The organism is Acidipropionibacterium jensenii DSM 20535, from assembly GCF_000425285.1.
Lineage (GTDB): Bacteria > Actinomycetota > Actinomycetes > Propionibacteriales > Propionibacteriaceae > Acidipropionibacterium > Acidipropionibacterium jensenii.
In genome coordinates this window covers 1-57671 of the sequence record NZ_AUDD01000016.1, presented here as the reverse complement: position 1 = coordinate 57671, position 57671 = coordinate 1, and the positions used below count along the sequence as shown (strand labels likewise).

The following is a 57671-nucleotide window of genomic DNA, read 5'->3' as shown; positions in this document are numbered from 1 at the left end:
TGGCCGTTCAGCACGGAGCCGCCTGGTACGGGGCCAATCCGGACATGACCAGACCCACCGACCGGGGCATCGTCCCCGGCGTCGGGGTCCAACTCGCAGCGGTCGGTGCCACCGTCGATGTCGAGCCGGTGATCGCCGGCAAGCCGCACCGCCCCCTGCTGGATGCCACGGTCGCCCGTCTGGGCTGCACCCACCCGGTCTTTGTCGGCGACCGGCTGGACACCGACATGCTCGGGGCCAACCGCGCCTCGATGGGCTCGATGTTCGTGTTCTCCGGAGCCCACGGCAAGCACGATCTGCTCGACGCCGACCCCCAGTCGCGTCCCGAGCACATCGCCAAGGACGTCTCGGGGCTGCTGGATCCACCGCGCGAGGCGGTCATCGACGGTGATCGCGCAGCGTGCCGGAACGGCAGGGCCGCAGTGGTGGACGGCCTCGTGCAGGTCGACGGTCCGGCCGGGTCCGAGCTGGACGCCCAGATCGACTGCCTGGCGGCGGTTCTGGCCCTGGTCTGGTCGGGCCGTGGGACCGGATCCCACGACGGACTGGCGGTCCTCGACCTGGTCCACTGAACACTGTTCAGGGCGGTCGGCTATGATGTCTGCCGACCCGGTCCCCACGACTGGGTCCACCCGTGCCATCAGGAGGGCATCATGGCCGACCCATCGGCAACCGACTCGACGCGTGCGTCGGGCACCGACTATCTGCACAACGGATCGGCCGGTGGGCCCGCGGTGCCGGGCCAGGGGTCGCGCGGCATCCCAAGGGCTCCCGAACCGGCTCGCACCGCACCGGCGAAGCGAGGATTCGAGGCCACCGACATCGCCCTGATCGCGGTCTTCGCGGCCCTCATTGCCGTGCTGGCGATCATTCCCCCGTTGTTCGCGATCGGTGCGGTGCCCTTCGCCCTGCAGATGATCGCCGTGATGGCGGCCCCGATGATCCTCGGGTCGCTGCGGGGCGGCGCGGCCGTCGGCCTCTACCTGGTGGTCGGCCTGCTCGGTCTGCCGGTCTTCTCCGGCCAGACGAGTGGACCCGGGGTGCTTTTCGGAGCCTCCGGCGGATTCCTCCTCGGATACTTCTTCGGCGCCTTCGTGGCCGGTGCGCTGGCCACCGCGGTGCTGCGGTCCCGGCCGCGGCGCAGTGTGCTGCCGATCCTGCTGTACCTGGTCGCCCTGGTCGACATGGTCGTCATCTACGCCTTCGGGGTTGCCGGGATGATGATCAACGCCGGCATGTCCCTGCGGGTCGCGGTGGCGGCCAACGGCCTGTTCATGGCCGTCGATCTGGTCAAGGCGGTGCTGGTGGTGATCATCGCGGTCGCCGTCTTCACGGCTTTCCCGCGGCTGATGCCGGCTCCCCGACGGGGCTTGCGAGCAGCGGCCGGTGATTGAGTTCAGCGAGGTCGGCCTGGCCGTCGACGAGTACGACATCGCCGGGGAGCACCGCCAGGTGACCATCCTCGCCGACGTCAACCTCAGCCTGCCCGAGCGCCGAGTCGCCGTCATCGGCCCCAACGGCGCCGGCAAGTCGACCCTGCTGCGAATGGTCAACGGGCTGGTGGCACCCACCACCGGGATCGTGCTGGCCGACGGCGTCGACCCGGTGCGAGATCCTCGCAGGGCCCGACGACAGGCCGGCTACATCTTCACCGACCCTCGCTCCCAACTCGTGATGTCGACACCGCTGGCTGACGTCGAGCTCAGTCTGCGCCCCCGGGTGAGGCGGCGCGCCGACCGGCACCGTCTGGCCCTGGAGCTGCTCGCCGACCGCGGGCTGTCCGACATCGCCACCCGCAGCGTCCACGATCTGTCCGGGGGAGAGCGGCAGCTGGTCGCCCTGGCCAGCGTGCTGGCCGTCGAGCCGACCATCATCATCGCCGACGAGCCCACCACCCTGCTGGATCTGCGCAACCGCGAGCAGCTCAGGCGCGCCTTCGACGCACTGGACCAGCAGATCCTGTGCTCCACCCACGATCTGGACCTGGCCTCGACGATGGACCGGGTGCTGGCCGTCGAGAACGGACGCATCGTCGACGACGGTGCACCGGGCCCGGTCATCCAGCGCTACCGGGAACGGATGACGATGGCGCCGGCCGGCGACGGAGCACGGCCGTGAACGGCCAGGGGGACGTTGAGCGCTACCTCGGCGTCTACGTTCCGGGCCACACCCCGGCGCACCGGATGCCGGTCTGGGCCAAGTACCTGATGCTCGTGGTGGTCGGGGTGCTCCCCTTCATCCTGCGGATCTGGTGGTTCTCCCTGGTCTGTCTGGCGGCGGCGGTGGTCATCGTCCTGGTGGTGGCACGGCTTCCCCGGCGCCTGGCCCTGCGGATCGGCACCGCACTGTGGATCATGAACGGGCTGATCCTCGGCTATCACGTCGTCTTCAACACCTGGCAGCGCGGGGTGGTCTACGTCGCCTCCCTGATGGCCTGTCTCTACATGGCCAGGATGCTGACCTGCACCACCTCCACCGACACCCTGATGGACGCCATCGCCGGCTTCGCGAGGATCCTGCGGCCGCTGGGCGTCAGCCCCGAGAAGGTGGCCCTGGCGGTGACCCTGATGTGGGCCACCGTCCCCTACCTGCTGGGATCCTTCCTGTCGGTGCGCGACTCCGCGCGGGCCCGCGGGATGGAACGCTCCTCGTGGCGATTCGTGGTCCCGGTGATCGTCGGGATCGTGGGTCACGCCCTGGAGGTCGGCGACGCGCTGCGTGCCCGCGGTCTCGGCGACGAACCGCAGATCAGGGCGGGCGTGCGGTGACCCCGGTGGTTCGGCCACGCTGAGGTGAAGGGGCCCGGACCGGCCGGCATCGACCGGATGTCGCAGCGGGAAAGCTAGTCTGGGTCCGTGACGTCCCAGAAGAGCACTTCCCCTGTGGGCACGGTCCGCGTGTCCGACCGGTCGCGTGCGGTGGTGGTCCTCTCCCACGCCTACCGCCAGGAGGCCTTCGACGCCGCCGCCGAGTTCATCCGGGCGATGGATGAGCGCGGAATCGTCTGCCTGGTCATCGACGAGCAGCACGCCCAGCTCGGTGCACGGCTGCCCGGGGTCGATCTGGTCAACCTGTCCCAGCGCAGTCACGACATCGAGGCGGTCGTCGTCTTCGGCGGGGACGGCACCATCCTCCGGGCCGCCGAGTGGTCCCTGCCGCACCAGGTGCCGATGCTCGGGGTCAACCTGGGCCATGTGGGCTTCCTCGCCGAACTGGAGCGCTCCGACATGAGCACCCTGGTCCGCAAGGTCTGCGCCCGCGACTACACCGTCGAGGACCGCCTGGTGCTCGACGTGCGGGTGCTGGACCACCACGGCGACCAGCTGTGGCGCTCCTTCGCGGTCAACGAGCTCAGCCTGGAGAAGGCCGCCCGCCGCAGGATGCTCGACGTGCTGGCCTCGATCGACGAACTACCCGTCCAGCGCTGGAGCTGCGACGGGGTGCTGGTCGCCACCCCGACCGGCTCCACCGCCTACGCCTTCTCGGCCGGCGGACCGGTGATGTGGCCCGATCTGGACGCCATGCTGATGCTCCCGCTGTGCGCCCACGCACTGTTCGCCCGCCCCATGGTGCTCAGCCCCGAGGCCCGTGTCGACCTGGACCTGCAGCCGGCCGGGTCCGACTCCGGGGTGCTGTGGTGCGACGGCCGTCGGAGCTTCGACCTCATGCCGGGACGACGGATCACCGTCACCCGCCACCCGCAACGGTTGAGGATCGCCCGGCTGGCCGAGCAGCCCTTCACCTCGCGACTGGTCAAGAAGTTCGCGCTGCCCGTCGAGGGGTGGCGCCAGAGCGAGGGCGATACCGGCGCATGATCGGCCATTTCCTGATCCGCGACCTCGGGGTGATCGACGAGGCCGAGGTGGAGTTCTCCCCGGGCCTCACCGCCGTCACCGGTGAGACCGGCGCCGGCAAGACCATGGTGGTCAGCGGCCTGGGCCTCCTGCTGGGTCAGCGCGCCGATCCGGGACTGGTGAGACGGGGGGCCCGCAGGGCCGTCGTGGAGGCCACTCTCGGCGTCGACCCCCCGATCGCTCGGACGGTCGCCGAACTCGGCGGCGAGACCGAGGACGGCGAGGTGATCTGCAGTCGCCAGGTGCTGGCCTCCCACCGCTCCCGGTCCTCGGTCGGCGGCGCCCAGGTGACGGCCGGCCAGCTGGGCCGGCTGACAGCCTCGACCCTCACCATCCACGGCCAGTCCGACCAGATCAGACTCACCTCACCAGACCATCAGCTAGACGTCCTGGACCGGGCCGCGGGCTCCAGGATGGCCGACCTCCTCGAGGCCCACCGCGACCTGTGGCGCCGGCACCGCGAGGTCGCCGAGCACCTGACCAGGCTGAGCACCGGGGAACACGACCGCTCCCTGCAGATCGAGGTGCTGCGTCGCAGGATCGCCGAGGTGGACGCCGTCGACCCGCAGCCCGGCGAGGACCGGGAGCTCATCGAGGAGATGAGGAGGCTCCAGCGGGGCCAGGACACCCGCGCCGCCCTGGCGCGCGCCGACCGGAGCCTCAACGGCACCGAGACCGAGTCGGGGATGGACCCCGGAGCGGTCTCCCTGCTGGACCAGGCCCGGCGTGAGCTGGACTCCCTCGCCGATCTGGACGAGTTCTGCGCGACCCTGGCCCGGACCGCCCGCGGGCTCGGCTACGACTTGGCCGAACTGGCCTCCGAGGTGGCCTCCCAGGCAGACCGGGCCTCGGCCGATCCCGCCCGGATCGAGCAGGTCAACGGCCGTCTGGCGGCGATCCAGGCGCTGGTGAGAACCCGTGCGACCACCCTGGAGAGGCTGCTGTCCGAGACCACCGCCGATCGCCGGGAGCTCGCGCAGCTGGACGGCGGGGGAGCGGACCTGAGCGCCCTGGAGGAGCAGCTGGCCCAGCTGACCGGCCGGCTGGAGACCAGCGCCGCCACGATCTCCGCACTGCGGTCGACGACTGCCGCGCGACTGGCCCACGACGTCGCCCCCGAGTTCGCCGCCCTGGCGATGCCCAGGGCCAGCCTGGAGTTCCGGCTGTCGGACGCCCCGATGGGCCCCCGGGGCACCGACCAGGTGACCATCATGCTGGCCGCCAACCCCGGTGCCGCACCGGCGCCTCTGGCCAGAGCGGCCTCCGGAGGAGAACTGTCGCGGGTGCGGCTCGCCCTGGAGGTCGTGCTGGCCGCCACCGAGACGGCCCAGACCTTCGTCTTCGACGAGGTCGACGCCGGGGTGGGAGGTGCGGTCGGCATCGAGATCGGACGCCGGCTGGCTCAGCTGGCGGACCGCCACCAGGTGATCGTGGTGACCCACCTTCCCCAGGTCGCCGCCTTCGCCGACCGCCAGCTGGTCGTCACGAAGGCCTCCGACGGCCGCATCACCCGGTCCGGTGTCCACCAGGTGAGCGGACCCGACCGGCTCAGCGAACTGGCGCGGATGATGACCGGGATGGCCGACTCCGAGCTGGCCGTCGAACACGCCCGGGAACTGATCGGCCTGGCCGCCCAGCAGCGAGGAGACGACTCCGACTGATCCCCGCAGTGTCCGGGAGACCACCCGACACCCGCCGCAGACCCCCCTCTCCCACACCGTCGGACGGCCATCACCGATCCGCGGTGGAGGAGATCCTTCTCACCAGATAGGCTGGAACCCCGTGAGCACCGACAGTCACTGCACCAAACATGTTTTCGTCACCGGGGGAGTCGTCTCATCGCTCGGGAAGGGGCTCACGGCGTCCTCCCTCGGCTCCCTGCTGAAGTCGCGTGGCCTCAAGGTCACGATGCAGAAGCTGGATCCCTACCTCAATGTGGATCCCGGCACCATGAACCCGTTCCAGCACGGCGAGGTGTTCGTCACCGAGGATGGCGCCGAGACCGATCTGGACATCGGCCACTACGAGCGGTTCCTCAACGAGAACCTGTCCGGCGAGGCCAATGTGACCACCGGCAAGGTCTACTCCACGGTGATCGCCAAGGAGCGTCGCGGCGACTTCCTGGGCGACACCGTCCAGGTCATCCCGCACATCACCAATGAGATCAAGGCCCAGATGCTTGCGATGGAGGCCGGCGATCCCGATGTCGTCATCCACGAGATCGGCGGCACCGTCGGTGACATCGAGTCGCTGCCCTTCCTGGAGGCCGCCCGCCAGGTCCGCCACGAGATCGGCCGGGAGAACGTCTTCTTCCTGCACGTCTCCCTGGTGCCCTACATCCGGCCGGCCAAGGAGATGAAGACCAAGCCCACCCAGCACTCGGTGGCCGCCCTGCGCGAGGTCGGCATCCAGCCCGACGCCGTCGTCTGCCGGTCCGAGCGCCCGCTGGCCAAGGGCATCAAGTCCAAGATCGCGCTGATGTGCGATGTCGAGGAGCAGGCCGTCGTCTCCTGCCCCGACGCCTCCTCGATCTACCTCATCCCCAAGGTGCTGCACCGCGAGGGACTGGACGCCTATGTCGTCCAGCGGCTGTCGATGTTCTTCCGTGACGTCGACTGGACCACCTGGAACGACCTGCTCAACCGCGTCCAGCACCCCACCGAGGAGCTCACCGTCGCCCTGGTCGGCAAGTACATCGACCTGCCCGACGCCTACCTGTCGGTGACCGAGGCGCTGCACGCCGGCGGCTACGCCAACCGCGTCAAGGTCAACGTCAAGTGGGTCGCCTCCGACACCTGCGCCACCCCCGAGGGAGCCCGCAAGGCCCTGGCCGGGGTCGACGCGATCTGCGTCCCCGGCGGGTTCGGGATCCGCGGTGTGGAGGGCAAGGTCGGCGCGATCCGGCACGCCCGCGAGACCGGGCTGCCCTTCCTGGGGCTGTGCCTGGGCCTGCAGTGCGCCGTCATCGAGGTCGCCCGGGACCTGGCCGGGATCGAGGACGCCGCCTCCAGCGAGTTCGAGCCGGACAGCAAGAACCCGGTCATCGCCACGATGGCCGAACAGGTCGACATCGTCTCCGGCAATGCCGATCTGGGCGGCACCATGAGGCTCGGCGCCTACCCGGCCAAACTGTCCAAGGACAGCCTGGTCGCCACGCTCTACGGCACCACCGCCGTCTCCGAGCGGCACCGTCACCGCTACGAGGTCAACAATGCCTACCGCGACCGACTGGAGGCCGCCGGACTGCACATCAGCGGCACCTCCCCCGACGGCAGCCTCGTCGAGTTCATCGAACTGGACCGCGGCCTGCACCCCTACTTCGTGGCGACCCAGGCCCACCCCGAGCTCAAGTCTCGCCCGACCCACGCCCACCCGCTGTTCCGCGGCCTGATCGCCGCCGCGATCGCCCACCACCACGGGGAGGACCGCTCGGTGCCGCTGCCCGAGGGGACCGACGCTCCGGTGGCCGGGCAGGGCGCCGAGGGCGAGGACGCGAAGTGAGCGCCCCGCGCTGGGACCACGACGAGACCTGGCGGGTCGACTCCCACGAGGTTCTCGCCACCGGCAGGGTCTGCGACTTCGTCAACGACACCATCACCACACCCACCGGTGAGCAGGTCGCCCGCCAGTACATCACCCACCCCGGAGCGGTCGGCATCATCGCCCTGGACGACCAGGACCGGGTCGCCGTGGTGCGTCAGTACCGCCAGCCCGTCGAGATGATCCTCGTCGAGCCGCCCGCCGGTCTGCTGGACGTCGCGGGGGAGAACTACCTGCACGCCGCCCAGCGGGAACTCGCCGAGGAGGCCCAGCTGGCCGCCTCGGACTGGCGGATCCTGGTCGACATCTTCACCTCGCCGGGAGGATCCCAGGAGTCCCTGCGGATCTTCCTGGCCCGCGGCCTGCGCCCGGCCCCCCGCCCCGACGGGTTCGTGCTGGAGGGGGAGGAGGCCACCATGAGCCACGACTGGGAGCCCCTCGACGACCTGGTCGACGCCGTCTTCGCCGGCAACTGCCAGTCGCCCACCCTGGTCACCGGAGTGACGGCCCTGGTCACGGCCCGCGACCGCGGCATGATCGACCGGCTGCGCCCGGCCGACGCCCCCTGGCCGGTCCGGGAGCGTCCCGGCGGGCTGTCCGGGATGCCTCCCGAGTCGAACGGCGCCGCGGAGCAGGGTTGAGCGACGCCTCGGTCGATGACCTGGTCGTCGACTACCTGTCCCACCTGGCGGTGGAGAGAGGGCTGTCCGACAACACGGTGGCGGCCTACCGCCGCGACCTGGACCGGTACCGCCACTTCCTGGCCGGCCGCGGACTGACGGATCTGGCCCAGGTGAGCGCAGTCGACGTCTCGGAGTTCTCCCGGGACCTCGCGCGCCGGGATCTGGCGCCGGCCTCGGTGAGTCGCGCGGTGGTCGCGGTGCGCAACCTGCACGCCTTCGCCCTGGCCGAGGGACGGGTCGGCCTCGACGTCGCCCACGAGGTCTCCCCGGGAGCCCGCCCCCGCCGTCTGCCCAAGGCCCTGAGCATCGAGTCGGTGGAGGCGCTGCTGGACTCGTGCGACACCACCACCGTCGAGGGGCTGCGCGACCGTGCCCTGCTCGAGCTGCTCTACGGCACCGGGGCCAGGGTCTCGGAGGTCTGCTCCCTGGACGTCGATGACCTCACCCCGGTGCTGTCCGACCCGCAGCAGGGACTGCGACTGTTCGGCAAGGGGGGCAGGGAGCGCGTCGTGCCGCTGGGCAGCTACGCCGCCGACGCGGTCCGCGGGTGGTTGGTGCGCGGCCGACCGGGGTGGGCCGCCTCGCACGGGTCCGGCAGCGCCCCGGCCGCCCCGGCCCTGCTGCTCAACCAGCGCGGGGGCCGGCTGTCGCGGCAGAGCGCCTGGGCGGTGATCCAGCGCGCCGGGCAGCGCGCCGGGATCACCGAGCACCTGTCGCCGCACAGCCTGCGGCACTCCTTCGCCACCCACCTGCTCGACGGCGGAGCCGACGTCCGGGTGGTCCAGGAGCTGCTGGGACACGCCTCGGTCACCACCACCCAGATCTACACGCTGGTCACCGTCGAGCATCTGCGCGAGGTCTACCGGTCCAGTCACCCCCGCGCGCTCAGCAGTGACGAGAGGGATGGCCCCACGACACCCGTGGGCACCACCGACTAGTGTTGAGCCAGCCCGGTGCAACCCGGGTCCGACACGAGGCGAGAGGAAGGGTCCCAGGTGGCCGAGGCGACGGATCAGGAGGAGATCTTCCACGTACCGGCTCCCGGCAAGGAGGCCGCCGAGGCCGCTGAGCACGACATCGGACCGACTGGTCGACCGATCCCAGACATTCCCGAGCCGCAGCCGGTGCCCGGCGGGCCCAAGCACGCCCTGGTGATCTCGATGTGCAACCAGAAGGGCGGGGTCGGCAAGACGACCACCACCATCAACCTCGGCGCCGCTCTGGCCGAGTACGGCCGGAAGGTGCTGCTGGTCGACTTCGACCCCCAGGGGTCCCTGTCGGTGGGGCTGGGGATCAACCCGCACAACCTCGAGATCAGCATCTACAACCTGCTGCTGTCGAACCGGGATCGCGTCGAGGACGTCATCCAGGAGACCGTCATCAACGGGATGGATCTGCTCCCCGCCAACATCGACCTGTCGGCGGCCGAGGTCCAGCTGGTCTCCGAGGTGGCACGCGAGCAGACCCTCAAGAGAGTCATCGACAAGGTCCGTGGCGAGTACGACGTCATCCTCATCGACTGCGCGCCCTCCCTGGGGCTGCTCACCATCAACGCCCTGACCGCCTCCGACTACGTCATCATGCCGCTGGAGTGCGAGTTCTTCGCGCTGCGCGGCGTCGCCCTGCTCACCGACACGATCGAGAAGGTGCAGGACCGGCTCAATCCCGATCTCAAGATCCTTGGCATCCTGGGAACCATGTTCGATCCCCGCACCCTGCACGCCCGCGAGGTGATGGAGAGGGTCGTCCAGGCCTTCGGCGAGGTCGTCTTCCACACCGTCATCAAGCGCACCGTGAAGTTCCCCGAGACCACCGTCGCCGGGGAGCCCATCACCACCTACGCCTCCTCCTCGCCGGGGGCCAAGGCCTACCGCGACCTCGCCAAGGAGGTGCTGCACCGTTGCCACGTCGGGTGAGCCTTCCGGGAGCCGATGAACTCTTCCGCCCCACCACACCGGTCCGGACCCCCCGCCACAGGTCCGCTGACCGGCCCCACGACCAGGATCCCGAGCCGATCGGGGAGCAGGATCCCGACGACTCCGCACACCGCAGTGCCGGGAGCAGTGCCACTGCGAGGAGAGCCGCTGCGCAACCCGCCGGTACCGCCCAACCCGCCGGTACCGCACAATCAGCAGATACCGCACGAAGGGCCGGCAGATCCCGGTCGGTGACCGGCAGGGTCCGCCACGACGAGAAGATCACCGTCTACGTCAGCACCGGCGAGCTCATCGCCCTGGAGACCGCCCGGGTGGCCCTCAAGGCTCACGGCATCAGCGCAGACCGGGGTCGCATCGTCCGGGAGGCGATCGCCATCGCGCTCGCCGATCTGGACACCAGCGCCGAGTCATCGGCCCTGGTGGCCCGGCTCAGTCGCTGAGCCACCCACACACGAACAGGAGAACCCATGACCGACGTGAAACAGGGAGTCCGGCTCCAGAAGGTCCTCGCCCAGGCCGGCGTCGCCTCCCGGCGAGCCGCCGAGGAGATGATCGATGAGGGCCGGGTCGAGGTCAACGGCGAGATCGTCATCGTCCAGGGCCGCCGCGTCGACCCCGAGCACGACGAGATCCGCGTCGACGGATCGCGGATCCCGACCGCCCGACGCCACCTCTACTACGTGCTCAACAAGCCGCGCGGAGTGGTCTCCACGATGGATGACCCGGACGGGCGGGCCTGCCTGGCGGATCTGGAGGGGGTCCCGAACCACGAGCGACTCTTCCACGTCGGGCGTCTGGACACCGAGACCGAGGGGCTCATCCTCCTCACCAATGACGGCGAGTTCGCCCACCGGATGACCCACCCCTCCTACAAGGTGCTCAAGAGTTATCTCGCCGAGGTCGAGGGATTCGTCGACGACAAGGTCATCAGGCGGCTCACCAAGGGGTTGACCCTGGAGGACGGCCCGGTACACCCCGACTCGGTGCGACTGGTGCAGGCCTCCGAGATGAAGTCCCTGGTCGAGATCAGCCTCCACGAGGGGCGCAACCGCATCGTCCGGCGCATGATGGACTCGGTCGCCCACCCGGTGCGCCGACTCTCCCGGACCGCCATCGGCCCGGTGCGGGTGGGCCGTCTCGGAGTCGGCGACATGCGTCCGCTGAGTCGCGAGGAGCTGGGCAAGCTGTTCGATCTCGTCGATCTGTGAGAACGGCGTCCAGGCGTTCGCAACCGCCTGTGAACTGGTTCGTCGACCGCCGAGCAGGGTCTGCCCCGGGTGCGGCGGGCCGTCGCCTCGGGTAACGTGCACCGGGTGATCTCTCGTGCCTTCCGTTCCCGCCGGACCACGGCCGCAGGGCTGACCGCCCTGCTGTGCGTGGCGGCCCTGGGCCTGACGGCCTGCAGCTCCGACAGTTCCTCCAGCAAGGCGACGCCGACACCGTCGGCGAGTTCGGCGGCCGTCTCCCCCTCCGCCTCGGCCACGCCCAGCCCGTCGGTCTCCGCCACCCCGACGAAGCCGGCCACCACGATCACCAGCCTCGATGCGATCACCGTCACGGGGGCGGCGGGCAAGAAGCCGACCGTCACCGCGAAGTGGCCCCTCAAGATCGCCGCGACCACCTCGAAGGTGCTCACCGCCGGATCCGGTCGCACGGTCTCCGACGACGCGACCGTGCGGATCAACTACGAGGGCGTCAACGCCCGCACCGGCAAGTCCTTCGACTCCAGCTTCTCCCGCGGCAAGCCCACCAGCTTCCCGCTGAGCCAGGTCGTGCCCGGCTTCCAGAAGGGCCTGAAGGGCCACAAGGTCGGCGACCGGGTGCTCGTGATGATGCCCGGCTCCGACGCCTATGACTCCCAGGGCGGCAACCCCCAGGTCGGGATCGCCAAGGGCGACTCGCTGATCTTCGTCGTCGACATTCTCGACACCTCCTTCGAGACGGCCACCGGCACCGCGGTCACCCCGCCCGCCGGGCTGCCGACCGTCACCGTGAAGAACAACATCCCCACCGCCACCACCGGGAAGGCCACCAAGCCGACCTCGCTGGTCACCCAGCCCCTCATCAAGGGCGACGGGGCCAAGGTCAGCGCCTCCGACGTCATCCAGGTCAAGTACCGCACCTGGGCCTGGTCCACCGGAAGCCTCATCGAGGACGGCTACTCCGGCAGTGCGGTGACCGGTCAGATGTCCGGGGTCATCGAGGGCTGGAAGAAGGGGCTGGCGGGCCAGACCGTCGGCTCCCGGGTGATGCTCATCGTCCCGCCGGCCCAGGCCTACCCGAACGGCAATGCCACCCCGGCGATCGACAAGGGCGAGACCCTCGTCTACGTCGTCGACATCCTGTTCGCCGAGCCCGCCTCCTGAGTCGAACCGGCCGGCTGACCTGAGGTCCCCTCCGCAGGGGCATCCAGTGCCACATCGGACCACCAGCCCCGGGGCCCGGCCAGAGGGCCGGCCTCCAGGGGCCCGGGTTCGGCCGAGTCCGCGGCGGCACCCCGGGGCGGACGCAGAGCCGCGTCGATCCCGGGATCCCCGGCCAGCAGGTCGGTCAGCCTGTCCACCTCGGGCAGACCCAGTGACCGGCACAGCACGGCCCTGACGCGCGCGGCGGACAGCCCGCCGGCCGCCAGCTCGGCCATCCCCGCGGCACCCCTGGCCTTGGCCAGGCGCTTGCCTCCCGGACCGGTGACCAGTCCGGTGTGGGCGTAGCCGGGGGCCGGCAGGCCCAGCAGGTCCGCGATCATCGCCTGGCGGGGGGCCGAGGGCCACAGATCCCGTGCCCTCACCACCTGGTCGACCCCCTGGAGCCCGTCGTCGACCACCACCGCCAGGTTGTAGGCCCAGGTCCCGTCATTGCGGCGCAGCACGACGTCATCGACCCGACCCGACTGGGTGCCGCGGGCCAGATCATGAACCGTCCAGTGGTGCACCGGCGCCGCCAGCCGCAGGGCCGGCGGACGGCGGCCGGCCAACTCGGCGCGTCGACTCCGGGACAGCCCCCGGCAGGTCCCCGGATAGGGCAGCCAGTCGCCCTCCCCGGAACGCGGGTTCCCGTCGGGGGCCCGGGAGGCCGCGGCGATCTCCCGGCGGGTGCAGAAGCACGGGTAGCTCGGCAGCCGGCGGGCCATCTCTGCGTAGATCTCCAGGCGGGCGGACTGGCGGACCACCGGTCCGTCCCAGTCCAGCCCCAGCGCCTCCAGATCGCGCAGCTGCTGGTCGGCGATGTCACCGGCGGCCGCCACCCTCACCTGGTCAAGGTCCTCGACGCGCACCACGAATCCACGGCCGCTGCGCCGGGCCAGCAACCAGGCGACCAGTGCGGTGCGCAGATTGCCCAGATGGAGGGCCGAGGTCGGCGAGGGGGCGAACCGGCCGTGCCCGGGGAGGTGTGCGCTGTCCATGATCGTCACTGTAGGGGCGCCCCGCACGACCGGCCCGGCGGCAAGACGGAGTGACCGGGGGTGATGGGCGACCGGCAGTGATGGGCGACCGGGGGCGATAGGCTGTGGGGCCGCGGCAACCTTCGGGAGGTGCTCATGTCGTCACGGCGGTCGGAACGGTTGGTGAACCTCGTCATCGCACTGCTGGTCACCGATCGCCCACTCACCCGGGCCGAGCTGCGCGAGGCCATCGAGGACTACCGGGGCAAGTCCGACCAGAGCTTCGAGCGCACCTTCGAGCGCGACAAGGACGAACTGCGCAACCAGGGCATCGATGTCCGCGCCGTCACCATCGACAGCTACTTCGGCAACGAGGTCGGCTACCGCATCCCCCGATCAGACTTCGAGCTGCCGCCGGTGCAGTTCAGCCAGGCCGAGGCCGACGCCCTGGGGATGGCCGCCCGGGTGTGGCGCGACCAGGTGCTCGACGAGTCCTCGGCCTCGGCCCTCACCAAGCTGCGGGCCGCGGGGGTCGAGCCCGACATCGAGGCCGGGGTCTCCACCCAGGTCACCTCGGGCCCCGACCAGACCGGCTTCCCCGAGTTGTGGCGGGCCACCCTGTCGGGAACCCCGGTGCGCTTCGACTACCGCGAGACCGCCGTGCGCCACGTCGAACCCTGGCGGATGGTGCTGCGCCGCGGCCACTGGTACCTGCTCGGCTTCGACCGCGACCGGCAGGACCCCCGCGTCTTCCGACTCTCCAGGATCAGCTCGAAGGTTTCCGAGGACGGTCCCGCGGGCTCGGTCCTCAGACCCGGCCCCGAGGTCGTCCAGCAGCACCTTCAGCGTCTGGAGCCCCCTCCCGCCAGTCCCGTCACCGCCCTGGTGGCCCACGACCGGACGGTGCGGCTACCCGGACGGGCCGAGGCGGCACAGCCTCCCGAGTCCCTTCCCGACCGGGTGCAGATCCCCGACGACTTCGTCGTGGAGACGCTGACCGTCGCGGGGATGGACCAGATGGTGACCTCCCTGCTCCAGGCCGGCGGCAGGGCGATCCTGCTGGGACCCCCGCAGGTGCGCCGGGCGATGGCCGACCGGCTCGAGCAGATCGCGGTCAGACCCTGGAGCCACTCCCCGGAGGTGCCGCGATGACGCACTCCCAGACCGAGGTCACCAGGCTGCTGTCCCTGGTGCCCTACCTGCGCGCCCATCCCGGGGTTCCGCTGACACGGGTCGCCGAGGTCTTCGGGGTGCGCCCGGCCCGCATCGTCGCCGATCTCAAGACCCTGTGGATGTGCGGCCTGCCCGGCGGACTGCCCGACGACCTCATCGACATCGACATGGACGCCGTGGACGCCGAGGGCACCGTCACGATCGGCAATGCCGACATCCTGCCCCGCCCGATGAGGCTGACCCCCGACGAGGCCTGGTCCCTGCTGGCCGCCCTCCAGGTGGTCGCCGATCTCGCAGACCCCTCGGTGCGGCCCGCCGTGGAGTCGGCCATCGCGACCCTGCGGACCGTGGTGCCCCAGATCGGCCCCGACCCCGTCCAGGCCAGTGCCGGGGCCGGCACCGACCACCGCCGCGAGTGGTTCGCCCACGCTGTGGCCGAGGGCTGGCGGGTCCGTCTGGTGCACCGTCGCCAGGAGGACGACAGGACCACCAGCCCGGTGGTCGACCCGGTCCGCATCGAGGTTCGCGAGGGCCACAGCTATCTGCTGGGGTGGTCGCTGGAGCGCGGCGCCTGGCGGACCTGGCGGCTGGACCGGGTCGAGCGTGCCGAACACCTCGGCGAGTCGGTCGGCCACGGTCTTCCGCCGGCCGAGGTGAGCTGGTTCAGCGACGTCCCGGCCCGCGACGAGGTCACCCTCACGGTGGCACCGTCGGCGCGATGGGTGGCCGAGTACCACCCCGCCCGCCGGGTGGAGAAGGTCCCCGAGGGCTGGCAGGTCACCTTCGCCATCGCATCCCGCGGTTGGTTGGCCGACCTGCTGATCTCGCTGGGCCCCGAGGTGCTGGACGTCACACCCCCCGAGGCGGCCTGGCCGGCGGCCCGGGCGCTGAGCGCGGCGGCGCGGGCCAACGGCCTGACCGAGCCTGACATCGCGGCGTCGGAGAAGGAGGACCGGTGACCATGCTGTGGCTGTGGGTGCTCATCGCCGCGCTGGTCGGAGGACTGGCCCTCACCGTCTGGGGACTGTGGTGGCTGTGGCACAAGGTGACAGCTCTGGCGGCGGAGCTGGAGAGGCTCCTGGGCCGTCTCGAGGAGGCCGCCCAGATCCTCGAGAAGGTCGACCTCGACCCGCTGGATGGCGCCGTCTCGCACCCGGGCGGCCACGATACGGCGTGGTAGCCTGAGCGGCGACTCCGGACTGCGGGAAAGGTCTCGCAGACGGCCGGTCGCGTCGGTTCTGAAAGGTTGTCGGCCATGGCCCTGCAGCTCATGCTCATTCCCACCGAGATGGGAATCCTCATTCTGGTCATCGTGGCCCTCGTGCTGTTCGGCGGGTCCCGGATCGCCGGCGTCGGCAAGGGCGCCGGCCGCGCGATCCGCGAGTTCAAGGAGGAGACCAAGGGTCTCAACCAGGCGGACAAGGACGCGAACTCCGGCGCCGCCGACACCGCCGATCCGACTGCCGGGACGAAGCCGACCACCACCGACACCGAGGCCAAGTCGGAGTGACCCCCGGGTCGGGGACGGACAGGTGGAGATGAGCGTCGACACCGGCAAGGACGTCGCGCAGGCGCCCGAGCAGCAGAGGACCGGGCGGCTGTCGTGGCTGCGCGCGCCCAAGGGCGGCGAGGGCGGCACCATGTCGCTCATCGATCACCTCAAGGAGCTGCGCTACCGGGTGGTGGTCTCCCTGGTCGCAATCGTGATCACCAGCTCGGTGGCCTTCGTCTTCTACCGGCCCCTGGTCGAGGTCGTGATGTGGCCCTACCACCAGGCCAGCGCCTCCATCCTCGCCAAGAACCCCTCGGCCCATCTGCAGGTCGTCAACACCGGCGTCACCGCCCCCTTCGTGCTCAACCTGAGGATCGCGATGGTGGTCGGCCTCATCGCGGCCTGCCCCATCTGGCTCTACCAGCTGTGGGCCTTCATCGTCCCCGGGCTGGTCGCCAGGGAGAAGCGGTGGGCGATCCGGTTCCTCGCCTCCTCTATCCCGCTGTTCCTGATGGGTGCTGCCCTGGGGTACTGGGTGATGCCCAAGGGCATCTCGATGATGCTGAACTTCACCCCGAACGGGATGGGGATCACCAACCTGCTCGACATGAACGCCTTCCTCGCCCTCGAACTGCGGCTCGTGCTGCTCTTCGGGGCCAGCTTCCTGCTGCCCGTGGTGCTGGTCATCCTCAACATGGTCGGCGTGCTCAAGGCCACCCAGCTGGCCGGTGCCCGCAAGTGGGCGATCTTCGGGTTCTTCGTGCTGGGGGCCTTCGCCAACCCTGCCGGTGACCCCATCTCGATGTGCGCCCTGGCGCTGCCGCTGACCGTGATGTACCTGGTCGCCGAGATGATCTGCCGGGCCCATGACAGGAAGACCAGGGTCGACGACATGGGCATCGACTCCGACGAGTTCAAGATCGACGTCGATTGAACCACCCCCCGGCCCGGCCGGAGGCCGTGGTCGAGCCCTCCGGCATCCTCACCCTGGTCGTCAATCCCGCCGCCGGTGCCGGCACCGCCCGCCGACTCGCCGCCCCGGTCGCCGGACGTCTCAGCGCCCAGTTGCCGGGCACCGCGGTCCGCACCGTCCTCACCGACTCCCTGGCCCACGCCGACGCCGTGATGCGCGAGGTGGTCGACCAGGCGCTGGCCGAGCCCGACCGCGGACCGCACAGCCTGGTGACGATGGGAGGGGACGGCATGTCCCATCTGGGCCTCAACGCCGCCGCCGGCACCCCGGTCCGCCTCGGCGTGGTGCCTGCCGGAACCGGCAATGACTTCTGCCGCGGGGTCAGGCTGCCGCGCCGGATGGGGGAGGCCGTTGACGCCATCAGCTCCTGGCGGGTCGGCGAGATCGACCTGGCGGTGGCCAGTGGATCCCTCCGCCACCCCGGCGGAGTGGGGCGCACCGACCGCCGATGGCTCGGATCGGTGCTGTCGACCGGCTACGACGCGCGCGTCAACCGTCGCACCAACTCCGCCCGGCTGCGGCTCGGCCCGCTGTCCTACGCCTGGGGTGCGCTGGCGGAACTCGCCAGATTCTCCCCGCTGCACTACTCCATCACGCTGGACGGGCAGCACAGAGACCTCGACGCGATGCTGGTGGCGGTCGGCAACGCGGGCTGGATCGGCGGCGGGATGAGGATCTGTCCGCGAGCCGATGTGCACGACGGGATGCTCGACATCACCATCATCCGTCCGGTGAGCCGCAAGGTCCTGCTGGCCGCCCTGGCCACCGTCTACACCGGGGCCTTCGCTCGGCTGCCATTCGTCGAGACGCTGCGCGCCCGCACCGTCCGGATCGACGGCGAGGGGCTGTTCGCGATGGCCGACGGCGAGGAGTTCGGGGACCTGCCACTGACCGTCTCCTGCCGGCCACGGGCTCTGCACCTGCTCGGGGCGCGCTGAACCGGAGCAGCCGGGCAAGGGTCCGGGTCCGGGTCCGGCCCGGCCCCGGGTCGGCGACGGGCCGACTGAACTAGGTTGGGGTCCATGGACTCCGCCCTCACCCGCTTCGCGGCCGGCTACGACTTTCCCCTCGACGACTTCCAGCGCAGGGCGTGCGAGTATCTGGACGACGAGGCCGGGGTGCTGGTGGCGGCCCCCACCGGCTCGGGCAAGACGGTGGTGGGGGAGTACGCCACCTTCCTGGCCCTGGAGACCGGCCGCAAGTGCTTCTACACCACCCCCATCAAGGCCCTGTCCAACCAGAAGTTCCACGACCTGGTGGACCGCTACGGCGCCGACCAGGTGGGACTGCTCACCGGCGACCTCTCGGTGAACTCCGAGGCCCCGATCGTGGTGATGACCACCGAGGTGCTGCGCAACATGATCTACGCCTCCTCGCGCACCCTGGAGGGACTCGGCTGGGTGGTGATGGACGAGGTGCACTACCTGGCCGACCGGTTCCGCGGGCCGGTCTGGGAGGAGGTGATCCTCGGCCTGGCCGAGTCGGTCCGGCTGGTCTGCCTGTCGGCCACCGTGTCCAACGCCGAGGAGTTCGGCGAGTGGCTCGCCGAGGTGCGCGGCGACATCAGGATCGTCGTCTCCGAGACCCGGCCGGTGCCCCTCACCCAGCACGTCGCGGTGAGCCGGCGGATCATCGACCTGTTCGCACCCGACCAGCCCGGCGACGTCAACCCCGAGCTGGTCCGGATCGCCCGGGAGGAGGCCCGTTTCCAGCGCGACGACTCGCGGCGTCCCCGCGGACGCAACGGCAAGGGGCGCAGGAGCGTCAGCTACGGCTCGGGCCGGTTCGGCGGCGCCACCAGCAGGCAGGACCGCAACGGCCCCGAGCACCGGGGCCCGCGCAACAGCCCCAGCCGCTCCCAGGTGGTCCGCTCACTGCGTCAGGCCGGGCTGCTGCCCGCCATCATCTTCGTGTTCTCCCGCACCGGCTGCGACGCCGCGGTGAGCCAGCTGATGAACTCCGACGTGGTGCTCACCAACGGGGCCGAGGCCGACCGGCTGCGCGAGATCGCCGAGCGCCACGGCGCCGGGCTGAGCCCCGAGGAGCGCGCCGCACTGGGCTGGGACCGATTCCTGGCCGCCTTCTGCCGCGGCATCGCCGCCCACCACGCCGGACTGCTGCCGGTCACCAAGGCGATCGTCGAGGAGGGATTCGTCACCGGCCTGCTCAAGGTCGTGGTGGCCACCGAGACCCTGGCCCTGGGCATCAACATGCCCGCCCGCACGGTCGTCATCGAGAGGCTCGTCAAGTACAACGGGCAGACCCACGCCGACATCACACCGGGGGAGTACACCCAGCTCACCGGTCGCGCCGGACGCCGCGGCATCGACGTCCAGGGCCACGCGGTGGTCTGCTGGCAGCCCGGGATGGACCCCCGGGCGGTCGCCGGGCTGGCCTCCCGGCGCACCTACCCGCTGCGCTCGGCATTCGCCCCGACCTACAACATGGCGGTCAACCTGGTGGCCTCGATGGGCCGGCAGCGGGCGGCACGACTGCTGGAGCACAGCTTCGCCCAGTTCCAGACCGACAGACGCCTGGGAGGCTCCACCGCCTCCCACCGCAGGAAGGACGAGGAGGCCATCGCGGAGTACCTGGCGGCCGCTCACTGCGATCGCGGAGACTTCACCGAGTACGCCGGGATGCGCGAGAGGGTCTCCCAGCTGGAGGCCGAGCAGGCCCGGCTGAGGCGCGGAGCCCGCGACGCCGAGGTCGCCGACTCGCTGTCGGCGCTGGACCCCGGAGACATCATCGCGGTGCCCTCGGGACCCCACCGGGGCTGGGCGGTGATCGTGGATCCCGGCACCCGGGGAGGCCATCGGGACCGGGGCTCCCGACCCCATCCGCTGGCCATGGTCGAGGGTCGCAGTGTGCTGCGACTCGGGGACGGCGACATCGACTCGCCGGTCCGCCGCTATGCCGGGGTGCGGATCCCGGCCCACTTCCATCCCCGCGACGCCGCCGCCCGCAAGATCCTGGGACGAAGCCTCGACGACGCCGTCGCCCAGCTGCCCGAGCTCCCCGAGAGGCCCGCCAGGGCGACCGTGGATGCCGAGCTGGCCGACCAGATCGCCGACCTGCGCTCCCGGATCCGCAGCCACCCCTGCCACTCCTGCCCGGACCGGGAGACCCACGCCCGGTTCGCCGAGCGGGGGATGGCACTGCGCCGCAGCACCGATCAGGCCGTCCAGCGCGATGCCCGCCGGTCCGGTTCCATCGCCGCCCGGTTCGACCGGATCTGCCTGGTCCTGGAGGCCCTGGGCTACCTCACCGAGGGGGGTGCCGAGGTCACCGAGCAGGGCCGGATGCTCGCCCGGATCTACTCCGAGCTGGACCTGGTCACCGCCGAGGCGGTGCGCGAGGGGGTGCTGTCGGGCCTGGACACCCCCCAGTTGGCCGCGGTGCTGTCCACCCTGGTCTTCGAGTCGCGGCCGGCGGACCGCCGCCGACCCTCCTGGCTGCCCGACCACACCTGCGAACAGGCCGTCACCCGGCTGAGGTCGGTGCGGGCCAGGGTGGGTCGGTTGGAGCGCGACCACCGGCTGGAGAGGCCCCGCGACCTGGACGTCGGGTTCGCCGAGGAGATCTACGCCTGGGCTGCCGGTGCCGGCCTGGAGGTGGTGCTGGCCGATGGGATGAGTGCCGGCGACTTCGTCCGCCAGGCCCGCCAGGTGGCCGACCTGGCCGGCCAGATCGCCGCCGCCGGGGTGGACCAGGAGCTGGCCCGCGGCTGCCGACGGGTGCTCAACGCCGTCCAGCGCGGAGTCGTCTCGATGTCCGGGGAGGACGACTGAGCGGCGCCGATGATGGATAGGCTCGCCTCATGGGTGTTGCGCTGAGAGTCATCCCGTGTCTGGATGTCAAGGACGGACGGGTCATCAAGGGAGTCAACTTCACCGGGCTGCGGGACGCCGGGGATCCGGTCGAGCTGGCCCAGGCCTATGGCGAGCTGGGGGCCGATGAACTCACCTTCCTCGACATCTCCGCCTCCACCGAGGGCCGTGCCACCACCCGCGAGATGGTCACCAGGTGCGCCCAGACGGTCTTCATCCCGCTGACCGTCGGCGGGGGAGTGCGCTCGGTCGCCGACGTCGACTCCCTGCTGCGCTGCGGGGCCGACAAGGTCGGCATCAACACCGGGGCGATCGCCCGGCCCGAGGTGATCGGCGAGATCGCCGACCGGTTCGGCAACCAGGTGATGGTGCTGTCCCTGGACGCCCGCCGGGAGCCCGGTCAGCCCTCCGGATTCGGGGTCACCACCTTCGGGGGCACCCGCTCGGCAGGCCTGGACGCCATCGCCTGGTGCAAGGAGGCAGTCGACCGGGGGGCCGGCGAGGTGCTGCTCAACTCGATGGACGCCGACGGCACCACCGACGGTTTCGACATCGAGATGATCGAGGCGGTCCGCGCCGAGATCGACGTCCCCCTGATCGCCTCGGGCGGGGCCGGCGCCGTCGAGCACTTCGTGGCGGCCGCCCGGGCCGGGGCGGACGCCGTGCTGGCGGCCTCGGTCTTCCACTACCGCACCCTCACCATCGCGGCCGTCAAGGACGGCCTGCGGGCAGCCGGGTTCGAGGTGCGCTGAGCCCCTCGAGGACCCGACCGCAGGTTCCGGTCGGCCCGGGTGCCGCGAGTTCGTCGGCGTCGGGAGCCCGGTCATGGTAGGCATGGGCCATGGACTGCCTCTTCTGCTCGATCATCGCCGGCGACATCCCCTCCCGCAGGGTGGCCGACGACCAGACCGGCATCGCCTTCCTCGACGTCGCCCCCTTCCAGGACGGACACACCCTGGTGGTGCCCCGCCGTCATGTCCGTGACCTGCTCAGCAACGACGGCGAGCTGGCCCGCATCACACCCCTGGTGACGAAGGTCTCCCAACTGCTGGTCGACCGGCTCGGCGCCCAGGGGATCAACATCGTCTCCAATGTCGGGGAGGTGGCCGGCCAGTCGGTCTTCCACCTGCACGTCCACCTCATCCCGCGGTACGAGGCCGAGCCCGGATTCGATGCCATGAGGTCCCGACGTCCGTTGCGCGATCCGGCCGAGGTACTCGCCCAGATCCAGGGCTGAACCGCAGCCGGGCCGTGCCGGTCCCGCACCTGAGCAGCGCCCCAGTCGTCCAGAATATGAGACGACTGTCCCAAATTTTTGACATAGCGTCCCGAATAAGGAAGTCTTCTCCTCGTGAACGGTCTTATTGTTCTTAGTTAGCGTCTTGGCCTCGGTCAGGACGCTCCCTCGTATGCCAGTCGGCAGCGAGGGTTTTTTCTTGCCGGGGGACCGACGTCGGGGCGCGCACAACGGGCCACGACAGCAGCGGACTGTGAACATCACGCGGGACCGACTCCCGCGGGAGCACAGACATGTTCGACACAGGCATCTCCGACACGGAGGGAATGGAGGATCAGCGATGGCTGACAATCCCCGGCAACCGAGACTGATGACCGGCGCGCAGATGATCGTCGCCAGCCTCGAGAAGCTCGGTGTCGACGTGGTCTTCGGGCTTCCCGGCGGCGCCATCATGCCGACCTACGACCCGCTGATGGACTCCTCCAAGGTGCGCCACATCCTGGTGCGCCACGAGCAGGGGGCCGGCCACGCGGCCGAGGGGTACGCGGTGGCCACCGGACGGGTCGGGGTCTGCATGGCCACCTCGGGTCCCGGAGCCACCAACCTGGTCACCGCCCTCTACGACGCCTACCTGGACTCGGTGCCGATGATGGCCATCACCGGCCAGGTGGGCAGCTCGCTGATCGGCACCGACGGCTTCCAGGAGGCCGACATCCGCGGCATCACGATGCCGATCACCAAGCATAACTTCCTGGTCACCGAGGCCGCCAAGATCCCGCTGGCGCTGGCCGAGGCCCACCACATCGCCTCCACCGGCCGGCCCGGACCGGTGCTCGTCGACATCGCCAAGAACGCCCAGCAGGAGACGGCCGAGTTCGTCTGGCCCAAGCAGTACGACCTGCCCGGCTACAAGCCGACGGTGCGTCCGCACTCCCGCCAGATCAAGGAGGCGGCCACCCTCATCCGCGAGGCCACCCGCCCGGTGCTCTACATCGGCGGGGGAGTGGCCAGGGCCAACGCCGCCCATGAGCTGATGAGGCTGGTCGAGCTGACCGACATCCCGGTCACCACCACCCTGATGGCCCGCGACGTCTTCCCCGACTCCCACCCGCGAGCCCTCGGGATGCCCGGCATGCACGGATCGGTGGCGGCGGTGGGCGCCCTGCAGCGCGCCGATCTCATCATCGCGGTGGGCACCCGCTTCGACGACCGGGTCACCGGACGGCTGGACACCTTCGCCCCGCTGGCCAAGGTCATCCACGCCGACGTCGACCCCGCCGAGATCGGCAAGAACAGGCACGCCGACGTGCCGATCGTCGGCGACGCCCGCCAGACCCTGGCCAGACTCGTCGACTCCCTGTCCGACAAGTCGATGCCCGACATCTCCGCCTGGAACTCCCAGCTGGACGCCATGAAGCAGGTCTACGCCCCCTCCTGGGAGGAGCCCCCGGCCGGCAAGATGTCGCCGCAGTGGGTGATCTCGCGGATCGGCGAGCTGGCTCCCGACGACTCGGTCTTCGTCACCGGCGTCGGACAGCACCAGATGTGGGCCTCCCACTTCCTGCCCCACACCAGGCCGCACACCTGGCTCACCTCCGGGGGAGCCGGCACGATGGGCTACTGCGTGCCCGCCGCGATGGGCGCCCAGGTCGGTCGGCCCGACTCCACCGTGTGGGGGATCGACGGCGACGGCTGCTTCCAGATGACCAACCAGGAGCTGGTGACCTGCGCCCTCAACGGCATCCCGGTGAAGATCGCCATCATCAACAACAACGTGCTGGGGATGGTCCGCCAGTGGCAGAACCTCTTCTACGACCAGCGCTACTCCCAGACCGATCTGCACTCCGACACCCTGCCCGACTTCGTCAAACTGGCGGAGGCGCTGGGCTGTGTGGCCTTCCGGGTCACCGACAAGGACAAGGTCGACGAGGTCATCGAGCAGGCCAATGCGATCACCGACCGACCGGTGGTGGTCGAGTTCGTCGTCCACAAGGACGCCATGGTCTGGCCGATGGTCGCGGCCGGGACCAGCAATGACGAGATCAAGATCGCCCAGGGGCTGGCACCCGACTGGGGCGAGTACGCCGAGGAGGAGGAGCTCTCCGCCCCGGGCTCTGCGGTGACGGCCACCAGCGAGCAGAAGGACTGAACGCCATGAACGCCACACACATCCTGTCCGTGCTGGTCGTCAACCGTCCCGGTGTCCTCACCCGGGTGGCGGGGCTGTTCGCCCGCCGCGGCTACAACATCGAGTCGCTGACCGTCTCGCCGACCAATGATCCCGACCAGTCGCGGATGACCATCGGTGTCGACGTCGACTCGCCCAACACCCTCGAGCAGATCGTCAAGCAGCTCAACAAGCTCATCGAGGTCCACAAGATCATCGAGCTGGAGGGCACCGCGGTGGCCCGCGAGCTGATCCTGGTCAAGGTGCGCTCCACCCTGGAGACCCGCTCCCAGGTGATCGACACCGTCGCCCTGTTCCGCGGCAAGGCCGTCGACGTCTCGCCGGAGTCGATCACCGTCGAGGCCACCGGCAGCCGTGAGAAACTGGGCGCCCTGGTCAAGATGCTGGAACCCTTCGGCATCATCGAACTGGTCCAGTCCGGTCGGGTGGCGCTCAACCGGGGAGCGGTCGCACTGGCGGCCCGCGGCTCCCGAAACGGCTCCTGAGGCGTCCCGCCCGGCCGTTCAACAGACTTCCATTTTCCCATCAACAAGGAGAGATTCCATGGCAAAGATCTACTACGACGACGACGCTGATCTGTCGATCATCCAGAACCGTCAGGTGGCGATCATCGGGTACGGCTCCCAGGGTCACGCCCACGCGCTCAACCTGCGCGACTCCGGCGTCGACGTCCGGGTCGGCCTGCGTCCCGGATCCAAGTCGATCGCCAAGGCCGAGGCCCAGGGCCTGCGCGTGGTCGGCATCGAGGAGGCCTGCGAGGAGGCCGACGTCATCATGGTGCTGGCCCCCGACCAGAACCAGCGTCAGCTCTACGCCGAGCAGATCGCCCCCCACCTCAAGTCCGGTGACGCGCTGTTCTTCGCCCACGGTTTCAACATCCACTTCGGCTACATCAAGGCCCCGGCGGATGTCGACGTGTGCATGGTCGCCCCCAAGGGCCCCGGTCACATCGTCCGTCGCGAGTACGAGGACGGCCGTGGCGTCCCGGTGCTGGTGTGTGTCGAGAAGGACGCCACCGGACACGCCTGGGAGCTCACCAAGTCCTACGCGAAGGCCCTCGGCGGGCTGCGCGCCGGCGGCATCGAGACCAGCTTCCGCGAGGAGACCGAGACCGACCTGTTCGGTGAGCAGAACGTCCTGTGCGGCGGCCTGTCGCACCTCATCGAGACCGGGTTCGAGGTCCTGGTGGAGGCCGGCTACCAGCCCGAGATGGCCTACTTCGAGGTCTGTCACGAGATGAAGATGATCGTCGACCTCATCATCGAGGGAGGCATCTCCAAGCAGCGCTGGTCGATCTCCGACACCGCCGAGTACGGCGACTACGTCTCCGGCCCGCGGGTCATCGACGGACACGTCAAGGAGAACATGAAGGCGGTCCTGGACGACATCCAGTCCGGCGCCTTCGCCAAGCGGTTCATCGCCGATCAGGACGCCGGCGCCCCGGAGTTCAAGAAGATGCGCGCCGCCGAGGCCAGCCACCCGATCGAGGCCACCGGCAAGGAGCTGCGCAAGATGTTCTCCTGGCTGGAGAACCAGGACGCCGACTACACCGAGGGCACCGCCGCTCGCTGAGTCTCCTCCTGCGCTCAATGAGGTCACGGCAGGGGCCCGCCTGATGGCGGGCCCCTGCCGTGACCTCAGCGCAACCGGCAGGCGATGATCGCCGCCATGTCCTCGGCCAGCTGGATCTCGGTGCAGTTCACCGACGGCTCGGTGCGCCAGGCCAGCCGGGTGTGGTCCACGCCGCCGTCGATGGTGCGCGGCGGGAAGCCGAAGCTCGGGGGCATGTCGTCGATGAGGATGATCCCGCCCCGGCGGACCGCGTGGACGATGTCGGGGATCGGGGTGGCCCGGGCTATCCGGATCGGCATCGACAGCAGCCCGAAGGGTCCGCGCTCCATGAGGTCTGACCAGCCGCCGTGGATCACCTCGACGTCCAGGCCCTCCAGGATCTCTCTCACCCGGCGGCAGCGCTCCTCGTCATCGTCGACGGTGACGACATGGGTCCGTGCCCGGGCGCCCAGCCGCAACCAGGCGGCTCCCGCTCCGCAGCCGGCCTCGCACTCGCCGATCGGTCCGCGCATGGCCCCGGCCAGGGTGGCCAGCAGCCGGCCGGTCTCGTTGCGGGTGGTGGTGACGTAGCCGAGCTCCAGGGCGTTGTGCAGGGCGGCGGCGACCAGGTCGGGAGTCTCAGGAACGGGTATCACCCCGGCATTGTGTCACCTCCGACGCACTCTCCCGCGGGGCGTCGCGCCCGGTCCGGGGACGGCGGCGGCCGCCGACGAGACCTCGTCGACGGCCGCGGCCAGGTGTCGGGGAGCTCAGACCAGGGCGGCGATGGCATCGCCGATCTGGCTGGTGGTGCGCATCGGCCCGGCCAGCCGGGAGGCGATGTCGGTGCCCACCGCGCTGCGGATCCGGTCGGCGTCGGCGGGGCGTCCCAAGTGGTCGAGGAGCAGAGCCATCGAGGAGATGGCCGCCGTCGGATCGGCCTTGCCGGTACCGGCGATGTCGGGGGCCGAGCCGTGCACCGGCTCGAACATCGAGGGGAACTTCCCGCTGGTGTTGATATTGGCGCTCGGCGCCAGGCCGATCCCACCGGTGACCGCCCCGGCCAGGTCGGTGATGATGTCGCCGAACAGGTTGTCGGTGACGATGACGTCGAACCGCTGGGGCTCGCGCACCAGGGCGATGGTGACGGCGTCGACGTGCATGTAGTCGTGCTCGACATCGGGGAAGTCGGCGCCGACCTCGTCGACCACCCGGCGCCACAGCGAGCCGGCGTTGACCAGGACGTTGTGCTTGTGGACCAGGGTGAGGTGTCCTCGCCGGGCCTGGGCGCGGGTGAAGGCGTCGCGGACCACCCGCTCCACCCCGAAGGCGGTGTTGAGGCTCACCTCGGTGGCGATCTCCTGGGGGGTGCCGGCCCGCACCACCCCGCCGTTGCCGCAGTAGAGACCCTCGGTGCCCTCCCGGCAGACCACGAAGTCGATCGGGCCGGCCCCGGTGACCTCCTCGGACAGCGGGGTGGGGGTGCCCGGGTACCACACCGAGGGGCGCAGGTTGACGCCCTGGTCCAGGGAGAACCTCAGCTTGAGCAGCAGTCCGCGCTCCAGCAGGCCGGAGGGCACCTCGGTCGATCCCGGGGCGGTCCCGACTGCTCCGAGGACGATCGCGTCGGCGGTGGCGATCTCGGCCAGGGTGTCGTCGTCGAGGACCTCTCCGGTGGCCTTCCAGTGGTCGGCGCCCAGGGAGTACTCGCGGGTGCTGAAGGCATCGGCCCCGATCGTGGCGCGCAGCACCTTGAGGGCCTCGGCGGTGACCTCCGGACCGATCCCGTCGCCGCCGATGACGGCGAGGGTGGGCGCAGTGCCGGCGGACTGGGCAGCGGAAGAGTCATTCGTCATGGCCCCACGGTATCGAACCGTCCAGAATGTGACATCCGTATGTCAGTCCGTGAACAATCGTGATCGCGTCCGGTGTAGCGTGACGGCCATGAGTCTGAGCTTTGCTGCACCCGATGATCTCACCTGGTCCCCCGACGACGCGATCGCGGCCCTGCACGCCGATCCCAAGTTCGGCGTGGCCTTCACCGACCACATGGCCGAGGCGATCTGGACCGCCGACGGCGGATGGCACGACGACGCCGTCGCCCCCTACGGCCCGCTGGACGTCAACCCGGCCAGCGCGGTGCTCCACTACGCCCAGGAGATCTTCGAGGGCCTGAAGGCCTACCGCCACGCCGACGGCTCGGTGTGGCTGTTCCGCCCCGACTGCAATGCCGAGCGGTTCGCCAACTCCGCACGACGTCTCGCCCTCCCGGTGCTGCCGGAGGAGGACTTCGTCACCAGCTGTCTGCAGATCGCTGAGACCGAGGCCCGCTGGGTCCCCGATGCCGGCAAGAACGGTGAGAAGAGCCTCTACCTGCGTCCCTTCATGATCGCCTATGAGGACTTCCTCGGGGTGGCCCCCGCCAAGCGGGTGCTCTACTCCGTGATCTGCTCCCCGGTCGGACCCTACTTCTCCGGCGGCGTCTCGGCGGTGCGGATCTGGCTCGAGCGTCACAACTCCCGGACAGCCCCCGGTGGTACCGGTGCGGCCAAGTGCGGTGGCAACTACGCCGCCTCCCTGCTGGCCCAGGAGGAGGCCTATGCCAAGGGCTGCTCGCAGGTGCTCTTCGCCGACGCGGTGGAGCACGCCTGGGTGGAGGAGCTCGGTGGCATGAACATCTTCGCGGTCACCAAGGACAAGGAGATCGTCACCCCCGTGCTCACCGGAACGATCCTGCCCGGCGTCACCCGTCGGTCCATCCTGGGAATGGCCCCCGACCTTGGGCTCACCCCGGTCGAGCGCCGTCTGGGCGTCGACGAGCTCCTCGACGGGATCCGCTCCGGCGAGTTCCCGGAGGTCTTCGCCTGCGGTACCGCCGCCGTCGTCACCCCGATCGGGTCGCTGGTCGACGAGTCCGGCGAGACGACCGTCAAGGAGCAGGCCGGCGAGGTCACGATGGCCATCCGCAACCGCCTTCTCGACATCCAGTACGGCCGCGTGGAGGACACCCACGGCTGGCTCCGCCGCGTCTGCTGAGGACTGAGATGGCTGAGTCCCGGATCACCGTCCCGTCGAACATCACACTGTTCGACACCACGCTGCGAGACGGGGCCCAGCAGGAGGGGCTGCGGTTCAGCGTCGAGGACAAGCTGCGGATCGCCGCCCTTCTGGACGGCCTGGGGGTCGGGCTGATCGAGGGCGGCTGGCCCGGCGCCAACCCCGCCGACACCGCCTTCTTCCAGCGCGCCCGCACCGAGCTGGAGCTGCACGGCTCTCGGCTGGTCGCCTTCGGATCCACCCGCAGGCCCGGCTCCCGGGCCGCCGACGACCAGCTCGTCGCGGCCCTGAGGGACGCCGACACCCCCGTGGTGTGCCTGGTCGCCAAGGCCGACTCGCGACACGTCGAGAAGGCGCTTCGCACCACCGCGGCCGAGAACCTGGCGATGATCGCCGACACGGTGACCCACCTGGTGGGTCAGGGCCGTGAGGTGATGGTCGACTGCGAGCACTTCTTCGACGGATTCCGGTACGACCCCGACTACGCCCTCGAGGTGGTGCGCACCGCAGCCGAGGCCGGCGCCTCCACGGCGGTGCTGTGCGACACCAACGGCGGAATGCTGCCCTCGATGATCTCCGAGATCGTCGGGGCCACCGCCGAGCTGGGGGTGCCCCTGGGGATCCACTGCCACAACGACACCGGGTGCGCGGTGGCCAACTCGCTGGCCGCCGTGGAGGCCGGTGCCAGCCAGGTTCAGGGCACCATCAACGGCTACGGGGAGCGCACCGGCAATGCCGATCTGGTCACCCTGATCGGCAACCTCGAGACCAAGTACCACCTGCGGGTGCTGCCCGAGGGCCAGTTGGCGCACCTGTCGGGGGTCGCCCACGCCATCGGTGAGATCGCCAATCAGCTGCCACAGGCCAGGCAGCCCTATGCCGGCCGGTCGAGTTTCGCCCACAAGGCCGGGCTGCACGCCTCGGCGATTCGGGTCGACCCCGATCTGTACCAGCACATCGACCCCGCCGTGGTCGGCAATGACATGCGGATGCTGGTCTCGGGAATGTCGGGGCGGGCGAATGTGCTGCTCAAGGCCAGCGAACTCGGCTTCGACGGTCTCACCCGCGACCAGGCCGGCGAACTGGTCGACCTGGTCAAGCGCCGGGAGGTGGACGGCTACTCCTACGAGGCCGCCGACGGCAGCTTTGAGCTGCTGCTGCGCGACCATCTCGGAATGCCCAGCTCGGCCTTCGAGGTGCTGTTCTGGCAGGCCAGCTCCCACCAGACCGGGGACGGCGAGGTCATCACGACGGCCGTGGTCTCCCTGCACCCCATGGCCGGGTCACCGGGGGTGGAGTCCTGTGGGGGATCGGCGGCGACCACCGTGGAGGCCACCGGCAACGGCCCGGTCCACGCCCTGGACCAGGCTCTGCGCGGGGCACTCATCGACCACTTCCCGCAGATCGCCGCCTGCCACCTCACCGACTACCGGGTGCGGATCCTCGACGACGGCCACGGCACCGACGCCACCGTGAGGGTGCTCATCGACACCGAGATCGACCAGCAGATCACCGCGACCGTGGGTGTCGGCACCGACATCATCGAGGCGAGCTGGGAGGCCCTCTCGGACGCCTACCGGCACGCCCTCATCAGTCGGTCCTGAGCTGGTCGGGGCGCCTCACAGGGAGTCGATCACCAGGGATGTCCGGGGAGCTGACTCGCCGATGGTGAAGGCGCCGACCAGGGCCTCCTCGGCCCTGGGGATCGCATCGGCGGTGTCGGTGAGAAGGGTGGCCAGCGGCTGGCCGGCGACCACCGGGTCGCCGACCTGGACATTGAGGTGGATGCCCGCTGCCGCCTGCACCGGGTCCTCCTTGCGGGCCCGGCCGGCGCCCAGCCGCCAGGAGGCCACCCCGACCGCCATCGCGTCGATCCCCGAGACCACGCCGTCAGAGGTGGCGGCCACGTCCTGGGAGTGACGGGCCACCGGCAGGGGGGCGTCCGGATCCCCGCCCTGGGCTGCCACCATCTGCCGCCAGACATCCATCGCCCGGCCGCTGCGCAGCTCCTCGGCGGGGTCGGCGTCCAGCCCGGCGGCGGCCACCATCTTCTCGGCCAGCGCCAGGGTGAGCTCGACGACGTCGTGGGGGCCGCCACCGGCCAGCACCTCGACCGCCTCAGCGACCTCGATGCCATTGCCGACCGCGCGGCCCAGGGGGGCCTCCATGCTGGTGAGCAGGGCGCTGGTGTGCACCCCGGCGGCACTTCCCAGCCCGACCAGCCGGCGGGCCAGCTCGCGGGCGTCCGCCTCGGTCTTCATGAACGCCCCCGACCCGGACTTGACGTCCAGCACCAGGGCGGAGGTGCCCTCGGCGATCTTCTTGCTCATGATCGAGGAGGCGATCAACGGGATCGACTCGACGGTCCCGGTGACGTCGCGCAGCGCGTAGAGCTTCTTGTCGGCGGGGGCCAGACCGGGCCCGGCCGCGCAGATCACCGCCCCGACGGCCTCCAGCTGGTGCATCATCTCGTCATTGGACAGGTCCGCCCGCCAGCCCGGGATGGCCTCCATCTTGTCGAGAGTGCCACCGGTGTGGCCGAGTCCGCGGCCCGACAGCTGCGGAACCGCCGCCCCGCAGGCCGCCACCAGGGGGGCCAGCGGAAGGGTGATCTTGTCTCCCACCCCGCCGGTCGAGTGCTTGTCGACGGTGGGACGCGACAGTCCCCTGAAGTGCATCCGGGTGCCCGACTCGATCATCGCGGTGGTCCAGCGCGACAGTTCGGCGTCGTCGAGCCCCTGGAAGAAGATCGCCATCGCCATCGCAGACATCTGCTCGTCGGCGACCGTGCCGCAGGTGTAGGCGTCGATCAGCCAGTCGATCTGCTCGGGTGCCAGGCGATCGCCCGATCTCTTGGTGCGGATGAGGTCGACGGCGTCGAAGGCAGTTGTCATGGCGGTCAGTATTCCAGCACCGATATTCTGGGGCCATGCGCATTGCCCGATTCGTCCCCACCGGTGGTGATCCGGCCTTCGGAATTGTTGAACTGGCCGCTGATGAGGGGGAGCACCCCGACACCATCGCCGTCATCACCGGGGATCCGGTGGCCGCCCCGGTCCAGTACACCGGAGCCCGCCACGACCTGGCGGATGTCCGGCTGCTGTCCCCGGTGATCCCTCGGAGCAAGGTGGTGGGGATCGGGCGCAACTATGCCGAGCACGCCGCAGAACTGGGCAATGAGGTGCCCACCGACCCACTGGTCTTCCTCAAGCCCAACACCTCGGTGATCGGACACGACGAGGCCATCATCCGGCCCTCCTTCTGTCACGAGCTGCACTACGAGGGCGAACTGGCCGTGGTGATCGGGCGGATCTGCAAGGACGTGCCGGTGGAGCGCGCCCAGGAGGTCATCTTCGGGTTCACGGTGGCCGACGACGTCACCGCCCGGGACGTCCAGAAGGGCGACGGACAGTGGACCCGGGCCAAGGGCTCGGACACCTTCTGCCCGCTGGGCCCGTGGATGGTGACCCATCTGTCGGTCGCCGAGGCCCAGAGTCTGCCGATCACCACCCGGCTGGACGGCCAGGTCGTCCAGCGCGGCAACACCCGCGAGATGGTCCGGCCGATCCCCGAGCTGATCAGCTACATCTCCTCCTTCACCACCCTGCTGCCCGGAGACGTCATCCTCACCGGCACCCCCGCCGGGGTCGGCCCGATGGAGCCCGGACAGCGGGTCGAGGTCGAGATCGACGGCATCGGCACGCTGTCCAACACCGTGGCGGAGGCCTGAGCACCCATGGCCGCAGCGCGACGACCGGTTCCGCGGCGTCCCGGTCCGCAGCGACCGGGACAGCAGCCCCCGGTGCGGAGACGACCGGTCCAGAGGCGTCCAGGACAGGACGGACCGGGGCAGGACAGGACAGGGCAGGGCGGACCGCAGTCGGCAGGCCCTGAAGGACCGCTGTCGGGCCGGGTGCGTGACCCGCAGCCCCGGGTGGACTACTCCCAGGTGCTGGTGGAGCCCGGTGAGGGGCGACTCGCCGGAGCCTTCGGCATCGCCGGTGGACTGCTCGGCTACGCCCTGGTGGTGCCGCTGGTGCTCCAGGCGCTGCTGCTGGCCGGCTGGCTGGCCGGTGGCCGGTCCAGGTCCTTCTCCGACTACGCGCACCGCGCCCAGGGATTCGAGACCATCTGGGGGCTCACCGCCACCCATCTCGCCCTGGCCTGCCTCATCCCGGTCGTCCTGCTGCTGGCCCGCTACCTGCACCACCGCGCCCCTCGATGGGTGTGGTCGGTGCAACCGGGACTGCGCGCCCGGTTCCTGGTCTGGGTGATGCTGGTCGCCGTCATCGTGCTCAACCTCACCCAGATCCTGGCCCGTGGCGACGGGCACCTGGACTTCCAGGTGCCGCACCTGTGGTGGCTGTGGCTGCTGGCAATCCTGCTCACCTCCCCCCTCCAGGCGGCGGCCGAGGAGGTGTTCTTCCGCGGCTACCTGCTCAACTGCTTCGGCTCGCTGGGGGCCAACAAGTGGGTGGCGGTGATCGCCTCGGCTCTGGTCTTCGCCCTGTTCCACGGCACCCAGAACCTCTGGCTGTTCCTCGACAGGCTCTCCTTCGGGCTGGCGGCCGGGGCGCTGGTGATCCTCACCGGGGGACTGGAGGCCGGAATCGCCGCCCACGTCGTCAACAACCTCTTCGCCTTCGGCTACGCGGTCTTCCTCGGCGGGGCCGCCCAGGCGCGAGGGATCACCTCGATGGGGGTCGTCGACGCCCTGTGGGACGTCGGTGGCTTCGTCGGGGTCGCGATGGCGGCCTGGTGGATCGGTCGGCTGATGCGGGTGGCCCGCCTCACCCCGGGTCCGACCGGCGGGGATTTGCGCAGTACTCGAAGGGGCTGATATCGTCTCTCGTCGTTGCGTCACCGGCCCGAACAGGCCTCGACGCGATGGGGTATGGGGTAATAGGCAGCCCGACTGATTCTGGTTCAGTTAGTCCAGGTTCGAGTCCTGGTACCCCAGCTCTGGAGAGCCGAGGATGTTGGTTGGCGGTCACGTCGACTCATCTGATAAGCTCTCCGGGCTGGGTTGTTCGAGGCAGTTCTCGCAATTGCTGAAGAGCATTTCCCGGTGGAGTTGAATGGTTTCGCGGAATCGTCGCTGACAAGCGTCGACAGGCGAAATCGGAGATTCCAAGGATGTACCTGTTCTCCTCGGAGAACATGGCCCCGTGGTGCAGCGGCCTAGCACGCGGCCCTCTCAAGGCTGAAACGGCGGTTCGAATCCGCTCGGGGCTACTCAATGAAAAAGCCCGGACCTCGACGGTCCGGGCTTTTTGCATTCCTGGAGGAAGATTCCGCTCGTCGGGATCTGTTGCTCAGACCCCGACGTCGGGCCGGTCGGCCCACCACGGTGACGCCCTCACTCAGTCGAGCGGCGGAGCACCTCGGAGAGACGGTCGGCGGCGGCCATCACGGCAGGGGCGTGGATCCGGCCGGGCTGACGGGTGAGACGCTCGATCGGCCCGGAGACCGAGACCGCGGCGATCACCTTGCCCGAGGGGGAGTGCACCGGGGCGGAGACGGAGGCGACCCCCGACTCGCGTTCCCCCACCGACTGGGACCAGCCGCGCTTGCGGACCGCGGCCAGGGTGACCGCCGAGAAGGCCGAGTGGGCCAGGGAGCGCTGGATGCGGTCGGAGTCCTCCCAGGCCAGCAGCACCTGAGCCGCCGAACCGGCATCCATCGAGAGCACGCTGCCCACCGGAATGGTGTCCCGCAGTCCGGTCGGGCGCTCGGCGGCCGCCACGCAGACCCGGCTCTCGCCCTGGCGGCGGTAGAGCTGGGCGGACTCCCCGGTGATGTCGCGCAACCTGGCCAGAATCGGACCGGAGGCGGCGAGTAGCCTGTCCTCACCAGCAGCGGCGGCCAGCTCGGCCAGCCGGGGGCCGAGGATGAACCTCCCCTGCAGGTCGCGGCTGACGAAGCGATGATGTTCCAGAGCCCGGGCCAGTCGGTGAGCGGTGGGACGTGCCAGGCCGGTGGCCTGCACCAGACCCGCCAGACTCGCCGGTCCGGTCTCCAGTGCCGACATCACCAGAGCTGCCTTGTCGAGGACACCCACCCCGCTTGATTCGTCCATATTGCAAGATTAGCGTCTCACTTCTTGATCGGCCAGCCACAATGGCTGGTGACGTCGCTCACCCAGAGCGACGAGAACCGGAAGGGAGTGAGATGGGCCGCACACTCAGCGAGAAGCTGTGGGACGCCCACGTCGTGCACAAGGGCGAGGGAGGCGAACCCGACCTGCTCTACATCGACCTCCACCTCGTGCACGAGGTGACCAGCCCGCAGGCCTTCGAGGGCCTGCGACTCGCCGGCCGACCGGTGCGTCGTCCCGATCTCACCGTGGCCACCGAGGACCACAACATCCCCACCCTGCACCCGGAGCTGCCGATCGCCGACCCGGTCTCCCGGGCCCAGGTCGAGGCGCTGCGCACCAATGCCAAGGACTTCGGCGTCCCGATCCACTCCCTGGGCGACGCCGAGCAGGGTGTCGTCCACATCATCGGGCCGCAGCTGGGCCTCACCCAGCCCGGCATGACGATCGTGTGCGGGGACTCCCACACCTCCACCCACGGCGCCTTCGGCGCGCTGGCATTCGGCATCGGCACCTCCGAGGTCGAGCACGTGCTCGCCACCCAGACGCTGCCCCAGGCCCGCCCCAGGACGATGGCGGTCACCGTCGACGGCGAGCTGCCCGACGGCGTCACCCCCAAGGACCTCGTCCTGACCCTCATCTCCGAGGTCGGCACCGGCGGCGGCCAGGGATACATGGTCGAGTACCGCGGCGAGACCTTCGAGAAGATGTCGATGGAAGGCCGGATGACGGTCTGCAACATGTCCATCGAGTGGGGTGCCAAGGCAGGCATGGTCGCACCCGACGAGACCACCTTCGCCTACGTCAAGGGCCGCCCGCACGCCCCCCAGGGAGACGAGTGGGACAAGGCGGTCGCCTACTGGCGCACCCTGCGCACCGACGATGACGCCGTCTTCGACCGGGAGATCCACCTCGACGGGTCGAAGATCACCCCCTTCGTCACCTGGGGCACCAACCCGGGACAGGGCGTCCCGCTGGACTCCGCGGTGCCCGCCGCCGACTCCTTCACCGACGAGGTGGCGCGCAACGCCGCCGAGCGGGCCCTGACCTACATGGACCTGCGCCCCGGCACCCCGATGCGCGACATCCAGATCGACACCGTCTTCCTCGGCTCGTGCACCAACGGCCGGATCGAGGACCTGCGGCTGGCGGCCGGCATCATCAAGGGCCACAAGGTCGCCGAGGGCACCCGGATGCTCGTCGTCCCCGGTTCCGCACGGGTCCGCCTGCAGGCCATGGACGAGGGCCTGGACCAGGTCTTCCTGGACGCCGGCGCCGAGTGGCGCGGTGCAGGATGCTCGATGTGCCTGGGCATGAACCCCGACCAGCTGTCGCCGGGGGAGCGCTCGGCCTCCACCTCGAACCGCAACTTCGAGGGCCGTCAGGGCCGCGGCGGACGCACCCACCTGGTCTCCCCGGCGGTCGCCGCCGCCGCCGCCATCACCGGACATCTGTCGGCACCCGCCGACCTGGCCCTCAAGGAGGCCTGAACCATGGAGAAGTTCACCACTCACACCGGGGTGCCCGTCCCGCTGCGCCGCAGCAACGTCGACACCGACCAGATCATCCCCGCGGTCTACCTCAAGCGGATCACCCGCACCGGCTTCGAGGACGGCCTGTTCGCCGCCTGGCGCAAGGATCCCGAGTTCGTGCTCAACCAGCCCGCCTGGCAGCACGGCTCGATCCTGATCCCCGGCCCCGACTTCGGCACCGGGTCCTCCCGCGAGCACGCCGTCTGGGCCCTGCAGAACTACGGCTTCAAGGTCGTCATCGGATCCCGCTTCGGCGACATCTTCCGCAACAACGCCGGCAAGTCCGGACTGCTGGTGGCCACCGTCGACCAGTCGGTCGTCGAGCAGCTGTGGGCCGACGCCGAGAGCGCCGCCGGCGAACCGTTCACGGTGGACCTGCAGACCCGCACGATCACCACCCCCGAGCGGGTCGTGGAGTTCACGGTCGACGAGTTCACCCGGCACCGGCTGCTCGAGGGTCTCGACGACATCGCCTCGACCCTGCGCCACGCCGACGAGATCGACGCCTACGAGGCCACCCGGCCGTCCTTCAAACCCACTACGATCCCGGTGAACGCCACAGTCTGAGCAGGTCGGCCTGGGCGCCGTCCGAACAGGAGAGCTCGTGCACCGGATCACCGTGCCCCGTCTGAAGCCGCTGGCCAGCCCCGCCGACAGGCCGGGGCCGATCTTCATCGCCGGGGTCGGGGTGCTGCTGCCGGCAGCCCGTCTGCTGACCCGCTTCGACCACCACGGTCAGGCGAACCTCCCGGCCAGCGGGGGTGCGCTGATCGTCAGCAACCACGTCTCGAACTACGACCCTGTGGTGCTGGGCGCCTTCCTGGTGGAGAACGGCCGGTGGCCGCACTGGATGGCCAAGAAGGAGCTCTTCGACGTGCCGGTGGTGGGATTCGTGGCCCGTCACGCCGACCAGATCCCGGTCGATCGGAAGGCGCCCGGCCCCGAGATCCTGGCGGCCGCCCGCCGCGAGCTGATTCGCGGGATGACCCTGGTCATCTACCCGGAGGGCACCATCACCGCCGACCCGTTGCACTGGCCGATGACCGGCCACACCGGAGCGGCACGGCTGGCGATGGATACCGGGGTGCCGGTGATCCCGGTCGGCCAGTGGGGGCCCCAGGAGGTGATGGGCTACAAGGACATGACCTTCCCCAGGGTCCTCCCCCGCAGGACCATGCACCTGCACTGCGGCCCGGCGGTCGATCTCGCCCAGTTCCGGGGGCGCAGCAACGACCAGCAGGCGGTGCGCGAGGCCACCGAGAGGATCATGGAGGCCATCGACTCCCAGGTCGAGCTGGCCCGCGGCGAGACCGCTCCCGACAGCCGTTTCGACATTCGCACCGGCCAGCGCGTGCCCAAGGACTCGCTGCGCCGATGCCGGTAGGGTGATCCGAGTCTGACAGGAAGGACACCGATGACTGACGCCGTCCACCATGCCGCGAGCACTACCGAGGCCGACCCCGGCAAGGGCCCGCAGGCAGACGCACGACCCGACGGAGGATCCGGCGAGGGTGGCCGGATCCGGGTCGCCCTGGTCTTCGGAGGAGTCAGCTCGGAGCACTCGATCTCCTGTCTCACCGCCGCCAATGTGCTGGCCGCGATGGATCCGGAGCGGTTCCAGGCGGTCGGTATCGGCATCACCGCCGACGGCACCTGGACCCGGTGGAGCACCGAGGAGATCGGGGCGCTGCCCGACCAGGGCGAGCTCCCCGAGGTCACCGCGGGACATCCCCTCACCGGACTGAAGCACCTGGACGGCGGATGCTTCCTGGTCGACAACGACGGCGCCCGCGCTCCCGAGCCGATCGACGTCGTCTTCCCCCTGCTGCACGGACCCTTCGGCGAGGACGGCACCATCCAGGGACTGTTCGAGATGACCGGGGTGCGCTACGTCGGCTGCGGTGTCGCGGCCAGTGCCAACTGCATGGACAAGCACCTCACCAAGGTGGTGCTCTCCCAGGCCGGGATCCCGGTCGGGCCCTATGAGGAGATCCTTCCGCACGACTGGCTGGCCGACCGCCAGGGCTGCCTGGACCGGATCCAGAACCTCCGATACCCGCTCTTCGTCAAGCCGGCCCGAGGCGGCTCCTCGGTCGGCATCTCGAGGGTCGCCTCCCCCGACGGCGTCGTGGAGGCCGTCGAGGCCGCCCGTCGGTGGGACCCGAAGGTCATCGTCGAGCAGGGGCTGGTCGGTCGCGAGATCGAGTGCTCGGTGCTGGACGGTCACCACGGGGAGCCGCCCAGGGCCTCCCTGCCCGGCGAGATCATCGTCCACGACCCCGACGGGTTCTACGACTTCGACGCCAAGTACCTCACCGCCGACTCGCTGGCCACCGTCGCCGTCCCCGCCGATCTCGACCAGGACACCTCGGACAAGGTGCGCCGCACCGCGGTGCGGGCCTTCCAGGTGCTGGGCTGCGAGGGACTGGCCCGTATCGACTGCTTCGTCACACCCGAGGGGGAGGTGCTGGTCAACGAGCCCAACACCCTGCCCGGATTCACCCGGACCTCGGGCTACCCGCTGATGTGGAAGGCCAGCGGCCTGGACTACCGCCAGCTGGTCACCGAGCTTCTCGAGCTGGCCCTGGAGAGGCCCCTCGGCCTGCGCTGAGGGCCCGGCAGGGACTACTGGCAGGCGTGCACCGAGGCCATCTCGCGAACCGCCGGAGCCAGATCCACCAGGGCATCGGCCGCCGGCGCATGGACCTGGGGGACCGTCACCTCGACATACCCCACCCGACCGATCGTGGTGAACCGCCGGGCCTGGGTGAACTCCTCGGTGAACCAGCCCACCTGGTTCACCTCGTCGCACCTCGAGGTCGCGGTGAGGCCCTCGGGGCGGTCCACCCCGCACCGCAGGATGATCGCCGGATCCCCCCAGGACGCCGTGCGGGCGGTGGTCTCGGAGCGTTCCAGGCCGGCCACCCTGGCCGGCAGGGCGCTCATCACGGAGGCGCAGGAGTCGGCCACCGATCCGGTGGGGGAGGGCTCGGCCACCGGCCGGGCACCGCTCGGTGAACACCCGGCGAGGGCCACGCACCCCACCAGCACCGCCCATCCGGCCAGCGCCACCGAGCGGGCCAGTCTCACCGGACGGGCCCGCACCGGCCACCTGGTCCACATCAAGGTCATGACTGCACGCTAGCGTTAGGTGACTCAGTCGCACGACCCCCCAGGAGACGCCATGAGCAGTACGGGACCGACCATCGCGCAGGTGGGGGAGTTCCCCCTCATCGCCTCACTGGTGAGAGACCTCCCCTCCTCGCCGGCGATCTCGGTGGGCCCCGGGGACGACGGCGCCGTCTTCCTGGTGGACGGCTCCGCGGTGGTCTCCACCGACGTCCTGGTCGAAGGAGTGCACTTCCGGCGCAGCTGGTCGGAGGCCGAGGACGTCGGACGCAAGTCGGTGGCGGTCAACGTGGCCGACATCGAGGCGATGGGTGCGGTGCCGGTCGCCCTGGTGGTTGGTCTCAGCGCGCCGGGGGACCTGCCGGCCAGCTGGGCCCGCGAGTGCATGACCGGGATGCGCGAGGAGTCCGCCCTGGCGGGGGTGAGCGTGGTCGGCGGGGACACCACCGGCGGGCCCGTCGTGACCATCTCCATCACCGTGATCGGCCAGACCGCCGGTCTGGCCCCGGTGCGGCGCGACGGCGCGGTCCCCGGGGACGTGGTGGCGATCCGCGGCCGGCTGGGCTGGGCGGCTGCCGGACTGGTCGTGCTGGGACGCGGGTTCCGCTCCCCCCGGGCGGTGGTCGACGCCCAGCGGTGCCCCGAGGTCGCCTATGGGGCGGGCCGCCAGGCCGCACTGGCCGGGGCCCACGCGATGATCGACCTCTCCGACGGACTGGTCGCCGATCTGGGTCACATCGCCGACGCCTCCGGATTCGCCATCGACATCGACACCGCCCGGCTGGACGTCGCCGAGCCGATTGTCACGGTCGGGATGGCCACCGGACTGGACCCGATGCTCTGGGTGCTCGGTGGCGGGGAGGACCACGCCCTGGCCGCCACCTTCGCCCCCGGCACGGTGCCCGACGACTGGCAGGTCATCGGGCGGGTGCTGGATCCCCAGGACGCCCCCGAGCCCACCGTCCTGGTCGACGGTCAGCCCTGGGAGCATCCCGGCGGCTGGACCCACTTCTGATTCCCGCGGGACACCGCGGTGGGACCCCGACCGGTAGCCGGCCAATGTGCGCCCGAGCGGCGCGGGCTGACCGGATCGACGCCCCTGATTGCTAGCCTCGATGGCATGGCGACTCGTGTGTCTTCCCCGACGCGGTCCCGCAGCAGCTCGGCCAAGAAGTCGTCGAGTCGCGGGACCGCGCGTTCCGGGGGCAGCAGGAAGAAGACGACTTCCAGGCCCCGGTCCGGGCGGGCGAGCACCTCGACGAGCCGTGAGAACCCCGTCGCCCGGGCCCTGGCCGCCACCTGGTCGGGAATCGCCCATCTGGTCGGCGGGGCGGTGCGCAGGATCGGTCGGCGGGTCGTCGATCCCGAGCGTCGCCGCGACGGCTCCGGGCTGCTCCTGCTGCTGATCACCCTGCTGGTGACGATCGCCTTCTGGTTCCAGCTGCCGGGTGCCTTCGGCCACCTCATCCGGGTCGGGGTCTCCACCATCTTCGGTTCGCTGTCCTACGCGCTGCCGCTGTTCGGTCTGGTGATGTGCTGGCGCACCTTCCGTCACCCCGACCGCAACGGCCCCACCGGGCGCCAGCTGATCGGCTGGTCACTGCTCTTCCTCGGGGTGCTCGGCGTCGTCAACATCTCCGACGGCCTGCCCCGGCCCGACCAGATGGACCGGGTGAGGGCCGCCGGCGGCGTTCTCGGGTTCATCTCCTCGAGCTTCTTCGCGGACCTGCTGACGGTCTGGGCCGCCGTCCCGCTGCTCATCGCGCTCGCCGGGCTGGGCATCGTCATCATCGTCGGCCAGCCCCTCCTCGACTCGGTGGCCCGGTTGCGCACCGCCAGGCAGCAGCGCATCGAGAGTCGTGAGGAGGAGGCCGAGTCCCGCGAGGCCTACGAGACCCCGCTGCTGTCCGACGACGACACCCCCACCCTTGACATGGCCGCCCATCCGGCCAATGCCGTCGAGGAGGTCGTGCCCCGGAGGAAGAGGCGCCGGAGCCGGCCGTCCAGGAACGACGAGGTCTTCGACTACGACTCCCTGAGCCCTGAGGCGAGCTCCGCGACGCCGGCCCAGTCGGCCCAGCCGAGCAGGCCGGGCTCCGCACAGCCCACTGGCACCGCACACCCCGATGGCACCGCCGAGCGGACCACCGCCGGCCTGCCCCAGGGATTCACGGTCCATGAACACGCCGACCCCGCCCCCGTCGAGGCCGACCCGATTCCGGCCGGAGGGGAGCAGCTCCAGCTGTCCGGAGACATCTCCTACACCCTGCCGCCCGCCGATCTGCTGGTGCCCGGATCGGTGCCCAAGGCGCGCACCGAGGCCTCGGACGCGGTGGTGGCCAAGCTCCAGGGGGTGTTCTCCGAGTTCGGCATCGACGCCCAGGTCACCGGGTATTCCCGCGGCCCGACGGTGACCCGCTACGAGGTGGAACTGGGGGCCGGCATCAAGGTGGAGAAGGTCACCGCCCTGAGCCGCAACATCGCCTACGCCGTCGCCTCCCCGGATGTGCGGATCCTCTCCCCGATCCCGGGCAAGTCGGCGATCGGCGTCGAGATCCCCAACACCGACAAGGAGGTCGTCTCGCTGGGGGACGTCCTGCGCTCCCCGAAGGCCCGCAACGACCACAACCCGCTGGTGGTGGGACTCGGCAAGGACGTCGAGGGCGGATATGTCATCGCCAACGTCGCCAAGATGCCCCACCTGCTGGTGGCCGGGGCCACCGGATCGGGCAAGTCGAGCTTCGTGAACTCCCTCATCACCTCGGTGATGATGCGCGCCACCCCCGAGGATGTCCGGATGATGCTGGTCGACCCCAAGCGGGTCGAGCTCAACCAGTACGAGGGCATCCCGCACCTGGTGACGCCGATCATCACCAGCGCCAAGAAGGCCGCGGAGGCCCTCCAGTGGGTGGTCCGCGAGATGGACCAGCGGTACGACGACCTGGCCGCCTTCGGATTCCGCCATGTCAAGGACTTCAACAAGGCGGTGCGGGCCGGACAGGTGAAGCTGCCCGAGGGCTCCCAGCGGGTGCTGGCCCCCTACCCGTACCTGCTGGTGGTGGTCGACGAGCTCGCCGACCTCATGCTGGTCGCCCCGCGCGACGTCGAGGACTCCATCGTGCGCATCACCCAGCTGGCCCGTGCCGCCGGGATCCATCTCGTGCTGGCCACCCAGCGGCCCTCTACAGACGTCGTCACCGGGCTCATCAAGGCCAATGTGCCCTCCCGGCTGGCCTTCGCGACCTCCTCGATGACCGACTCCCGGGTCATCCTGGACCAGCCCGGTGCGGAGAAGCTGGTCGGCCAGGGCGACGGGCTGTTCCTGCCGATGGGGGTCTCCAAGCCCGTCCGTGTGCAGGGCTCCTGGGTCTCCGACAAGGAGATTCACGCCGTCGTCGAGCACGTCAAGGAGCAGATGGCGGCCCACTACCGTGACGACGTCGCCGCTCCGGTCGCCGAGAAGGCGGTGGCCGAGGACATCGGAGACGATCTGGAGCTGGTCCTGGAGGCCGCCAAGCTGGTCGTCGAACTGCAGCTCGGCTCGACCTCGATGCTTCAGCGCAAACTCCGGGTCGGATTCGCGAAGGCCGGTCGGCTGATGGACATCCTGGAGACCCGCAAGGTGGTCGGCCCCTCGGAGGGGTCCAAGCCGCGTGACGTCCTGGTGCAGCCCGACGATCTGGACGACGTCCTGGCCAATCTCCAGGCCGAGGGCTGAGGCCCTGTCTGCTGGGGCTGTGCACTGTCTGCTGTGGCGATGGCGCTGTCGCCGTGCGCCATCCGTCGATCGCAGCGGGGATGCAGCGGGGCCCCGGACCGAGTGGTCCGGGGCCCCGCTGCATGCCTGTGAGGCTCAGCTGGCTCAGCTCTCAACGGGCAGCTGTCCGTTGTCCCAGCGCTGCCAGGCGGTGGGGACCGGAGCCAGAGCCAGCAGGACGATGACGATGATCCCACCGACGTAGGGGATGAGGCTGAGGAAGTAGAAGGCGCCCGACTTGTCGGTGTCGTGGAAACGCCGCCAGGTGATCGCCAGACTCGGCACGATCACCGCGAGCCACATCAGTATCCCGAGGATCATGAGAAAAATGAACCCGGCGCCGAGTCCGTTGCTGGCCGTGCTGGAGGTGGTGGTCCCGTAGGGATCGGTGCTCGACATCGCCAGGGCGAACCCGCCGGCGATCCCGAAGAGGATCCCCCAGACGATGTACACCAGGCCGAGGAAGAGGCTCACCCACCAGTACTCCGACCGGGAGGCCCTTCCACTGAAGACCGCGTAGTTCTTGAAGAACAGCTTGATGGCCGTCACGAAGTCCACCGAGGGGCGCGGACGACCGGCTCCCGGTCCGGTGAACGCGGCGTACGGGTTCTGGCCGTAGAGGTCCTGGCCGTAGCCGCTCTGACCGTAGGGGGCCGGCTGATAGGGGGCCGGCGGCTGGCCGTAGGGCGAACTCTGGGGTTGGCCGTACTGCTGCTGGGAGTCGTAGGGGCTGGGCTGGCCGTAGGCCCCCTGCTGGCCGTACCCGGGCTGACCCTGCTGCGGGTCGTATCCCTGCTGGCCGTACCCGGACTGGCCGTACTGCTGGGCGTCGTATCCCTGCTGGCCGTAGGAATCTGCGTTGGAGGCAGGTTGGGAGGACGGGTCGGCGCTGTGCTGACTCTGGTAGGGATCCTGCGGGTTCTGGTACGGATCCTGCGCGGGTTGCTGCCCATTGCCCTGGGCGTTCGGATCGTAGGATCCCCACGGCTGGTTCGACATACTCACTCCTTCACTGCAAGACGGACGGGCCCATGCTAACGGTCTCAGCCCCCATCAGAACCCGCGAAGACGCCAGCAGGGGCCGCATCCACGCGACCCCTGCACCACGATGAGGACCAGAGACTCAACTCTCGACGGGCAGCGTGCCGTTGTCGAAGCGCTGCCACGCGTCCTGCCGGGAGGGGCCGGCCAGGAAGACGATGAGGATGATCCACCCGACGATCGGGATCAGGACGATGAAGAACCAGCCGCCGGGCCGGCCCGTGTCGTGGAGGCGGCGCCAGCAGATGGCCAGCGAGGGGACCAGGATCGCCAGGCTCCACAGACTGCTCACCACCGTCAGAGCCATTGACCCGGAGTCGCCGATCGAGCGCGCGAGGCCGTTGAGGACCGCGTTGACCAGGAAGGTGAAGAGAGCCACCCACCAGTACTCCGAGCGAGAGGCCCTCCCGTTGAACACCGCGTAGTTCTTGAAGAACAACTCGATGGCCTGCTGGAAGGTCACCGAGGGCCGCGGTCTGCCACCGGCCGGTCCCGCCGCCCCGTAGGGGTTCTGCTGATATGGACCCTGCTGGTAGGGATCCTGCGGGTACGGATTCTGCGAGTAGGGATCCTGCGCACCGGCGTACTGATCGTAGGGGGATGGCGGCTGCTGGCCGTTCGGGTCATCGGGATTCAACGGGGGATTGGTCATGTCGCTCCAGTCGATCGGCTCTGAATCTTGGAAGCAGCATATGGGTCCCCGGGCCGCCGCGACAGGAACCGCACGGCGAGTCTCAACTGGTGTTCGGTGGGCACAGCCGGGCTCGAACCGGCGACCTCCAGCGTGTAAGGCAGGCGCTCTGACCAACTGAGCTATGTGCCCCGGGGTGCCGAGACGCAGGACACCATATCGCTGTCCTCACCGCTGGACCCATCGCCCTCACCGGGACTGGATCCCAGGACCCGGGCCAACGGCACGGTAGGATGGCCCGCCGTGGCACTTGTAGACCTTCAGCAGACAGCCGACGCCCTGGACCACTCCCTGGCGTCCATCGAGTCCGTGCTCGACCCCACCGCGAAACGGCAGGAGATCGTCGAGCTCGAGAAGGAGGTCGCCGCACCGGACCTCTGGGACGACCAGGAGCACGCCCAGCAGGTGACCTCCAAACTGTCGGCCCTGCAGTCCCAGGTCGATCGTCTCAACACCCTGCGCTCCCGGATCGACGACGTCCAGGTGCTTCTGGAGTTCGCCGCCGAGGACGGTGACAAGGACTCGGCCACCGAGGCGGAGGCCGAGCTCGGCGCGCTGCAGACCGAGATCGACGCGCTGGAGGTGCGCACCCTGCTGTCTGGCCCCTATGACGAGCGCGAGGCCGTGATGACCATCCGTTCGGAGGCCGGTGGCGTCGATGCCGCGGACTTCGCCGAGATGCTGCTGCGGATGTATCTGCGGTGGGCCGAGCGCCACGAGTACCCGGTCGAGGTGCTCGACACCTCCTACGCCGAGGAGGCCGGCATCAAGTCGGCGACATTCATCGTCCACGCCCCCTTCGCCTACGGGACGCTGTCGGTCGAGCAGGGCACCCATCGGCTGGTCCGGATCAGCCCCTTCGACAACCAGGGCCGCCGCCAGACCTCCTTCGCCGGGGTGGAGGTGCTGCCCGTCGTCGAGGAGGCCGACCACGTCGACATCCCGGAGTCCGACCTGCGGGTCGACGTCTTCCACGCCTCGGGACCGGGCGGCCAGGGGGTCAACACCACCGACTCCGCGGTCCGCTTGACCCACCTGCCCACCGGCATCGTGGTGAGCTGCCAGAACGAGCGCTCCCAGATCCAGAACAAGGCCGCCGCCATGCGCGTCCTGCAGGCCAAGCTGCTGGAGAAGGCTCGCGCCGATCAGGAGGCCGAGATGAACTCGCTGAAGTCGGAGGGCAACTCCTGGGGCGCCCAGATGCGGTCCTACGTGCTGCACCCCTACCAGATGGTCAAGGACCTGAGGACCAACTACGAGGTGGGCAACACCGACGCCGTCTTCGACGGCGACATCGACAACTTCATCGACGCCGGCATCCGTTGGCGCCGCAGCCAGGCCGACGAGTGAGACTCTCTGGGCAGATACTTGGGCGAGTCTGACTTGCTCACAGAGCGTCTTCTCATAGACTCGGTACCAGTGAACTGAGAAATTCTCAGGAACTTGCGGTTCCGTCGCTGCCACCGGACGGGCCGCATCATCGCGATTCCACCCGCCGGCGACGGCGTCAACCCAAGGACGGTCCGTTGATCACCTTCGACAATGTCACCAAGGTCTACGAGGGACAGGTCAAGCCGGCTCTCAAAGGTGTCAACGTCGACATCGACAAGGGAGAGTTCGTCTTCCTGGTCGGTCAGTCCGGTTCCGGCAAGTCGACCTTCATCAGGCTCATCCTGCGTGAGTACCGGCCGACCAAGGGCACCGTCTACGTGGCCGGAAAGGACCTGTCCACCCTGCACAGCTGGAAGGTTCCCGCCCTGCGCCGCCAGATCGGCACGGTCTTCCAGGACTTCCGGCTGCTGCCGGGCAAGACCGTCTACGAGAACGTGGCCTTCGCCCTCCAGGTGATCGGCAGACCGACCCGGGAGATCAAGAAGGTCGTGCCCGAGATCCTCGACCTGGTCGGGCTGGAGGGCAAGGACCGGCGGATGCCAGACGAGCTGTCGGGCGGCGAGCAGCAGCGGGTCGCGGTGGCTCGGGCCTTCGCGAACCGGCCGAAGATCCTCATCGCCGACGAGCCGACCGGAAACCTCGACCCCGCCACCAGCGTGGGGATCATGAAACTGCTGGACCGGATCAACCGGACCGGCACGACGGTCATCATGGCCACCCATGACTCCACGATCGTCGACCAGATGCGCCGGCGGGTCATCGAGCTCGACTCCGGCCTGGTGGTCCGGGACCAGCGTGAGGGCGTCTACGGCACCGCCTGAGCGGATGCCCCTCAGACCGAGGCGCCGATGACTGTCGGCGCACCATCCAGATACTCCGACCCGACTGATACCGAGGAAGACCATTCATGCGTCACACCCTGAGAGAGACCTGGACCGGCCTCCGTCGAAACCTCACCATGACGGTCGCCGTGATCGTGACGATGTGGGTGTCGTTGTCCCTGTTCGGTGCCGCTCTGCTGGCCACCCAGCAGGTCGATCTGGTCAAGGGCAAGTGGTACGACAAGATCGAGGTCTCGGTCTTCCTGTGCGTGCCCAATGTTGATGGCGGCCAGTGCACCTCCGGGCAGGGGGCGACCCAGGCCCAGAAGGACGCGATCCGGCAGGCCCTGGAGGCCAATCCCCAGGTCGAGAAGGTCTACTACGAGTCCAAGCACGAGGCCTATCAGGAGTACCAGCGGGTCTACAAGGACTCGCCGGTCAAGGATGTCCTCACCGAGGCCACCATTCAGGACTCCTTCCGCGTCAAACTCAAGGATCCCCAGCAGTACGAGGGGGTGGTGACACAGGCCAAGGGACTACCAGGGGTGCAGGCCGTCCTTGATCTGCACCCGGTGCTCGACCCACTGTTCCTGTGGCTCAATGCCCTGAAGTGGGGGACCCTCGGAATGTCGGTGCTGCTGCTGGTGGCCGCCGCCCTGCAGATCGGCAACACCATCCGGATGGCGGCCTTCTCCAGACGGAGGGAGCTCGGCATCATGAGACTGGTGGGCGCCTCGAACGCCTACATCCTCACTCCCTTCCTGCTGGAGTCACTGGTGGCGGGTCTGATCGGTGGCATTCTCGCCAGCGGGTCACTGGCGCTGGGGGTGTACTTCATCATCATCAAGAAGGCGGCTGCCTCGATCACCACCATCGTGTGGATCGGGTGGCACCAGGCGCTCCTGGCGATGGGCGCGGTCCTTGTCGTGTCGATCCTGCTGTCGGTGCTACCGGCCTTCGTGGCCACCAGGAAGTACCTGAAGGTGTAGCCCCTCGAGGGGGTGCGTGCGAGATCTGCCACCACCGCGTCGGCAACTGGATAATCCAGCTGTCGGTCCTGTGGTGGCAGATCTCGTTTCTGTGGTTCTCGGGTCGAGTGTGAGTTCTGCCACTGGAAACCTGGGGACTGGATAGTGCAGCTGTCGGCCCTGTGGTGGCAGATCTCAACCCAGTCTCTCGGCTCCGCCTGACCCGGGAGGTGACCGGGTATCATGGGCCGCCGCGCCACGGGGTGCGGAAGTGGGTGCCGTGACAGCGGCGCCGAAGGAGGTCAGGATGCCCAGGGAGAAGGGCCAGAAGGTCGTCGCGCGCAACAAGAAGGCCCTCCACGACTACAACATCGGTGATCGGTGGGAGGCCGGGATGGTGCTCCAGGGCACCGAGGTGAAGTCGCTGCGGGCCGGCAAGGCCTCATTGGGGGATGCCTTCGCCCAGGTCGACGATCACGGCGAGGTGTGGTTGTACAACCTGCACATCCCGGAGTATGCCTTCGGTACTTGGAGAAACCACGAGGTGATGCGCAAGCGCAAGCTGCTGCTCACCCGGCGCGAGATCGCCAAGCTCTCGCGGGAGTCGGCCGACTCCGGCAAGACCATCGTCCCGCTCTCGCTGTACTTCAAGGACGGCTACGCCAAGGTCGAGATCGCGGTGGCCACCGGCAAGCGCGACTGGGACAAGCGACAGGCGATCCGGGAACGCGATGCCAAGCGCGAGGCGCAGCGCGCCATGTCGGCCAGGATCAAGCACGGTCGTCGCTGACCCGGATCATCCTGTTCTGGCGGGGTCCTGAACATCCCCCACAAAGGTCCCGGCCACTCCCATCGCGGGACTCCCTCAGGTTGTGGGCCCGCATCGTGTGATGTATAAATATTCGTATGACTGCAAAGCCATTCAGTGTTGCCGTGGCCGGAGCCTCCGGTTATGCGGGCTCCGAGGCGGCCCGACTCATCCTCGGGCACCCCAATATGCGCCTCGGTGCCCTCGCTGCCCACAGCAGCGCCGGCCAACCGGTGAGCTCGATCCTGCCGCAGCTGGCTGGTGCTCCCGGGGTTGCCGAGACCTTCAGCACGATGGATCCCCAGATGCTCGCCGCCCACGACGCGGTGGTCCTGGGCCTTCCGCACGGTGCCTCGGCGACACTGGCCGGACAACTCATCGCACTGAATCCCGACCTGGTGGTCGTCGACGCGGGGGCGGACTTCCGGCTGGAGTCCCCTTCGGACTGGCAGCGCTGGTACGGCGGTGACCACGCCGGGACCTGGCCCTACGGACTGCCGGAACTACCACTCGCCCCTGACTCCGCCCACCAGGGCGGCCACAAGCAGCGCGACGAACTGGTCGGACGCAAGCACATCGCCGGACCGGGCTGCAATGCCTCGTCGGTGGCCCTGGGGCTGGCACCGGTGGTGGCCGCAGGTCTGATCGAGCCCGAAGGACTCTCGGCAGTCCTGCCGGTCGGTACCTCGGGCGCCGGACGCAAGGCCAAGGCCGACATGATCTTCGCCGAGGTCAACGGCGGTGCCAAGCCCTACTCCACCGGAGGGGCCCACCGTCACATCCCCGAGATCCTCCAGTCCCTGCGCCGCGCCGGTGCCCCCTGGCAGACCAGCCTCACGGTCACAGCGGTGCTGGTCCCGATGAGCCGCGGGATCCTGGCGGTCTGCACCGGTCGCACCTCGCAGTCCTCGCTGGGAGCACCCGGGGACCCCACCGCGGCGCTGCTGGCCTGTCTCAACGACGCCCACGCCGAGGAGCCCTTCATCACCGTGCTCCCGGCCGGGCAGATGGCCTCCACCCACCCGGTGATCGGGTCGAACATGGTGCGGATATCGGCGGTGGCCGATCCGGCCTCCGGGATGTCCACCGTGATGGTGGCCATCGACAACCTCGTCAAGGGCACCGCCGGTGCCGTCGTCCAGTGCCTCAATCTGGCCCTGGGACTGCCGGAGACCCAGGGGCTGCCCCGAGTCGGGCTGGCCCCCTGACAGCCATCCCACCCCCACGCACACCACGTTCCACGGAGAGAATCACCATGTCAGTCACCTATCCCAGAGGATTCCGCGCCTGCGGCATCTCGGCCGGTCTGCGGCACAACGGCAACCCCGACCTCGCGCTCATCGTCAATGACGGGCTGATCCAGTCGGCCGCCGGGGTGCTCACCAGCAACCGCGTCTTCGCCGCCCCCGTCGCATGGTGCCGGGAGGCGCTCGCCGGCGGCGCTGTGCACGCCCTGGTCGCCAACTCCGCCTGCGCCAATGCCTGCACCGGCCCCGAGGGGCTCGCCGACACCAAGGCCGAGGCCGGACTGGTCGCCGAGCTGGAGGGCTGCCAGCAGGGAGAGGTGTTGGTCGCCTCGACCGGCATCATCGGCCAGCGCCTCGAGATGGACAAGATGCTCCCCGGCATCCGTGTCGCCCACGCCGGGCTGGCCGTCGGGGGAGTCGCCGACGACGCGACCTCGCGGGCCATCATGACAACCGACACCCGCCCCAAGACCTCCGAGAAGGAGTTCCACGGGGTCCGCTTCGGCGGTATCGCCAAGGGTGCGGGAATGCTGGCCCCCCAGCTGGCCACCATGCTCGTGTTCATCACCACCGACGCGGTGGTCGACTCCGAGCAGCTCCAGGAGGCGCTGGCGCCGGCCGCCGACATCACCTTCTCCAGAGTCGACTCCGACGCCTGCATGTCCACCAACGACACCGTCATCGTGATGGCCTCGGGGGCCTCCGGGATCACCCTGAGCCCCGAGCAACTCCGCGAGGCGCTCACCGCGGTGAGTGGCGACCTGGCACGCCAGTTGGTGGCCGACGCCGAGGGCGCCCACCACGACGTGCTGATCCAGGTCACCGGGGCCAGTTCCACCGACGCGGCCGTCGCGGTGGCACGCGAGGTGTCGCGGTCCAACCTCGTCAAGACCGCGATCGCCGGCGACGACCCGAACTGGGGGAGAATCCTCTCGGCGGTCGGCTGTGTGCCGGAGTCCGTCGCCCCCTTCGACCCCGACCTGGTGAATGTGTCGCTCAACGGCGTCACCATCTGTCGGGGTGGGATGATCGGTGAGGACCGCGAGCTGGTCGACATGACTCCCCGGGAGGTCCACATCGACATCGATCTGGCCGCCGGGGACGCCTCCGGGCACATCTGGACCAATGACCTGACCCACGAGTACGTCGAAGAGAACAGCGCCTACACATCATGAGCATTTCACTGGACGTCCCACTGAACGCCTCGCAGAGCGCCGCACAGCGCAAGTCCGAGGTCCTCGTCGAGGCCCTGCCGTGGATCCGCAGGTTCCAGGGCTGCACGGTCGTCGTCAAGTACGGCGGCAACGCGATGGTCGACCCGACCCTCCAGCAGGCCTTCGCCGATGACATCGTCTTCATGGCATCGGTGGGGATCCGCCCCATCGTGGTGCACGGCGGTGGCCCGCAGATCAACGCGATGCTGCACAACCAGGGCACCCCCGTGGAGTTCCGCAACGGACTGCGGGTGACCAGCCCCGAGGTGATGGACGTCGTGAGGATGGTGCTGGTCGGCCAGGTCGGCCGCCAGCTCGTCAACCGGATCAACACCTTCGCCCCGCTGGCCGTCGGAATGTCGGGGGAGGACGCCGGCCTGCTGTCCGCCCGGCGCAGCCGAGTCGAGGTCGACGGCGAACCGGTCGACATGGGCCTGGTCGGCGAGATCTCGGCAGTCAACACCGATCTCATCAACGACATGCTCGACCGCAGCCAGATCCCGGTCATCGCCCCGGTGAGTCCGGAGGTCGACGACCAGGGCAACCCGACCGGCGAGGTGCTCAATGTCAACGCGGACGCGGCCGCCACCGCGATAGCCCAGGCGCTGCGCGCCGAGAAACTCGTGATGCTCACCAATGTGGCCGGCATCTACCGGACCTGGCCCGATCCCCGGACCCTCATCCCCGACATCTCGGTCTCCGACCTGCGCCGCATGATCCCGCGGCTGGGGGAGGGCATGAGGCCCAAGGCCCAGGCCCTGCTCGAGGCCATCGACGGCGGGGTGACCAGCTCGGCGATCGTCGACGGACGCATCGAGCACGCCCTGCTGCTGGAGATCTTCACCACCAAGGGGGTCGGCACGATGGCCCGGCCCGACGACTACAACTCAGGTGTGACCGATGACTGAGACCACCACCCTCGACGACCAGGACCTCCCGCAGACCTGGAGCAGGAGGTACGCCGACAACCTGCTGGGAGTCTTCGGGTCGCCACAGATGTGCCTGGTCTCAGGCCACGGCTGCCACGTCACCGACGCCGCCGGGAACAGCTACCTGGACCTGCTCGGCGGGATCGCCGTCAACGCCCTGGGGTACGCCCACCCGGCCTGGGTCAAGGCGGTCTCCCAGCAGGCCGCGACGCTGGCCCACGTCTCCAACTTCTTCACCACCCCCGGCCAGCTGGCCCTGGCCGAGAAGCTGCTTCAGCTGGCCGAGGCACCCGAGGGCTCCGCCGCCTTCTTCTGCAACTCCGGGACGGAGGCCAACGAGGCCGCCCTCAAGATCGTCAAGGCCCACCACCGCGGCGGGCGGGTGATCGCCCTGGAGCACGCCTTCCACGGGCGCACCCTCGGTGCCCTGGCGCTGACCCACAAGGAGATCTACCGCAAGCCCTTCGAACCGCTGGGCGCCGAGGTGACCTTCATCCCCGCCGAGGACCCCGACGCCTTGGAGGCCGAACTGGTCCAGGGCGATGTGGCCGGGGTCTTCCTCGAACCCACCCAGGGGGAGGCGGGCGTCGTCCCGCTGAGCCTCGAGTACCTCCAGTCGGTGCGCACCCTCACCCGGCGCCACGACGCCCTGATGGTGGTCGACGAGGTGCAGTGCGGGATGGGCCGCACCGGTCGGTGGTTCGCCCACCAGGCGGCCGGCATCACCCCCGACGTGATGACCCTGGCAAAGGCGCTGGGAGGCGGTTTCCCGATGGGTGCGACGGTGACCTTCGGATCGCAGATCACCGGAATTCTCACCCCCGGTCAGCACGGCACCACCTTCGGCGGCAACCCGCTGGCCTGCGCGGCCGCCCTGTCGGTCATCTCGACCATCGAGTCCGACGACCTGCTGGACCATGTGAGGACGATCGGCCGGCACCTCGTCGACTCGATCACCGGGATCCACCCGCAGGTGGTGGAGGTGCGCGGCAGCGGTCTGCTGCTCGGCGTCCAGCTCGCCTCGCCGATCGCCGCCGATGTGGTCACCGCGGCCCGGGGGGCCGGGTTCATCATCAACGCGGCCAATCCCTCCACCATCCGGCTCGCACCCCCGTACATCCTCACCGTCCAGGAGGCCGACAGCTTCATCAGCGCGCTGCCCGGCCTGCTCGACGCGGCCACCACCACCCAGAAGGAGAACTGACATGCGCCACTTCCTGCGCGACGACGACATCACCAGTGCCGAGCAGAGGGCGGTGCTGTCCCGCGGACTGGCGCTCAAGGCGGACCGGTTCTCCTCGAAGCCCTTCGCCGGACCGCACACCGTGGCGGTCATCTTCGACAAGTCGTCCACCCGCACCAGGGTGTCCTTCGCGGTCGGGATCGCCGACCTCGGGGGCAGCCCCCTGGTCATCGACGCGGCCAGCTCTCAGATGGGGCGCGGTGAGCCGATCGCCGACACCGCGAAGGTGCTCTCCTCGATGTGCTCGATGATCGTGTGGCGGACCTTCGCCCAGGACCGTCTCGACGAGATGGCCGCGAACTCCAAGGTGCCGGTCGTCAATGCGCTGACCGATCAGTTCCACCCCTGCCAGATCCTCGCCGATCTGATGACCATCGCCGAGACCCGCGGCGGGCTGTCGCAGTCGGGCCCCGCGCTGGCCGGACGCAGCCTTGGCTATCTGGGGGACGGTGCGAACAACATGGCCGCCTCGTATCTGATCGGTGGGGCGCTGGCCGGGATGGATGTCCGGGTCGGCTGCCCGGAGTCGCACTCGCCGCGCCCCGAGATCGTCGCCCGGGCCACCGAGATCGCCCAGGAGTGCGGCGGTTCGGTGCTGGTGACCACCGATCCCCGCAAGGCTGTGGAGGGGGTTGACGCCGTCATCACCGACACCTGGGCCTCGATGGGGTTCGAGGAGGCCGGCCATGCCGCCGAGGGGGTCCTCAAGCCCTACCAGGTGACCTCCGAGCTGATGGCCGAGGGCAACGACGCCGTGTTCATGCACTGCCTGCCCGCCTACCGCGACCACGAGGTGACCGCCGAGGTCATCGACGGCCCGGCGTCGATCGTCTGGCGGGAGGCCGAGAACCGGCTGCACGCCCAGAAGGGCCTGATGGACTGGCTGATGGATCCCGAGTAGCTCACCGCAGGTGAATAATGGCGCCGACACCAGCCGAAAGGACCGACGTGACCTCCTCAGACCAGCCCAGTAGCACCGCCCGACCGCTCGCCCTGTGGGGAGGTCGGTTCGCCGGCGGACCCTCCCAGGCGCTGGCGGCCCTGTCGGTGTCGACCCAGTTCGACTGGCGACTGGCCCGTTACGACATCGCCGGGTCCAAGGCCCACGCCCGGGTGCTGCACCACGCCGGGCTGCTGGACGCCCAGCAGTTCGCCGCGATGGAGGACGCCCTGGACCGGTTGCTGACAGACGTCACCTCCGGCGCCTTCGTGCCCTCCCCCGAGGACGAGGACGTCCACACCGCCCTGGAGCGCGGCCTCATCGAGCGCGCCGGCGCCGACCTGGGCGGCCGGATCCGGGCCGGCCGGTCTCGCAACGACCAGATCATCACCCTGCTGAGGATGTACCTGCGCGACGAGGCCAGGGCACTGGCCGCCGACGTCCTGGACCTTGCCAGGGCGCTGGTCTCGAGGGCCGACGAGGTGGGCGACGCCGTGATCGCCGGGCGCACCCACATGCAGCACGCCCAGCCGGTGCTGCTGGCCCACCACCTGCTGGCCCACACCTGGCCGCTGCTGCGCGACGTCGACCGGTTGCGCGATCTGGACCGCCGACTGGACTCCAGCCCGTACGGTTCGGGGGCGCTGGCCGGATCCACTCTCGGTCTGGATCCCCAGGAGGTGGCCCACGACCTCGGCTTCAGCGACTCGGTGTCCAACTCGATCGACGGCACCGCCGCTCGCGACGTCGTCGCCGAGTTCGCCTTCGTGGCCGCCCAGATCGGCGTGGACCTCTCGCGGATGTGCGAGGAGGTCATCATCTGGAACACCCGGGAGTTCGGCTACATCACCCTCGACGACTCCTACTCGACCGGGTCGTCGATCATGCCCCAGAAGAAGAACCCCGACATCGCCGAGCTGGCCCGGGGCAAGGCGGGCCGGATGATCGGAGACCTGACCGGGCTGATGGCCTCCCTCAAGGGGCTTCCGCTGGCCTACGCCCGCGACCTCCAGGAGGACAAGGAGCCGGTCTTCGACCAGATCGACCAGCTCCACCTGCTGCTGCCGGCGGTGACCGGGATGATGGACACCGCGGTGTTCAACCTCGACCGGATGGCGCAGATGGCCCCCCAGGGGTTCTCCCTGGCCACCGACATCGCCGAGTGGCTGGTGCGCAACGGCGTGCCCTTCCGTCACGCCCACGAGCTCAGCGGGGCGTGCGTGCGCGAGTGCGAGCAGCAGGGCAAGGAGCTGGCCGACCTCACCGACCAGGAGCTGGCGGCCATCGATCCGCTGCTCACTCCGAAGGTGCGCGAGGTGATGACCGTCCAGGGTTCGGTGAGCGCCCGGACCGGACGCGGCGGGACCGCGCCGGTGCGGGTCCGCGAGCAGCTGGATGAGGCGCGCGGGCAGATCAGCAAGCTGCAGGCCTTCGTCGGGTGAGTCCGCTCCCAGACCTCAGCTGCTCTCCTGGTGGATGAGTCTGGGGGATCGGTCCGGGACGGCGGGGCTGGGCTCCGGGCTCGTCGTGAGCAAGGATGGAGGTCATGACGAGCCCGTTCGGTGACAATCCCTTCCAGCGCTCCCGCGCCGATGCCCAGAGCCTGGACTGGCGGGTCACCGACGCTCAGCGGGACCGCGTCCTCGACTATCTCGGCCAGGCCTATGCCGACGGCCGGATCACCATCAGCGAGTTCGAGAAGCGGATGGAGGACGCTCTGGCGTCGCGGACCCGCAGGGAGCTCAATCAGACGCTGTCCGGACTGGCGACGGTCCCGGTGACCTCCTCGGTGCACAGCGCGGGGCTGGCCCAGCGACGCAGGACCGACGCGACGCCGGTGGGTTCGGTGACCGCGGGGATGGTCGGCCTGGCCCCGGTCGCTGCCACCGGACCGTTGGTGCCGCTGATCGCCTCGGCGGTCACCGAGAAGGGCACCTGGGCGCACCGACAGATCGCCAACCAGGCCAATGCGCAGATCTACATGTGCATCGTTCTGGTGCTGCTCGGGCCGGTCCTCCACGTCACCGGGGTGGTGGTGTCGCTGGCCTGGATGGCCTACCTGGCGCTCACCGTCATCCAGGCGATCAAGGGGTTCAAGGGGGAGACGTGGCGCAACCCGATCACCAGGGTGATCCCCTTCCAGATCATCAAGGAGGGGGAGAAGCCGCGCAAACGCATCGGGCGGTGAGCTACACTGGACGATGCACGTTGCGGATGATCCCTTTCGGGTGACTGCGCTGGGTGTGGCGGTGCGAGGCAGTCGGGTCTGCTGATCCGATGGTGCGAGCACCGTGGTTGACAACTCAACAAGGGGATGACTGGTTTCGACTTGGAATGGTTGTTCCAGGAGAAGCGGGCCGAGAATCCAGGGTTATCTCGTTAACGACCCCTGGGAACCAATAAGTGCCGATAACAAGCGCACTGACTTCGCTCTCGCTGCCTGATCAGTGATCGAAGGGTCAGCCCGGATGTAGCCTTCCATCCGGAATCTGGCCTCATTTGAAGGCTTGCTGCGTGGTAGTGGTCACGGGGACCGCGCGGGACTTAACTGTGACTGGGCTTGTCTGCACCGTGTCGATGGGAGTGTAGGAGCCAAGTAGAACGACAGCATCGACTGCGCCCGGAGAATGTCTGGTTCGCCTTTTAAGGACGCGGGTTCAATTCCCGCCATCTCCACCCTATGAAATGCCGCCCCAGTCGGGGCGGCATTTCTGCTGTATAGGCGGATTTGCTGCTCACCAACAGGCACACTAGGCACAGCAAGATATGCCCGGGGAGGTCACGCAGAGGTCACGCAGAGATGACTTTCCATCTACACTGATTGGCATGGCGACAGCACGGCGCGCGTGGGGATCGATCCGAGCGCTAGCTGTACTTCCCCGGGAGGTTGTGAACGGGTGAGGTAGCGAAGACCTCCGGGCAGGATGTGGGTTACCACACTCACTCTCCTGACCACGGAGGTCTT

The 57671-nt window shown here is 69.5% G+C and carries 53 protein-coding genes, 3 tRNA genes, 1 other RNA gene and 2 pseudogenes (1 of these 59 running past the window's edge); 50 read left to right on the top strand and 9 right to left on the bottom strand.

Annotated elements, in window-relative coordinates; genetic code table 11:
- The 13 genes from H590_RS0110590 to H590_RS16140 form a co-directional block, all read left to right on the top strand.
- A protein-coding gene (locus H590_RS0110590) for an HAD-IIA family hydrolase (RefSeq protein ID WP_232020992.1) crosses the window boundary here: on the top strand, positions 1-572 show its 3' portion. Its footprint begins 469 nt before the window's first position; only the last 572 of its 1041 coding nucleotides appear in the window; its start codon lies off the left edge, out of view; its stop codon occupies positions 570-572.
- A gap of 81 nt (positions 573-653) precedes the next feature.
- Complete coding sequence (locus H590_RS16150; protein WP_126412647.1) at positions 654-1394, top strand: biotin transporter BioY; 741 nt, start codon at positions 654-656, stop codon at positions 1392-1394.
- Positions 1387-2118 carry an energy-coupling factor ABC transporter ATP-binding protein gene (locus H590_RS0110580; RefSeq protein WP_028703538.1) on the top strand — a complete coding sequence of 244 codons (732 nt, stop codon included), beginning with the start codon at positions 1387-1389 and terminating at the stop codon, positions 2116-2118. Before H590_RS16150 ends, H590_RS0110580 begins: the two co-directional genes overlap by 8 nt.
- Positions 2119-2183: 65 nt before the next feature.
- A complete protein-coding gene (locus H590_RS0110575) occupies positions 2184-2768 on the top strand; it encodes an energy-coupling factor transporter transmembrane component T family protein (protein WP_036982011.1) in 585 nt (194 codons plus the stop codon).
- 114 nt (positions 2769-2882) lie between these two features.
- Positions 2883-3815 carry an NAD kinase gene (locus H590_RS0110570; protein ID WP_028703536.1) on the top strand — a complete coding sequence of 311 codons (933 nt, stop codon included), beginning with the start codon at positions 2883-2885 and terminating at the stop codon, positions 3813-3815.
- Positions 3812-5515 (top strand): DNA repair protein RecN, encoded by a 1704-nt coding sequence (gene recN, locus H590_RS0110565; protein ID WP_028703535.1) that lies wholly within the window; start codon positions 3812-3814, stop codon positions 5513-5515. Before H590_RS0110570 ends, recN begins: the two co-directional genes overlap by 4 nt.
- 121 nt (positions 5516-5636) lie before the next feature.
- Positions 5637-7355 (top strand): CTP synthase, encoded by a 1719-nt coding sequence (locus H590_RS0110560; protein ID WP_028703534.1) that lies wholly within the window; start codon positions 5637-5639, stop codon positions 7353-7355.
- Positions 7352-8035 (top strand): NUDIX domain-containing protein, encoded by a 684-nt coding sequence (locus H590_RS0110555; RefSeq protein ID WP_028703533.1) that lies wholly within the window; start codon positions 7352-7354, stop codon positions 8033-8035. The genes H590_RS0110560 and H590_RS0110555 overlap by 4 nt, the downstream gene beginning before the upstream one ends.
- Positions 8032-9015 (top strand): site-specific tyrosine recombinase XerD, encoded by a 984-nt coding sequence (locus H590_RS16145; protein WP_051238503.1) that lies wholly within the window; start codon positions 8032-8034, stop codon positions 9013-9015. Before H590_RS0110555 ends, H590_RS16145 begins: the two co-directional genes overlap by 4 nt.
- Positions 9016-9072: 57 nt before the next feature.
- Positions 9073-9993 (top strand): ParA family protein, encoded by a 921-nt coding sequence (locus tag H590_RS0110545; protein WP_028703532.1) that lies wholly within the window; start codon positions 9073-9075, stop codon positions 9991-9993.
- Entirely contained in the window at positions 9978-10454 is a 477-nt protein-coding gene (locus tag H590_RS17970) for a hypothetical protein (protein WP_172599471.1), read from the top strand. The genes H590_RS0110545 and H590_RS17970 overlap by 16 nt, the downstream gene beginning before the upstream one ends.
- Positions 10455-10481: 27 nt before the next feature.
- Positions 10482-11222, top strand: coding sequence for a pseudouridine synthase (locus H590_RS0110535; protein WP_028703530.1), 741 nt, complete (start codon positions 10482-10484; stop codon positions 11220-11222).
- Between the two features lie 60 nt (positions 11223-11282).
- A complete protein-coding gene (locus H590_RS16140; protein ID WP_028703529.1) occupies positions 11283-12380 on the top strand; it encodes an FKBP-type peptidyl-prolyl cis-trans isomerase in 1098 nt (365 codons plus the stop codon).
- On the opposite strand, the gene gluQRS is transcribed toward H590_RS16140, so the two are convergent.
- Positions 12341-13417: a tRNA glutamyl-Q(34) synthetase GluQRS gene (gene gluQRS, locus H590_RS16135; RefSeq protein ID WP_071161747.1), complete on the bottom strand. Its 1077-nt coding sequence runs from the start codon at positions 13415-13417 to the stop codon at positions 12341-12343. The genes H590_RS16140 and gluQRS overlap by 40 nt on opposite strands.
- A gap of 135 nt (positions 13418-13552) precedes the next feature.
- On the opposite strand from gluQRS, the gene H590_RS0110520 reads away from it, so the two are divergent.
- From H590_RS0110520 to ilvC, 12 genes are all read left to right on the top strand, one after another.
- Positions 13553-14548, top strand: coding sequence for a helix-turn-helix transcriptional regulator (locus H590_RS0110520; RefSeq protein ID WP_028703528.1), 996 nt, complete (start codon positions 13553-13555; stop codon positions 14546-14548).
- Positions 14545-15528, top strand: coding sequence for a helix-turn-helix transcriptional regulator (locus H590_RS0110515; RefSeq protein WP_028703527.1), 984 nt, complete (start codon positions 14545-14547; stop codon positions 15526-15528). The genes H590_RS0110520 and H590_RS0110515 overlap by 4 nt, the downstream gene beginning before the upstream one ends.
- On the top strand, positions 15525-15749 hold the full coding sequence (locus tag H590_RS0110510) for a hypothetical protein (protein WP_414973640.1): 225 nt from the start codon (positions 15525-15527) through the stop codon (positions 15747-15749). The genes H590_RS0110515 and H590_RS0110510 overlap by 4 nt, the downstream gene beginning before the upstream one ends.
- Positions 15750-15824: 75 nt before the next feature.
- The gene (locus tag H590_RS0110505) at positions 15825-16079 is read left to right on the top strand and encodes a twin-arginine translocase TatA/TatE family subunit (protein ID WP_028703525.1); all 255 of its coding nucleotides are present in this window, start codon (positions 15825-15827) and stop codon (positions 16077-16079) included.
- Positions 16080-16107: 28 nt separating this feature from the next.
- Complete coding sequence (gene tatC / locus H590_RS0110500; protein ID WP_028703524.1) at positions 16108-16995, top strand: twin-arginine translocase subunit TatC; 888 nt, start codon at positions 16108-16110, stop codon at positions 16993-16995.
- On the top strand, positions 16992-17972 hold the full coding sequence (locus H590_RS0110495; RefSeq protein ID WP_232020991.1) for a diacylglycerol/lipid kinase family protein: 981 nt from the start codon (positions 16992-16994) through the stop codon (positions 17970-17972). Before tatC ends, H590_RS0110495 begins: the two co-directional genes overlap by 4 nt.
- Positions 17973-18056: 84 nt before the next feature.
- On the top strand, positions 18057-20825 hold the full coding sequence (locus H590_RS0110490) for a DEAD/DEAH box helicase (protein ID WP_028703522.1): 2769 nt from the start codon (positions 18057-18059) through the stop codon (positions 20823-20825).
- A 29-nt stretch (positions 20826-20854) separates the two neighbouring features.
- Positions 20855-21616 carry an imidazole glycerol phosphate synthase subunit HisF gene (gene hisF / locus H590_RS0110485; RefSeq protein ID WP_028703521.1) on the top strand — a complete coding sequence of 254 codons (762 nt, stop codon included), beginning with the start codon at positions 20855-20857 and terminating at the stop codon, positions 21614-21616.
- Between the two features lie 89 nt (positions 21617-21705).
- Positions 21706-22101 carry an HIT family protein gene (locus H590_RS0110480; protein WP_028703520.1) on the top strand — a complete coding sequence of 132 codons (396 nt, stop codon included), beginning with the start codon at positions 21706-21708 and terminating at the stop codon, positions 22099-22101.
- A gap of 340 nt (positions 22102-22441) precedes the next feature.
- The gene (locus H590_RS16130; protein ID WP_051238501.1) at positions 22442-24250 is read left to right on the top strand and encodes an acetolactate synthase large subunit; all 1809 of its coding nucleotides are present in this window, start codon (positions 22442-22444) and stop codon (positions 24248-24250) included.
- 5 nt (positions 24251-24255) lie between these two features.
- Positions 24256-24774: an acetolactate synthase small subunit gene (ilvN, locus tag H590_RS0110470; protein WP_028703519.1), complete on the top strand. Its 519-nt coding sequence runs from the start codon at positions 24256-24258 to the stop codon at positions 24772-24774.
- A gap of 58 nt (positions 24775-24832) precedes the next feature.
- The gene (gene ilvC, locus H590_RS0110465) at positions 24833-25861 is read left to right on the top strand and encodes a ketol-acid reductoisomerase (RefSeq protein WP_028703518.1); all 1029 of its coding nucleotides are present in this window, start codon (positions 24833-24835) and stop codon (positions 25859-25861) included.
- A 65-nt stretch (positions 25862-25926) separates the two neighbouring features.
- On the opposite strand, the gene H590_RS0110460 is transcribed toward ilvC, so the two are convergent.
- Together H590_RS0110460 and H590_RS0110455 are read right to left on the bottom strand one after the other, a co-directional pair.
- Positions 25927-26496 (bottom strand): O-methyltransferase, encoded by a 570-nt coding sequence (locus H590_RS0110460; RefSeq protein ID WP_028703517.1) that lies wholly within the window; start codon positions 26494-26496, stop codon positions 25927-25929.
- Positions 26497-26610: 114 nt separating this feature from the next.
- The gene (locus H590_RS0110455; protein WP_051238500.1) at positions 26611-27696 is read right to left on the bottom strand and encodes a 3-isopropylmalate dehydrogenase; all 1086 of its coding nucleotides are present in this window, start codon (positions 27694-27696) and stop codon (positions 26611-26613) included.
- A gap of 88 nt (positions 27697-27784) precedes the next feature.
- Between H590_RS0110455 and H590_RS0110450 the strand changes: the two genes are divergently transcribed.
- Together H590_RS0110450 and cimA are read left to right on the top strand one after the other, a co-directional pair.
- Entirely contained in the window at positions 27785-28876 is a 1092-nt protein-coding gene (locus H590_RS0110450; protein ID WP_028703515.1) for a branched-chain amino acid aminotransferase, read from the top strand.
- Positions 28877-28884: 8 nt separating this feature from the next.
- Complete coding sequence (gene cimA / locus H590_RS0110445; RefSeq protein WP_051238498.1) at positions 28885-30501, top strand: citramalate synthase; 1617 nt, start codon at positions 28885-28887, stop codon at positions 30499-30501.
- Between the two features lie 15 nt (positions 30502-30516).
- Here cimA and H590_RS0110440 read toward each other — a convergent pair whose 3' ends face one another.
- Positions 30517-31791, bottom strand: coding sequence for a thymidine phosphorylase (locus tag H590_RS0110440; protein WP_028703513.1), 1275 nt, complete (start codon positions 31789-31791; stop codon positions 30517-30519).
- Positions 31792-31826: 35 nt separating this feature from the next.
- Between H590_RS0110440 and H590_RS0110435 the strand changes: the two genes are divergently transcribed.
- From H590_RS0110435 to H590_RS0110420, 4 genes are all read left to right on the top strand, one after another.
- Entirely contained in the window at positions 31827-32627 is an 801-nt protein-coding gene (locus tag H590_RS0110435; RefSeq protein ID WP_028703512.1) for a fumarylacetoacetate hydrolase family protein, read from the top strand.
- A 183-nt stretch (positions 32628-32810) separates the two neighbouring features.
- Positions 32811-33737, top strand: coding sequence for a CPBP family intramembrane glutamic endopeptidase (locus H590_RS16125; protein WP_232020990.1), 927 nt, complete (start codon positions 32811-32813; stop codon positions 33735-33737).
- Between the two features lie 48 nt (positions 33738-33785).
- Positions 33786-33857, top strand: a tRNA-Gln gene (locus H590_RS0110425).
- 202 nt (positions 33858-34059) lie between these two features.
- Positions 34060-34132, top strand: a tRNA-Glu gene (locus H590_RS0110420).
- 124 nt (positions 34133-34256) lie between these two features.
- Here the strand turns inward: H590_RS0110420 and H590_RS0110415 are convergent.
- On the bottom strand, positions 34257-34976 hold the full coding sequence (locus H590_RS0110415) for an IclR family transcriptional regulator (protein ID WP_028703511.1): 720 nt from the start codon (positions 34974-34976) through the stop codon (positions 34257-34259).
- Between the two features lie 92 nt (positions 34977-35068).
- Between H590_RS0110415 and leuC the strand changes: the two genes are divergently transcribed.
- The 4 genes from leuC (at position 35069) to H590_RS0110395 (ending at position 39137) form a co-directional block, all read left to right on the top strand.
- The gene (leuC, locus tag H590_RS0110410) at positions 35069-36484 is read left to right on the top strand and encodes a 3-isopropylmalate dehydratase large subunit (RefSeq protein WP_028703510.1); all 1416 of its coding nucleotides are present in this window, start codon (positions 35069-35071) and stop codon (positions 36482-36484) included.
- 3 nt (positions 36485-36487) lie between these two features.
- On the top strand, positions 36488-37093 hold the full coding sequence (leuD, locus tag H590_RS0110405) for a 3-isopropylmalate dehydratase small subunit (RefSeq protein WP_028703509.1): 606 nt from the start codon (positions 36488-36490) through the stop codon (positions 37091-37093).
- Positions 37094-37154: 61 nt separating this feature from the next.
- Complete coding sequence (locus tag H590_RS0110400) at positions 37155-37910, top strand: lysophospholipid acyltransferase family protein (RefSeq protein WP_414973651.1); 756 nt, start codon at positions 37155-37157, stop codon at positions 37908-37910.
- A gap of 30 nt (positions 37911-37940) precedes the next feature.
- Positions 37941-39137 (top strand): D-alanine--D-alanine ligase family protein, encoded by a 1197-nt coding sequence (locus H590_RS0110395; protein WP_084149444.1) that lies wholly within the window; start codon positions 37941-37943, stop codon positions 39135-39137.
- A 14-nt stretch (positions 39138-39151) separates the two neighbouring features.
- Here the strand turns inward: H590_RS0110395 and H590_RS17965 are convergent, their stop codons facing one another.
- A complete protein-coding gene (locus H590_RS17965) occupies positions 39152-39658 on the bottom strand; it encodes a DUF3515 domain-containing protein (RefSeq protein ID WP_232020989.1) in 507 nt (168 codons plus the stop codon).
- A 52-nt stretch (positions 39659-39710) separates the two neighbouring features.
- Here H590_RS17965 and H590_RS0110385 point away from each other — a divergent pair, with 52 nt between their 5' ends.
- From H590_RS0110385 to H590_RS19430, 3 genes and pseudogenes are all read left to right on the top strand, one after another.
- Positions 39711-40670: a thiamine-phosphate kinase gene (locus H590_RS0110385; protein ID WP_028703505.1), complete on the top strand. Its 960-nt coding sequence runs from the start codon at positions 39711-39713 to the stop codon at positions 40668-40670.
- A 105-nt stretch (positions 40671-40775) separates the two neighbouring features.
- A pseudogene (locus tag H590_RS19435) lies at positions 40776-41465 on the top strand (DNA translocase FtsK 4TM domain-containing protein); the annotation flags it as partial.
- A 249-nt stretch (positions 41466-41714) separates the two neighbouring features.
- A pseudogene (locus tag H590_RS19430) lies at positions 41715-43373 on the top strand (DNA translocase FtsK); the annotation flags it as partial.
- 144 nt (positions 43374-43517) lie between these two features.
- On the opposite strand, the gene H590_RS17400 reads toward H590_RS19430, so the two are convergent.
- The 3 genes from H590_RS17400 to H590_RS0110365 form a co-directional block, all read right to left on the bottom strand.
- Positions 43518-44411, bottom strand: coding sequence for a DUF805 domain-containing protein (locus tag H590_RS17400; protein WP_051238496.1), 894 nt, complete (start codon positions 44409-44411; stop codon positions 43518-43520).
- Between the two features lie 124 nt (positions 44412-44535).
- On the bottom strand, positions 44536-45105 hold the full coding sequence (locus tag H590_RS17665; RefSeq protein ID WP_028703503.1) for a DUF805 domain-containing protein: 570 nt from the start codon (positions 45103-45105) through the stop codon (positions 44536-44538).
- Positions 45106-45202: 97 nt separating this feature from the next.
- Positions 45203-45276: transfer RNA gene (locus H590_RS0110365), tRNA-Val, on the bottom strand.
- 111 nt (positions 45277-45387) lie between these two features.
- On the opposite strand from H590_RS0110365, the gene prfB reads away from it, so the two are divergent.
- The 12 genes from prfB to ssrA all read left to right on the top strand — a co-directional run bounded on the left by prfB (position 45388) and on the right by ssrA (position 57385).
- Positions 45388-46494: a peptide chain release factor 2 gene (prfB, locus tag H590_RS0110360; protein WP_028703502.1), complete on the top strand. Its 1107-nt coding sequence runs from the start codon at positions 45388-45390 to the stop codon at positions 46492-46494.
- 176 nt (positions 46495-46670) lie between these two features.
- Complete coding sequence (ftsE, locus tag H590_RS0110355) at positions 46671-47357, top strand: cell division ATP-binding protein FtsE (protein WP_028703501.1); 687 nt, start codon at positions 46671-46673, stop codon at positions 47355-47357.
- Between the two features lie 86 nt (positions 47358-47443).
- Positions 47444-48346, top strand: a complete 903-nt coding sequence (ftsX, locus tag H590_RS0110350) for a permease-like cell division protein FtsX (protein WP_211221184.1) — start codon at positions 47444-47446, stop codon at positions 48344-48346.
- A 286-nt stretch (positions 48347-48632) separates the two neighbouring features.
- The gene (smpB, locus tag H590_RS0110345; protein WP_028703499.1) at positions 48633-49115 is read left to right on the top strand and encodes an SsrA-binding protein SmpB; all 483 of its coding nucleotides are present in this window, start codon (positions 48633-48635) and stop codon (positions 49113-49115) included.
- A gap of 110 nt (positions 49116-49225) precedes the next feature.
- Positions 49226-50341: an N-acetyl-gamma-glutamyl-phosphate reductase gene (gene argC, locus H590_RS0110340; RefSeq protein WP_028703498.1), complete on the top strand. Its 1116-nt coding sequence runs from the start codon at positions 49226-49228 to the stop codon at positions 50339-50341.
- A 47-nt stretch (positions 50342-50388) separates the two neighbouring features.
- On the top strand, positions 50389-51555 hold the full coding sequence (gene argJ / locus H590_RS0110335; RefSeq protein WP_028703497.1) for a bifunctional glutamate N-acetyltransferase/amino-acid acetyltransferase ArgJ: 1167 nt from the start codon (positions 50389-50391) through the stop codon (positions 51553-51555).
- A complete protein-coding gene (gene argB / locus H590_RS0110330; protein WP_028703496.1) occupies positions 51552-52502 on the top strand; it encodes an acetylglutamate kinase in 951 nt (316 codons plus the stop codon). The genes argJ and argB overlap by 4 nt, the downstream gene beginning before the upstream one ends.
- The gene (locus H590_RS0110325) at positions 52495-53727 is read left to right on the top strand and encodes an acetylornithine transaminase (RefSeq protein ID WP_028703495.1); all 1233 of its coding nucleotides are present in this window, start codon (positions 52495-52497) and stop codon (positions 53725-53727) included. The genes argB and H590_RS0110325 overlap by 8 nt, the downstream gene beginning before the upstream one ends.
- Position 53728: 1 nt before the next feature.
- Complete coding sequence (argF, locus tag H590_RS0110320; protein ID WP_028703494.1) at positions 53729-54667, top strand: ornithine carbamoyltransferase; 939 nt, start codon at positions 53729-53731, stop codon at positions 54665-54667.
- Positions 54668-54714: 47 nt separating this feature from the next.
- Positions 54715-56148, top strand: a complete 1434-nt coding sequence (gene argH, locus H590_RS0110315; protein ID WP_028703493.1) for an argininosuccinate lyase — start codon at positions 54715-54717, stop codon at positions 56146-56148.
- A 104-nt stretch (positions 56149-56252) separates the two neighbouring features.
- A complete protein-coding gene (locus tag H590_RS17390) occupies positions 56253-56894 on the top strand; it encodes a DUF1707 domain-containing protein (RefSeq protein WP_161626020.1) in 642 nt (213 codons plus the stop codon).
- 122 nt (positions 56895-57016) lie between these two features.
- Positions 57017-57385, top strand: a transfer-messenger RNA (tmRNA) gene (gene ssrA / locus H590_RS17660).
- The last annotated feature ends 286 nt before the right edge of the window (positions 57386-57671 follow it).

Excerpts from the sequence above, each read along its gene's own strand:
- H590_RS16150 (WP_126412647.1), top strand. The coding sequence starts at position 654 with ATGGCCGACCCATCGGCAACCGACTCGACGCGTGCGTCGGGCACCGAC.
- H590_RS0110575 (WP_036982011.1), top strand. The coding sequence starts at position 2,184 with ATGCCGGTCTGGGCCAAGTACCTGATGCTCGTGGTGGTCGGGGTGCTC.
- recN (WP_028703535.1), top strand. The coding sequence starts at position 3,812 with ATGATCGGCCATTTCCTGATCCGCGACCTCGGGGTGATCGACGAGGCC.
- H590_RS0110535 (WP_028703530.1), top strand. The coding sequence starts at position 10,482 with ATGACCGACGTGAAACAGGGAGTCCGGCTCCAGAAGGTCCTCGCCCAG.
- gluQRS (WP_071161747.1), bottom strand. The coding sequence starts at position 13,417 with ATGGACAGCGCACACCTCCCCGGGCACGGCCGGTTCGCCCCCTCGCCG.
- H590_RS0110520 (WP_028703528.1), top strand. The coding sequence starts at position 13,553 with ATGTCGTCACGGCGGTCGGAACGGTTGGTGAACCTCGTCATCGCACTG.
- H590_RS0110515 (WP_028703527.1), top strand. The coding sequence starts at position 14,545 with ATGACGCACTCCCAGACCGAGGTCACCAGGCTGCTGTCCCTGGTGCCC.
- H590_RS0110505 (WP_028703525.1), top strand. The coding sequence starts at position 15,825 with ATGGCCCTGCAGCTCATGCTCATTCCCACCGAGATGGGAATCCTCATT.
- tatC (WP_028703524.1), top strand. The coding sequence starts at position 16,108 with ATGAGCGTCGACACCGGCAAGGACGTCGCGCAGGCGCCCGAGCAGCAG.
- H590_RS0110490 (WP_028703522.1), top strand. The coding sequence starts at position 18,057 with ATGGACTCCGCCCTCACCCGCTTCGCGGCCGGCTACGACTTTCCCCTC.
- hisF (WP_028703521.1), top strand. The coding sequence starts at position 20,855 with ATGGGTGTTGCGCTGAGAGTCATCCCGTGTCTGGATGTCAAGGACGGA.
- H590_RS0110480 (WP_028703520.1), top strand. The coding sequence starts at position 21,706 with ATGGACTGCCTCTTCTGCTCGATCATCGCCGGCGACATCCCCTCCCGC.
- H590_RS16130 (WP_051238501.1), top strand. The coding sequence starts at position 22,442 with ATGGCTGACAATCCCCGGCAACCGAGACTGATGACCGGCGCGCAGATG.
- ilvN (WP_028703519.1), top strand. The coding sequence starts at position 24,256 with ATGAACGCCACACACATCCTGTCCGTGCTGGTCGTCAACCGTCCCGGT.
- ilvC (WP_028703518.1), top strand. The coding sequence starts at position 24,833 with ATGGCAAAGATCTACTACGACGACGACGCTGATCTGTCGATCATCCAG.
- H590_RS0110455 (WP_051238500.1), bottom strand. The coding sequence starts at position 27,696 with ATGACGAATGACTCTTCCGCTGCCCAGTCCGCCGGCACTGCGCCCACC.
- H590_RS0110450 (WP_028703515.1), top strand. The coding sequence starts at position 27,785 with ATGAGTCTGAGCTTTGCTGCACCCGATGATCTCACCTGGTCCCCCGAC.
- cimA (WP_051238498.1), top strand. The coding sequence starts at position 28,885 with ATGGCTGAGTCCCGGATCACCGTCCCGTCGAACATCACACTGTTCGAC.
- H590_RS0110440 (WP_028703513.1), bottom strand. The coding sequence starts at position 31,791 with ATGACAACTGCCTTCGACGCCGTCGACCTCATCCGCACCAAGAGATCG.
- H590_RS0110435 (WP_028703512.1), top strand. The coding sequence starts at position 31,827 with ATGCGCATTGCCCGATTCGTCCCCACCGGTGGTGATCCGGCCTTCGGA.
- H590_RS0110415 (WP_028703511.1), bottom strand. The coding sequence starts at position 34,976 with ATGGACGAATCAAGCGGGGTGGGTGTCCTCGACAAGGCAGCTCTGGTG.
- leuC (WP_028703510.1), top strand. The coding sequence starts at position 35,069 with ATGGGCCGCACACTCAGCGAGAAGCTGTGGGACGCCCACGTCGTGCAC.
- leuD (WP_028703509.1), top strand. The coding sequence starts at position 36,488 with ATGGAGAAGTTCACCACTCACACCGGGGTGCCCGTCCCGCTGCGCCGC.
- H590_RS0110395 (WP_084149444.1), top strand. The coding sequence starts at position 37,941 with ATGACTGACGCCGTCCACCATGCCGCGAGCACTACCGAGGCCGACCCC.
- H590_RS17965 (WP_232020989.1), bottom strand. The coding sequence starts at position 39,658 with ATGACCTTGATGTGGACCAGGTGGCCGGTGCGGGCCCGTCCGGTGAGA.
- H590_RS0110385 (WP_028703505.1), top strand. The coding sequence starts at position 39,711 with ATGAGCAGTACGGGACCGACCATCGCGCAGGTGGGGGAGTTCCCCCTC.
- H590_RS17400 (WP_051238496.1), bottom strand. The coding sequence starts at position 44,411 with ATGTCGAACCAGCCGTGGGGATCCTACGATCCGAACGCCCAGGGCAAT.
- H590_RS17665 (WP_028703503.1), bottom strand. The coding sequence starts at position 45,105 with ATGACCAATCCCCCGTTGAATCCCGATGACCCGAACGGCCAGCAGCCG.
- ftsX (WP_211221184.1), top strand. The coding sequence starts at position 47,444 with ATGCGTCACACCCTGAGAGAGACCTGGACCGGCCTCCGTCGAAACCTC.
- smpB (WP_028703499.1), top strand. The coding sequence starts at position 48,633 with ATGCCCAGGGAGAAGGGCCAGAAGGTCGTCGCGCGCAACAAGAAGGCC.
- argJ (WP_028703497.1), top strand. The coding sequence starts at position 50,389 with ATGTCAGTCACCTATCCCAGAGGATTCCGCGCCTGCGGCATCTCGGCC.
- argB (WP_028703496.1), top strand. The coding sequence starts at position 51,552 with ATGAGCATTTCACTGGACGTCCCACTGAACGCCTCGCAGAGCGCCGCA.
- H590_RS0110325 (WP_028703495.1), top strand. The coding sequence starts at position 52,495 with ATGACTGAGACCACCACCCTCGACGACCAGGACCTCCCGCAGACCTGG.
- argF (WP_028703494.1), top strand. The coding sequence starts at position 53,729 with ATGCGCCACTTCCTGCGCGACGACGACATCACCAGTGCCGAGCAGAGG.
- H590_RS17390 (WP_161626020.1), top strand. The coding sequence starts at position 56,253 with ATGACGAGCCCGTTCGGTGACAATCCCTTCCAGCGCTCCCGCGCCGAT.